Annotated in this window: 57 protein-coding genes and 1 pseudogene (1 of these 58 running past the window's edge); 35 read left to right on the top strand and 23 right to left on the bottom strand. The window is 68.0% G+C overall.

The genetic code is table 11. The annotated features are described in order from the left end of the window. On the bottom strand, positions 1–1,112 hold the 5' portion of the coding sequence (locus OG225_RS08525) for an acyl-CoA dehydrogenase family protein (protein WP_405181179.1). It extends 61 nt beyond the left edge of the window; the window shows 1,112 of its 1,173 coding nt (coding positions 1–1,112); it begins with the start codon at positions 1,110–1,112; its stop codon lies off the left edge, out of view. 124 nt (positions 1,113–1,236) lie between these two features. Here OG225_RS08525 and OG225_RS08520 point away from each other — a divergent pair, with 124 nt between their 5' ends. After that, positions 1,237–2,070 (top strand): acyl-CoA thioesterase, encoded by an 834-nt coding sequence (locus OG225_RS08520; protein ID WP_405181178.1) that lies wholly within the window; start codon positions 1,237–1,239, stop codon positions 2,068–2,070. Positions 2,071–2,134: 64 nt separating this feature from the next. Further along, the gene (locus OG225_RS08515) at positions 2,135–3,736 is read left to right on the top strand and encodes an FAD-dependent oxidoreductase (RefSeq protein ID WP_405181177.1); all 1,602 of its coding nucleotides are present in this window, start codon (positions 2,135–2,137) and stop codon (positions 3,734–3,736) included. Positions 3,737–3,796: 60 nt separating this feature from the next. On the opposite strand, the gene OG225_RS08510 is transcribed toward OG225_RS08515, so the two are convergent. Continuing rightward, positions 3,797–4,099 carry a hypothetical protein gene (locus tag OG225_RS08510; protein WP_405181176.1) on the bottom strand — a complete coding sequence of 101 codons (303 nt, stop codon included), beginning with the start codon at positions 4,097–4,099 and terminating at the stop codon, positions 3,797–3,799. Positions 4,100–4,120: 21 nt separating this feature from the next. After that, a complete protein-coding gene (locus tag OG225_RS08505; protein ID WP_405181175.1) occupies positions 4,121–5,632 on the bottom strand; it encodes a class I adenylate-forming enzyme family protein in 1,512 nt (503 codons plus the stop codon). Positions 5,633–5,872: 240 nt separating this feature from the next. Here OG225_RS08505 and OG225_RS08500 point away from each other — a divergent pair, with 240 nt between their 5' ends. The 9 genes from OG225_RS08500 (at position 5,873) to OG225_RS08460 (ending at position 14,836) form a co-directional block, all read left to right on the top strand. Then, positions 5,873–6,817: an enoyl-CoA hydratase/isomerase family protein gene (locus OG225_RS08500; protein ID WP_405181174.1), complete on the top strand. Its 945-nt coding sequence runs from the start codon at positions 5,873–5,875 to the stop codon at positions 6,815–6,817. Next, a complete protein-coding gene (locus OG225_RS08495) occupies positions 6,801–8,162 on the top strand; it encodes a CoA transferase (RefSeq protein ID WP_405181173.1) in 1,362 nt (453 codons plus the stop codon). The genes OG225_RS08500 and OG225_RS08495 overlap by 17 nt, the downstream gene beginning before the upstream one ends. After that, positions 8,156–9,520, top strand: a complete 1,365-nt coding sequence (locus OG225_RS08490; protein WP_405181172.1) for an amidohydrolase family protein — start codon at positions 8,156–8,158, stop codon at positions 9,518–9,520. Before OG225_RS08495 ends, OG225_RS08490 begins: the two co-directional genes overlap by 7 nt. A 248-nt stretch (positions 9,521–9,768) precedes the next feature. Continuing rightward, positions 9,769–10,710 (top strand): hypothetical protein, encoded by a 942-nt coding sequence (locus OG225_RS08485; protein ID WP_405181171.1) that lies wholly within the window; start codon positions 9,769–9,771, stop codon positions 10,708–10,710. After that, positions 10,638–11,216, top strand: a complete 579-nt coding sequence (locus OG225_RS08480; RefSeq protein ID WP_405181170.1) for a twin-arginine translocation pathway signal — start codon at positions 10,638–10,640, stop codon at positions 11,214–11,216. The genes OG225_RS08485 and OG225_RS08480 overlap by 73 nt, the downstream gene beginning before the upstream one ends. Positions 11,217–11,332: 116 nt before the next feature. Next, on the top strand, positions 11,333–12,193 hold the full coding sequence (locus tag OG225_RS08475; RefSeq protein ID WP_405181169.1) for an acyl-CoA thioesterase: 861 nt from the start codon (positions 11,333–11,335) through the stop codon (positions 12,191–12,193). A 145-nt stretch (positions 12,194–12,338) separates the two neighbouring features. Then, a complete protein-coding gene (locus OG225_RS08470) occupies positions 12,339–12,995 on the top strand; it encodes a TetR/AcrR family transcriptional regulator (RefSeq protein WP_216906438.1) in 657 nt (218 codons plus the stop codon). Positions 12,996–13,041: 46 nt separating this feature from the next. Then, on the top strand, positions 13,042–14,091 hold the full coding sequence (locus tag OG225_RS08465) for a dihydrodipicolinate reductase (RefSeq protein WP_405181168.1): 1,050 nt from the start codon (positions 13,042–13,044) through the stop codon (positions 14,089–14,091). Between the two features lie 271 nt (positions 14,092–14,362). Then, positions 14,363–14,836 (top strand): hypothetical protein, encoded by a 474-nt coding sequence (locus OG225_RS08460; RefSeq protein ID WP_405181167.1) that lies wholly within the window; start codon positions 14,363–14,365, stop codon positions 14,834–14,836. Positions 14,837–14,872: 36 nt separating this feature from the next. On the opposite strand, the gene OG225_RS08455 is transcribed toward OG225_RS08460, so the two are convergent. Beyond that, the gene (locus tag OG225_RS08455) at positions 14,873–15,430 is read right to left on the bottom strand and encodes a TetR family transcriptional regulator (RefSeq protein ID WP_405181166.1); all 558 of its coding nucleotides are present in this window, start codon (positions 15,428–15,430) and stop codon (positions 14,873–14,875) included. Positions 15,431–15,712: 282 nt separating this feature from the next. Between OG225_RS08455 and OG225_RS08450 the strand changes: the two genes are divergently transcribed. Both OG225_RS08450 and OG225_RS08445 read left to right on the top strand, forming a co-directional pair. Continuing rightward, entirely contained in the window at positions 15,713–17,296 is a 1,584-nt protein-coding gene (locus tag OG225_RS08450; RefSeq protein WP_405181165.1) for an LVIVD repeat-containing protein, read from the top strand. Next, on the top strand, positions 17,293–17,973 hold the full coding sequence (locus tag OG225_RS08445) for a DUF305 domain-containing protein (RefSeq protein WP_405181164.1): 681 nt from the start codon (positions 17,293–17,295) through the stop codon (positions 17,971–17,973). The genes OG225_RS08450 and OG225_RS08445 overlap by 4 nt, the downstream gene beginning before the upstream one ends. Here the strand turns inward: OG225_RS08445 and OG225_RS08440 are convergent. Continuing rightward, positions 17,941–18,885, bottom strand: a complete 945-nt coding sequence (locus OG225_RS08440; protein ID WP_405181163.1) for a LysR family transcriptional regulator — start codon at positions 18,883–18,885, stop codon at positions 17,941–17,943. The two genes, OG225_RS08445 and OG225_RS08440, sit on opposite strands and share 33 nt — an antisense overlap. A gap of 72 nt (positions 18,886–18,957) precedes the next feature. Here OG225_RS08440 and dapA point away from each other — a divergent pair, with 72 nt between their 5' ends. After that, entirely contained in the window at positions 18,958–19,866 is a 909-nt protein-coding gene (gene dapA, locus OG225_RS08435; RefSeq protein ID WP_405181162.1) for a 4-hydroxy-tetrahydrodipicolinate synthase, read from the top strand. Positions 19,867–19,919: 53 nt separating this feature from the next. Here dapA and OG225_RS08430 read toward each other — a convergent pair whose 3' ends face one another. Then, on the bottom strand, positions 19,920–20,411 hold the full coding sequence (locus OG225_RS08430) for a MarR family winged helix-turn-helix transcriptional regulator (RefSeq protein WP_405181161.1): 492 nt from the start codon (positions 20,409–20,411) through the stop codon (positions 19,920–19,922). A gap of 179 nt (positions 20,412–20,590) precedes the next feature. Here OG225_RS08430 and OG225_RS08425 point away from each other — a divergent pair, with 179 nt between their 5' ends. Further along, positions 20,591–22,033 carry an MFS transporter gene (locus OG225_RS08425; RefSeq protein ID WP_405181160.1) on the top strand — a complete coding sequence of 481 codons (1,443 nt, stop codon included), beginning with the start codon at positions 20,591–20,593 and terminating at the stop codon, positions 22,031–22,033. Here the strand turns inward: OG225_RS08425 and OG225_RS08420 are convergent. From OG225_RS08420 to OG225_RS08410, 3 genes are all read right to left on the bottom strand, one after another. After that, positions 22,030–23,346, bottom strand: a complete 1,317-nt coding sequence (locus OG225_RS08420; RefSeq protein ID WP_405181159.1) for a cation:proton antiporter — start codon at positions 23,344–23,346, stop codon at positions 22,030–22,032. The two genes, OG225_RS08425 and OG225_RS08420, sit on opposite strands and share 4 nt — an antisense overlap. 87 nt (positions 23,347–23,433) lie before the next feature. Next, on the bottom strand, positions 23,434–24,681 hold the full coding sequence (locus OG225_RS08415; RefSeq protein WP_405181158.1) for a cytochrome P450: 1,248 nt from the start codon (positions 24,679–24,681) through the stop codon (positions 23,434–23,436). 275 nt (positions 24,682–24,956) lie between these two features. Then, positions 24,957–25,412, bottom strand: coding sequence for a PPOX class F420-dependent oxidoreductase (locus OG225_RS08410; RefSeq protein ID WP_405181157.1), 456 nt, complete (start codon positions 25,410–25,412; stop codon positions 24,957–24,959). A 190-nt stretch (positions 25,413–25,602) separates the two neighbouring features. Between OG225_RS08410 and OG225_RS08405 the strand changes: the two genes are divergently transcribed. After that, positions 25,603–26,775, top strand: coding sequence for a DUF3089 domain-containing protein (locus OG225_RS08405; protein WP_405181156.1), 1,173 nt, complete (start codon positions 25,603–25,605; stop codon positions 26,773–26,775). Between the two features lie 171 nt (positions 26,776–26,946). Continuing rightward, the gene (locus tag OG225_RS08400) at positions 26,947–27,345 is read left to right on the top strand and encodes a PPC domain-containing protein (RefSeq protein WP_405181155.1); all 399 of its coding nucleotides are present in this window, start codon (positions 26,947–26,949) and stop codon (positions 27,343–27,345) included. Between the two features lie 18 nt (positions 27,346–27,363). Here the strand turns inward: OG225_RS08400 and OG225_RS08395 are convergent, their stop codons facing one another. Both OG225_RS08395 and OG225_RS08390 read right to left on the bottom strand, forming a co-directional pair. Then, complete coding sequence (locus OG225_RS08395; protein ID WP_405181154.1) at positions 27,364–27,606, bottom strand: PaaI family thioesterase; 243 nt, start codon at positions 27,604–27,606, stop codon at positions 27,364–27,366. Then, positions 27,603–27,761, bottom strand: a complete 159-nt coding sequence (locus OG225_RS08390; protein WP_405181153.1) for a hypothetical protein — start codon at positions 27,759–27,761, stop codon at positions 27,603–27,605. The genes OG225_RS08395 and OG225_RS08390 overlap by 4 nt, the downstream gene beginning before the upstream one ends. A 37-nt stretch (positions 27,762–27,798) precedes the next feature. Between OG225_RS08390 and OG225_RS08385 the strand changes: the two genes are divergently transcribed. Further along, positions 27,799–28,068: a hypothetical protein gene (locus OG225_RS08385; RefSeq protein WP_405181152.1), complete on the top strand. Its 270-nt coding sequence runs from the start codon at positions 27,799–27,801 to the stop codon at positions 28,066–28,068. Between the two features lie 192 nt (positions 28,069–28,260). Here OG225_RS08385 and OG225_RS08380 read toward each other — a convergent pair whose 3' ends face one another. Next, positions 28,261–28,518 carry a hypothetical protein gene (locus tag OG225_RS08380; RefSeq protein ID WP_405181151.1) on the bottom strand — a complete coding sequence of 86 codons (258 nt, stop codon included), beginning with the start codon at positions 28,516–28,518 and terminating at the stop codon, positions 28,261–28,263. Between the two features lie 61 nt (positions 28,519–28,579). Between OG225_RS08380 and OG225_RS08375 the strand changes: the two genes are divergently transcribed. The 3 genes from OG225_RS08375 to OG225_RS08365 all read left to right on the top strand — a co-directional run bounded on the left by OG225_RS08375 (position 28,580) and on the right by OG225_RS08365 (position 30,224). Continuing rightward, positions 28,580–28,954, top strand: coding sequence for a DUF2255 family protein (locus OG225_RS08375; protein WP_405181150.1), 375 nt, complete (start codon positions 28,580–28,582; stop codon positions 28,952–28,954). A gap of 238 nt (positions 28,955–29,192) precedes the next feature. Further along, the gene (locus OG225_RS08370; protein ID WP_405181149.1) at positions 29,193–29,555 is read left to right on the top strand and encodes a hypothetical protein; all 363 of its coding nucleotides are present in this window, start codon (positions 29,193–29,195) and stop codon (positions 29,553–29,555) included. 348 nt (positions 29,556–29,903) lie between these two features. Continuing rightward, the gene (locus OG225_RS08365; protein ID WP_216906471.1) at positions 29,904–30,224 is read left to right on the top strand and encodes a helix-turn-helix transcriptional regulator; all 321 of its coding nucleotides are present in this window, start codon (positions 29,904–29,906) and stop codon (positions 30,222–30,224) included. Positions 30,225–30,237: 13 nt separating this feature from the next. Here the strand turns inward: OG225_RS08365 and OG225_RS08360 are convergent, their stop codons facing one another. From OG225_RS08360 to OG225_RS08350, 3 genes and pseudogenes are all read right to left on the bottom strand, one after another. Next, complete coding sequence (locus OG225_RS08360; RefSeq protein ID WP_405181148.1) at positions 30,238–30,711, bottom strand: iron chaperone; 474 nt, start codon at positions 30,709–30,711, stop codon at positions 30,238–30,240. Between the two features lie 142 nt (positions 30,712–30,853). Next, positions 30,854–31,193 (bottom strand): annotated as a pseudogene (locus OG225_RS08355) (alpha/beta fold hydrolase); the annotation flags it as partial. Positions 31,194–31,417: 224 nt separating this feature from the next. After that, entirely contained in the window at positions 31,418–32,242 is an 825-nt protein-coding gene (locus OG225_RS08350) for a class I SAM-dependent methyltransferase (protein WP_405181147.1), read from the bottom strand. A 228-nt stretch (positions 32,243–32,470) separates the two neighbouring features. Between OG225_RS08350 and OG225_RS08345 the strand changes: the two genes are divergently transcribed. Then, positions 32,471–32,860, top strand: coding sequence for a hypothetical protein (locus tag OG225_RS08345; RefSeq protein WP_405181146.1), 390 nt, complete (start codon positions 32,471–32,473; stop codon positions 32,858–32,860). 43 nt (positions 32,861–32,903) lie between these two features. Here OG225_RS08345 and OG225_RS08340 read toward each other — a convergent pair whose 3' ends face one another. Further along, complete coding sequence (locus tag OG225_RS08340) at positions 32,904–33,689, bottom strand: IclR family transcriptional regulator (RefSeq protein ID WP_405181145.1); 786 nt, start codon at positions 33,687–33,689, stop codon at positions 32,904–32,906. Positions 33,690–33,866: 177 nt separating this feature from the next. On the opposite strand from OG225_RS08340, the gene OG225_RS08335 reads away from it, so the two are divergent. From OG225_RS08335 to OG225_RS08325, 3 genes are all read left to right on the top strand, one after another. Further along, positions 33,867–34,634 carry a CoA transferase subunit A gene (locus tag OG225_RS08335; protein ID WP_405181144.1) on the top strand — a complete coding sequence of 256 codons (768 nt, stop codon included), beginning with the start codon at positions 33,867–33,869 and terminating at the stop codon, positions 34,632–34,634. Beyond that, positions 34,631–35,290 (top strand): CoA transferase subunit B, encoded by a 660-nt coding sequence (locus OG225_RS08330; RefSeq protein WP_109524087.1) that lies wholly within the window; start codon positions 34,631–34,633, stop codon positions 35,288–35,290. Before OG225_RS08335 ends, OG225_RS08330 begins: the two co-directional genes overlap by 4 nt. Before the next feature lie 78 nt (positions 35,291–35,368). After that, the gene (locus OG225_RS08325) at positions 35,369–36,274 is read left to right on the top strand and encodes an alpha/beta fold hydrolase (RefSeq protein ID WP_405181143.1); all 906 of its coding nucleotides are present in this window, start codon (positions 35,369–35,371) and stop codon (positions 36,272–36,274) included. 186 nt (positions 36,275–36,460) lie between these two features. Here the strand turns inward: OG225_RS08325 and OG225_RS08320 are convergent, their stop codons facing one another. Next, complete coding sequence (locus OG225_RS08320) at positions 36,461–37,300, bottom strand: class I SAM-dependent methyltransferase (RefSeq protein WP_405181142.1); 840 nt, start codon at positions 37,298–37,300, stop codon at positions 36,461–36,463. A 277-nt stretch (positions 37,301–37,577) separates the two neighbouring features. Next, positions 37,578–38,000, bottom strand: a complete 423-nt coding sequence (locus OG225_RS08315; protein ID WP_405181141.1) for a pyridoxamine 5'-phosphate oxidase family protein — start codon at positions 37,998–38,000, stop codon at positions 37,578–37,580. A 69-nt stretch (positions 38,001–38,069) separates the two neighbouring features. Between OG225_RS08315 and OG225_RS08310 the strand changes: the two genes are divergently transcribed. From OG225_RS08310 to OG225_RS08295, 4 genes are all read left to right on the top strand, one after another. Continuing rightward, positions 38,070–38,540: an SRPBCC family protein gene (locus OG225_RS08310; RefSeq protein WP_405181140.1), complete on the top strand. Its 471-nt coding sequence runs from the start codon at positions 38,070–38,072 to the stop codon at positions 38,538–38,540. A 179-nt stretch (positions 38,541–38,719) separates the two neighbouring features. Next, positions 38,720–39,442 (top strand): hypothetical protein, encoded by a 723-nt coding sequence (locus OG225_RS08305; protein ID WP_405181139.1) that lies wholly within the window; start codon positions 38,720–38,722, stop codon positions 39,440–39,442. Between the two features lie 47 nt (positions 39,443–39,489). Continuing rightward, the gene (locus OG225_RS08300; RefSeq protein WP_405181138.1) at positions 39,490–39,915 is read left to right on the top strand and encodes a hypothetical protein; all 426 of its coding nucleotides are present in this window, start codon (positions 39,490–39,492) and stop codon (positions 39,913–39,915) included. Positions 39,916–39,923: 8 nt separating this feature from the next. After that, a complete protein-coding gene (locus OG225_RS08295) occupies positions 39,924–40,265 on the top strand; it encodes a hypothetical protein (protein WP_405181137.1) in 342 nt (113 codons plus the stop codon). On the opposite strand, the gene OG225_RS08290 is transcribed toward OG225_RS08295, so the two are convergent. Both OG225_RS08290 and OG225_RS08285 read right to left on the bottom strand, forming a co-directional pair. After that, positions 40,249–41,112: an alpha/beta fold hydrolase gene (locus tag OG225_RS08290; protein ID WP_405181136.1), complete on the bottom strand. Its 864-nt coding sequence runs from the start codon at positions 41,110–41,112 to the stop codon at positions 40,249–40,251. The genes OG225_RS08295 and OG225_RS08290 overlap by 17 nt on opposite strands. Before the next feature lie 136 nt (positions 41,113–41,248). Beyond that, a complete protein-coding gene (locus OG225_RS08285; RefSeq protein ID WP_405181135.1) occupies positions 41,249–41,911 on the bottom strand; it encodes a hypothetical protein in 663 nt (220 codons plus the stop codon). A gap of 524 nt (positions 41,912–42,435) precedes the next feature. Here OG225_RS08285 and OG225_RS08280 point away from each other — a divergent pair. The 5 genes from OG225_RS08280 to OG225_RS08260 all read left to right on the top strand — a co-directional run bounded on the left by OG225_RS08280 (position 42,436) and on the right by OG225_RS08260 (position 48,080). Beyond that, complete coding sequence (locus OG225_RS08280; protein WP_405181134.1) at positions 42,436–43,530, top strand: TauD/TfdA family dioxygenase; 1,095 nt, start codon at positions 42,436–42,438, stop codon at positions 43,528–43,530. A gap of 42 nt (positions 43,531–43,572) precedes the next feature. Beyond that, positions 43,573–44,730, top strand: a complete 1,158-nt coding sequence (locus OG225_RS08275; RefSeq protein ID WP_405181133.1) for an inosamine-phosphate amidinotransferase 1 — start codon at positions 43,573–43,575, stop codon at positions 44,728–44,730. An 18-nt stretch (positions 44,731–44,748) separates the two neighbouring features. Then, entirely contained in the window at positions 44,749–45,441 is a 693-nt protein-coding gene (locus OG225_RS08270) for a class I SAM-dependent methyltransferase (protein WP_405181132.1), read from the top strand. A 183-nt stretch (positions 45,442–45,624) separates the two neighbouring features. Beyond that, positions 45,625–46,686, top strand: coding sequence for a dihydrodipicolinate reductase (locus OG225_RS08265; RefSeq protein WP_405181131.1), 1,062 nt, complete (start codon positions 45,625–45,627; stop codon positions 46,684–46,686). A gap of 23 nt (positions 46,687–46,709) precedes the next feature. Then, the gene (locus tag OG225_RS08260) at positions 46,710–48,080 is read left to right on the top strand and encodes an ABC transporter substrate-binding protein (RefSeq protein WP_405181130.1); all 1,371 of its coding nucleotides are present in this window, start codon (positions 46,710–46,712) and stop codon (positions 48,078–48,080) included. Positions 48,081–48,086: 6 nt separating this feature from the next. On the opposite strand, the gene OG225_RS08255 is transcribed toward OG225_RS08260, so the two are convergent. Continuing rightward, complete coding sequence (locus OG225_RS08255; protein WP_405181129.1) at positions 48,087–48,791, bottom strand: TetR family transcriptional regulator; 705 nt, start codon at positions 48,789–48,791, stop codon at positions 48,087–48,089. 64 nt (positions 48,792–48,855) lie between these two features. Between OG225_RS08255 and OG225_RS08250 the strand changes: the two genes are divergently transcribed. Beyond that, on the top strand, positions 48,856–49,503 hold the full coding sequence (locus OG225_RS08250) for a hypothetical protein (protein WP_405181128.1): 648 nt from the start codon (positions 48,856–48,858) through the stop codon (positions 49,501–49,503). A 23-nt stretch (positions 49,504–49,526) separates the two neighbouring features. Here the strand turns inward: OG225_RS08250 and OG225_RS08245 are convergent, their stop codons facing one another. Further along, positions 49,527–50,234 carry an MspA family porin gene (locus tag OG225_RS08245; RefSeq protein WP_405181127.1) on the bottom strand — a complete coding sequence of 236 codons (708 nt, stop codon included), beginning with the start codon at positions 50,232–50,234 and terminating at the stop codon, positions 49,527–49,529. A gap of 266 nt (positions 50,235–50,500) precedes the next feature. Further along, positions 50,501–55,966 (bottom strand): carboxyl transferase domain-containing protein, encoded by a 5,466-nt coding sequence (locus tag OG225_RS08240; protein WP_405181126.1) that lies wholly within the window; start codon positions 55,964–55,966, stop codon positions 50,501–50,503. Positions 55,967–56,055 lie beyond the last annotated feature (89 nt).

The following is a 56,055-nucleotide window of genomic DNA, read 5'->3' as shown; positions in this document are numbered from 1 at the left end:
CCCGCGATGGTTCCGGCGAAGGTCCGCACGTAGCGGTCGAACCATCCGGCGGCCACGTCCTCGAGATTGAGGGCGCTGCGCCTGCCGGTGACGCCGGGATGGGCCAGCCCGTCCGGCCCCGCGGCGTCGAGCGCGGCTTCGGTGGCCCGCTGGGCCGCTTCCGAGCCGAGTAGTTTCAGCACCGACATACCCGCCACGTCGTCCACGCCGCGCGCGGCCTTGGCCAGCGCGCCGGAGCCGAGCAGGCGCAGCGCGTAGTTGTCCATGACCAGCGTCGCGTATTGATCGGCCTGCACGGGGCCGTCGGGCTCGAATTCGTCCACCAGACTGCCGAGCCGGTCGGCGAAGGCCAGCCACAGCAGCGTGCGTTCGTGTCCGAGTGATCCGGTCGCCACCGCCCACCCCTTGTGCAGCTCGCCGACCAGGTTCTCGGCGGGCACCTCGACATCGGCGAAGAAGACCTCGTTGAAGTCGAGGTCGTCGCGGTCGCAGACCGAGGCGAAGGGTCGCCGGTGCACCCCGGGCGAATCGGTGGGGATGAGCAGGGCCGAGATGCCACGGTGTTTGACGGCGTCGGGGTCGGTGCGCACGAAGGTCAGCAGGACGTCGGCGTCGTGGGCTCCCGAGGTCCACACCTTCTGGCCGTTGACGACGAACCGGTCGCCGTCGAGTACGGCGCGGGTGCGCAGACCGGCCAGGTCCGAACCCGCGCCGGGTTCGCTCATGCCGAGCGAGGCTGTCATATCGCCGCGCAGGATCGGCATCGCCCAGCGCCGTCGCTGTTCGGCGGAACCGAAGGTGATCAGCGAGGCGGCGATGATGCCGAGTCCCTGCGGGTTGAAATTCTCGTGGATGCCGCGACGCGCCAATTCCTCGCGGTGCACGTACTGCTCGATGACCCCGGCGTCGCGACCGCCGAATTCCGGCGGGTAGCCCGGCGCCAGCCAGCCGTTGTCGAATTGCAGGCGCTGCCAGCGCCGCGCCCATTCGGGGATGTGGGAGGTCGAGCGGGCCCGTTCGGTCGCTTCCGATTCGTCGGGCAGATGCTCGTCGAGGAAGGCGACGAATTCCGCGCGGAACGCCTCCACGGTCTCGTCGAAGGTCAGTTGCACGATCCAGCCTCGCTCTCGGCGCGTGAGCCTCCGCGGACGGTAACCCGGGTGCGTTGTCGCCAGTCCGCTACCGTCATGGAGAATGCCCCTCTCAGTCAGAGAGAGTATCACTTACACTATTCGCATGTCCGATATGTGGAGCGACCTTCTCGCGTGCCTGGATCTGAAGGAAATCGCCGTCGATGACGACGCGACCTCGGCCGGAGTCTCCGGTGCCCTGTACTACGAGGGCCCCAACCAGCAACTCGAGTACCACCGTGTTTTCGGGGGTCAGATCCTCGCGCAACTGCTGAGCGCCGCGCGTCTGGCCAGCCCCGACAAGACGGTCAAATCGCTGCACACCGTGTTCCCGCGTGAGGGCCGCGCCGATCAGCCGGTGCGCTACGAGGTGATCCGCAGGCACGAGGGCCGCTCCTTCGGCACCCTCGCCATCAACGCCACCCAGGGCACCGAGGTCGTCGCCTCGGCCGTCGCCTCGATCCACGCCCCGGAGGAAGGGCTCGACCGCCAGACCGTCGACGCGGTCGGCGGCGCGGCCGAGCAGAGCACGCCTCGCGAATTCGGCCTCATCCCGTGGGAGGTCCGCGCCGACGACGATCTCGACAGCACCGGCACCGGCCCCGCCGAATTCCAGTTCTGGATGCGCACGCCGGAGGTCGACCCCACCCTGGCCCCCGCCCTGGCCGCCTACGCCACCGATCTCACCCTGATCGGCACCGCGCTGCGCCCCGTCGATGGCATCAGCCATGTCGGCAACGGCACCCGGTTCCTGTCCGCGGTCACCTCGCACACGCTGTGGTTCCACCGCCCGATGCGCACCGACGACTGGCTGCTGATGCGCCAGCACAGCCCGATCCTGGCCAACGGCAGGGCATTCGGCCGCGGTGACGCGCTCACCGAGGACGGCACCCTCGTGGCCTCCTTCGCCCAGGAAGCACTAGTGCGGTTCCGTTCGTGATCCGTCGGCGCGCCAGCGCCCGCGACGCGGGCCCCGATCCGTCACCTTCGAAGGAGGCCGACCGATGACCTACGTCATCACACAGAACTGCTGCAAGGACGCCAGTTGCGTGTCGGCATGCCCGGTCGACTGCATCCGGCCGAGCGCCACCGACGGGTCGCCGGGCACCCAGATGCTGTTCATCGATCCCGAGACCTGCATCGACTGCGGCGCGTGCGCCGACGAATGCCCGGTCGACGCGGTCTACTCCGAATTCGACCTCCCCGAGGGCATGGCGCGGTTCCTCGACATCAACGCGGAATACTTCCGGCACAATCCGCTCGAACCGGCCATGATCATGCCGATGAGCCGCCCGCCCGCCGTCGACCGGGGCGCGCTGCGCGTCGCGATCGTCGGCGCGGGCCCCGCCGCCTGCTACGCGGCCGCCGAACTGCTCGGCGTCGACGGCGTGGAAGTCGAACTGTTCGAACGGCTTCCGACGCCGTTCGGGCTGATCCGGGCCGGCGTCGCCCCCGATCACCAGCGCACCAAATCGGTGGTCAAGAACTTCGAGGGCGCCTTCGGCAACGCCCGATTCGGCTGCTATCTCAATGTCGAGATCGGGCAGGCGATCACGCAAGCGGATCTGCTCGCCAACCATCACGCGGTGATCTACGCGGTCGGCGCGTCCTCCAGCCGTGACCTGGGCATCCCGGGGGACCAGCTCGCGGGCCACCACGCCGCCGCGGATTTCGTCGGCTGGTACAACGGTCATCCCGACCACGCGGCACGGGAATTCGATCTGTCCGGGCGGCGCGCGGTCATCATCGGCAACGGCAATGTCGCCCTCGACGTCGCCAGGATGCTGCTGCTCGACACCGACGCGCTCACCGGCACCGATATCGCCGAGCACGCGCTCGCGGCCCTCGCGGGCAGCGAGATCGAGGAAGTGGTCATCCTGGGCCGTCGCGGACCGCGCGACGGCGCGTTCTCCCTCGGTGAGTTCCACGCGCTCGGACATCTGCCGGGGATCGACATCGTCATCGACGGCGGCGATACCGAGAGCAGGCCCGACGACGACGTGGAGACCAGGCTCAAACTCGATATCGCGCGCGAGTTCGCCGAGCGCACCCCGACACCGGGCAACAAGCGCATCGTCTTCCGGTTCGACAGCTCGCCGACCGAATTCGTCGGCGAGGACGTGGTGACGGGTTTGCGCGTCGCGCGCACCGGAACCGGCGAATCGACCGTCATCGAGACCTCGCTGGTGCTGCGGTCGATCGGTTACCGCGGCTCGGCGGTGACGGGTCTGCCCTACGACGAGGCGACCGGGACGGTGCCGCACGAGAACGGCAAGGTGATCGGCGCGGACGGCGCTCCGGTTCCCGGTGTGTACGTCACCGGCTGGATCAAGCGCGGGCCGCGCGGGGTCATCGGGACCAATCGCGGCTGCGCGGAGGAAACCGTCGCCCAGCTCATCGCAGATTTCGACCGCGGTGCTCTGCACCGTGAGGTCGGCGACCGCGCGGCACTGCGCGGACTGCTGGCCGAACGCGGTGTCGACGCGGTCGACTGGAAGGGCTGGCGGGCCATCGACGCCGCCGAACGCAAGCGTGGCGCCGAGGTGACCCGTCCGCGCGTGAAGTTCATCGATATCGAGGAGATGGTGACCACCGCGAGGGGGTAGCCCGAAACGACGATGGCACCGCACCCGTCACCGGGGCGGTGCCATCGTCGTATCCGGGAATCAGTCGCTGGCGGGCAGCGGCTTGGCCTCTTTGAGCGCCAGCTTGGTCACGCCGACGCTCAGACTGCCGGCGCCCGCCTTGGTGACGAGCACCTCCGCGCCGCTCTGGTCGACGTAGCGCTTGCCCATCACCGCGCCGTCGGCGAATTCGGCGTCGAGCGCCGCGTCCGCGGCCTTCTCGCCGTCGATCGCCACCATGGCGACGCCGCCCGCGCGCAGATCGTCGAGGCTGTCCGACGACTTCACGACGATGACCTCGGTATCGCAGACCTGGCTGCGTAGCCGAGAACCGTTCTTGATCATGATCATCCTTCCTGACCGGTACTACTGACCCGCGCCGCCGACAGCGGCGTCGAGGGTGAGTTCATCGATGAGTTCACGCCGCAGCACCTTGCCGGTCGGCGTCGCGGGCAGGCCGTCCCTGAACACCACCCGATCCGGGGTGCGTGAACCACGCAGTGTGCCACGCACGTAGGTGCGCAGTTCCTCCGGATCCGGATCCGCGCCCTCCTCGGGCACCACGACGGCGACGATGATCTGCCCCCATTCGGCGTCCTCGACGCCGACGACCGCCACCTCGCGCACACCGGGATGTTCCACGAGCACGTCCTCGATCTCGGCGGGCGCGATGTTCTCGCCGCCGCGAATGATCGTGTCGTCGGAACGGCCGCCGATGAACAGGTAGCCCTCGGCGTCGAGCACCGCGACATCCTTGGTCGGGAACCACCCGTTCTCGTCGAGCACCGAACCGATGCCGGTGTACTTGCCCGACACCTGCTCACCGCGCACGAACAGTTCACCGGGTTCGTCCGGGCCGAGCACCGCGCCGAGTTCGTCGCGGATCTCGACCTCGATTCCGGGTACCGGGCGTCCGACCGAACCGAGCCTGCGCACCACGGCCGGATCATCGGACGCGCGCGCCGCGCGATGGTCCTCCGGGCCCAATACCGCGATGGTGGAACTGGTCTCGGTCAGCCCGTAGGCGTTGACGAAGCCGACCTCGGGCAACAGTTCCAGCGCCGTGCGCACCAGCGGCAGCGGCACCTTGGATCCGCCGTAGGCCAGGTTGCGCAGCGTCGGCAGGGTGGTGCCCGCGCGCTTGATCTCGGTGATGACGCGATCGAGCATGGTCGGCACGACCGTCGCGGTGGTGACGCGTTCGTTGTTGATCAGCCGCACCCACTCGGCCGGATCGAAACTGCGCAGGTAGACCATCTTGCGGCCCGCGTACAGATTCGACAGCGCGGCGCTCACACCGGCGACGTGATACGGCGGAACACAGATCAACGCCACGTCGTCGGGGTCCGCTGCGGCGAAATCGACCGTGCCGGTGATGTAGCTGACCAGGTTGTTGTGCGACAGTTCCACGGCCTTGGGCGCGGAGGTCGTCCCCGAGGTGAACAGCACCACGGCGACGTCGTCGGGCTCGGGCATCTCCGATACCGGATCGGCCGAGGCCGCGGCGTCGAGGAAATCCTCCGAACGCAGCAGACGGCCCTGGTAGCCGCCGACGCTGTCGACGTAATCGCTGTCGCAGATCAGCAGCGGATCCTCGAGCCGATCGATCAGCTCGCGCAGTTTCACCCCGCTGAGCCTGTAGTTCAGCGGCGCGAACGACACACCGGCACGCGCCGACGAGAAGATCAGCAGCGGCAGCATCGCGCCGCCGGTGCCGACGTAGGCGACGGTGCGCGCACCCGATCCCTGGATGACCCCGGCGCCGCCTTCGGTCAGCGTGTTCAAATGCCCTGCGGTCCAACGCAATTCGTCGGAGACGACCGCGACGCGGTCCGGGGCGCTCGACGCCGCCATGTCCAGCAACAACGAAATGCTCATGCAGTCGCCTCTCAGTGCGCCACCGATCGACATCGCCTCGGCATACCGCTGTCGGCACTCGGCGCGGACCGCCGGTCGATCCGCGTGATAGTGGCATTCTCCTGTTCGGAGAATAACATATGCAAACGAGCGTAACCCGTAGGCCGAAAAGTGCGGGAGCCCGGCATCGGACCAGTGCAAAGGGCGGAGGTGGCATCATGATCAGGACCACGACCGCACCAGGGAAGGCCGGAAAATACCGTGATCCGGGTGATAGAACCGAGCACCGCGCCCGATATCACCGAGGCGATGCCGTCCGGCCCGGTGATCGCCGTCGGCGTCGATCCCGCCGCCCCGGAGTCATGGCTCGACCACGCCACATTCGCCCTGACCGAGAGCGAATCGAGCGATCCGCGCCTGGTCACCGTCGACTCCGTCGACAAGACGCTCGAGGAGATCGAGACCCGATGCGCGCGGTCGCCGCTGGCCGCGACGATCTGTGACGACGTCCTGCGCGCCACTGCGGCCTGTACCGAACTGTGGCCGGGGCTCGCCCTGGAATCGCTGGCCTACTCGACATTGCAGGCCGGACCCGAATTCCGGCGATGGCTCGACGAACGCGGGCCGAAACTCATCGCCGAGGAAACCACCGAGGCGGTGCTGTGCGCACGCGACGGCGACACCCTCGAGGTCTCGTTCAACCGTCCGCACCGGCACAACGCCTTCGACAATCGCACCAGGGCCGGTCTGCTCGACGCGCTGACGGTGGCCAGGCTGGACCCTTCCGTGCGCGCGGTGCACCTGCGCGGTGCGGGACCGTCGTTCTGTAGCGGCGGCGATCTCGCGGAATTCGGCACCTTCGTCGACCCGGCGGCTTCCCACGTCGCGCGCACCAGGCACAGCCCGGCGCAGGCGATCGACGAACTGACCCGCAGGCTCGGGCGCGAGTGCCGGGCCTTCGTGCACGGCCGCGTCCTTGGCAGCGGACTGGAGATGGCCTCGTTCTTCGGCACCGTGCGCGCCCACCCCGACACGATCTTCGGCCTCCCCGAACTCGAACTCGGCCTGATCCCCGGCGCGGGCGGCACGGTGAGCGTCACCCGCAGAATCGGGCGCTGGCGCACGGCGTACCTGGTGCTCACCGGCCGCACGATCACGGCGACGACGGCACTCGAGTGGGGTCTGATCGATGAGATCGGCGGCTGATCCGATGGGCGGGACCGGCGGACCGACCCGGGGGCGTGCCCCCGGGGGTGCGAAGCCGAGGGTTCGCTGCGGCGACTCCGAGCCGAACGACGAGATCACCGACGAGCGCGACGCCGGGGCCTGCCCGCCGAGTGACGACACCGTCGAACCGGTCGAGGCCGCCGCGCTGTGGGCGAGCAGCGGGCTCGCGTGGTTGACCGGGACACCCGATGGGACGCCCGAGTTCTCACGCGCCCCTGTGCTGACGCGGGCGCTGGAGGTCGGACGGCGGATCACCGTGACGACCGGTGTCGCGATCGACGTACCGAATCTCCTGTCGGGCCGCGCGGCCCTGCTCGGGCTGCGACGCCGTGGCGATATGTCGGCGGGCGGGGCGACGGCGCTGTCGGCCGCGCTGGACGGGTGGTGCGCGCTGACCCTCTCGCGGGCGGCCGATGTGGAGACCGTGCCCGCGCTGCTGGAATCCGATGCCGTCGAATCCGATCCGTGGCCCGCGATCCGGGAGTGGGCGGCGCGACGTCCGGCCGAGGAGATCACCGAGCGCGCCCGACTCCTCGGCCTGCCCGCCGCGACACTCGGTGAAACCGCCCCGGCAGCACCGCGTATCCGGCGCGCGGGCCCGCGCGGACCCGCGCGCGGTGTCGCCGGAGGCCTCGTGGTCGATCTGACGTCGATGTGGGCCGGACCGCTGTGCACCCGACTGCTCGCCGAGGCGGGCGCGACGGTGGTCAAGGTCGAGAGTCCGCGCCGCCCCGACGGCACCCGTGGCGGCGAACCGGCCTTCTTCGACTGGATGAACGGCGGAAAACTCTGCTGGGCAGCCGATCTGGACACCGACGCCGATTCGCTACGCGATCTGCTCGCGGTCGCCGATATCGTGCTGGAGGGTTCGCGTCCCGCCGCACTCGAACGGCGCGGTCTCGGACCGCACGACATCCCCGCGCGCTCCGGCCGGGTCTGGCTCCGGATCACCGGCCACGGGACGGAAGGCCCCGCGGCCGATCACGTGGCTTTCGGGGACGACGCCGCGGTGTCGGGCGGGTTGGTCGGCGGTGCGCCGCGTCGGCCCGTTTTCTGCGGCGACGCCATCGCCGATCCGCTCACCGGACTCGAGGCCGCCGCGGCGGTGCTCGACGCGCTCGGACGCGGCGGCGGCGAACTCGTCGAACTGTCCATGGCCGCCGTCGCCGCGACCTACGCGGCACTGCCGCGCGCACCGCGCGATTCGACGTTCCCCGCACTCGCACCGGCCCGCCCGACCGATATCGGACCGCGCGCGGGCGCCGTCGGCGCGGATACCGACACCGTGCGACGGCTGGTCGCCGGCAGGCTCGCGGCGTGCTGATCCAGCGCGCCACCCTTCTCGACGGCAGGCGCGTCGATCTGCGGGTCGGCGCGAGGATCGTCGCGATGGCCGAACGGTTGCCTGCGGAGCGCGGAGAAGAGGTTTTCGACGCGGCGGGCGGCGCGATCGTGCCCGGTCTGCACGACCACCACGTCCATCTCCGCTCGTCCGCGGCGGCGCAGACCTCGGCGCGGGTCGGGCCGCCGTGGACGACCGATCCCGAGACTTTCGCCGTGGCGCTGCGCACCGCCACCGCCGATGTCGACGGGTGGATCCGGGCCGTGGGCTATCACGAATCCGTCGCGGGCGATATCGACCGCCGCGCCCTGGACGCGATCGAATCCCGCAGGCCGGTACGGGTCCAGCACCGCAGCGGCGCGTTGTGGATCGTGAACTCCCCCGGTCTGGCCGCGCTCGGGATGCCGGACCATCCGGACGGCAGGCTGTTCCGCGTCGACACCGACCCCGGGCACGCCCTTCCCCCGGTCGAACATCGTCTGACCCGGCTCGGCGCGACCCTGTCGAGGTGGGGCGTCACCGGTGTCACCGACGCGACACCCGGTCAGAGCCGAGCCGATATCGACGCGCTCGCCGCCGCGCATCACAGCGGCGAACTGCCGCAACGACCGCACAGCCTGGCGGCGCTGGGCGTCACCGCCGTGCCCGGGGTGACGATCGGTCCGGTCAAGATCATCCTCGACGACGAGACCCTCGATCTCGGCGATCTCACCGACCGGGCCGCGCGCTGTCATCGCGCCGATCGCGGTATCGCCGTGCACTGCGTGACCGAAAGCCAACTGGCGGTGACCGTCGCGGCGCTGCAAGCGGCGGGCCACGACCTGCGTGACCGCATCGAACACGGCGCGCTGATCCACGACGACTACCTCGACGTGCTCGCCGCACTGGGCGTGACGGTGGTGACCCAGCCGAATTTCGTGGCCGAGCGCGGCGAGGCCTATCTGCGTGACATTCCCGTGCGGGACCATCCGATGCTGTGGCGGGTCGCCTCGCTGCTCGACCGGGGCGTCCGGCTCGCGCTGTCCACCGATATGCCGTTCGGGGACGGCGATCCGTGGGCCGCCATGCGCGCCGCCGTGCACCGCAGGACCGTTGGCGGCGAGATCCTCGTTCCCTCCGAACGGATTTCGGCCGAGCGGGCGCTGGCACTCTTCTGCGGATCCGCGCAACGCCCGGACCTGGCGCGACGCGTGGACGTGGGGCAGCCGGGTGATCTGTGTGTGCTCACGGCGGCGCCCGGGCAGGCGCTGGCCGAACTCGCCTCGGATATGGTCGCGCTGACCGTCGTCGGCGGGCACGCGACCTACCTGTCGGACGCGGCGAGCAACGACGCGCGGTGACCGCTCGAGCGACAACGACCGCCGTCAGACCTTTGACCGGAATGATGTTCGCGAAAATGAGGAATGTTATTTCCGCATGTCAGAATGCAAGTCGCTAGAGTTCCGTATGGAAATTTATGACCTTATTCACAACGGAGTGGTAACGTCATTCTCGTCAAAGTTGACATGACGGACCGATCAGTAGCCCGCACGGGCGCACGCCCGCAGCCCGGGAATTCGCGATCCGTCACGATGTCGAGGGACCGACGATGCAACCACTCACCGACCATGCTCTCGACCCACCCGGCGTGCGTGGCGCCGAATCCGACGAGACCACGGCGACCGCCGAATCCGATTCGCGCACACTGCTTCTGGCACTGGAAGAGGCCGAGGCGGAAGCCGAGGCGGCCGAAGCCGCCGCAGAAGCGGCCCGCGCCCGCGCTCACGCCGCGCGATTGCGTCGACACGCGGCGAGCGAACTCTCGTCGGACATGCCTCCCAGCGACGCGGTCACCGGCTCCGAGACCGGTACGGAAGACGCCGACACCGCCGCACCGTCGGATATCGAGGGCACCGCGATCCCCACCGCGACCACCGAGACTGCCACCGGGACAGATTCGGTCGATATCACGATCGAGAAGGCCGCCGTCCCGTCCGACGGCATCGCGCTCGCCGACCCGGAGACCACCACCTCGGCAACGTTGCCGACCGATAGCCGAGACGCGTCACCCCGCCGCCGCGTCGCCGTGGTGACGGCGGCTGTGGCACTCGTCGTCGTCGCCCTGGCCGCCAGCGGATTCTTCGTGTGGAATCACCACACGGCGTCCGAGGAATATCGCCGGACCGCGGAATTCAGCGCGGCGGCACGGCAAGGGGTCGTCGCACTGACCACGCTGGATTTCAATCGCGCGGCCGAGGACGTGCAGCGCGTGCTCGACAATTCCACCGGTTCCTTCCGTGAGGACTTCAGCAGCCGCGCAGACGATTTCACCAATGTCATCCGGCAGTCACAGGTGGCTACCGAGGGGACGGTCAACGGTGTCGCGGTCGAGTCCATGACCGACGACACCGCGGTGGTACTGGTCGCGGCGACCTCGCGGGTCACCAATTCCGCGGGCGCCGCGCAGGAGCCTCGCGCATGGCGACTCAGCGTCACAGTGACGCGAGTGGACGGTCAGATCAAGATGTCGAAAGTCGAGTTCGTACCGTGATCGCACGTATAGTCGGCCGGCTCCGCGCCGAGCCCTGGATGGTCCTGCTCGCGCTCGCGGTCCTCGTTTCGGTGGCCACCGCGACCACCCTGGCGGTACGGCAGTACCAGCCGGACCGCGAGACCGGCGAGGACGCCGCGCGATCGGCCGTCGCCGCCGCCTCCGAAGGCACCGTCGCCCTGCTGTCGTACGGGCCGAACACCCTCGACCGCGATTTCGCGTCGGCGAAAGGCCATCTCACCGGCGACTTCCTGACCTACTATTCGCAGTTCACCCAGCAGATCGTCGCGCCCGCGGCGAAACAGAAAGCGGTCGAGACCACCGCCGCCGTGGTGCGCGCCGCGGTCTCGGACCTGAAGCCGGACTCGGCGGTGGTGCTGGTCTTCATCAATCAGACGACCACGAGTGCGGACAAACCCGATCCCGCCATGGCCGCGAGCAGTGTGCGGGTATCGCTGACCAAGATCGACGACGACTGGCGGATCTCGTCCTTCGATCCGGTGTAGCGGCAACCGCGTTCTCGCTCCTGAACCACATGTTCTACCGGGACGCACGCGATTGGCGACTGCCCCAACCGGAAGAGCCCAGTTCTTGGATAGGCAAGGCTGTCCTACACTGAGTCATGCCCGATATGTGGAGCGACCTGCTGACCTGCTTCGATCTCCGTCTCCGACCGACGACCCCGTCGGCGCAGGACGGCGGTCGGCCGGAACCGCCCCCGGCCCGGCGCAGCACCCTGACCGTCTTCGAGGCACCCTGTCAGCAGATCGAGCATCACCGACTGTTCGGCGGACAGCTGCTCGGACAGTTCGTCCGGGCCGCGACCCGCGCGTGCCCGTCGAAGGTCGTGAAATCCCTGCATGTGCTGTTCGCCAACGAGGGCAAGAGCGACTCCCCCGTCTACTACATCGTGCAGCGCCAGCAGGAGGGCAGGACATACGCCTCGCTGACGATCACCGCGCGACAGAAACGCGACGTCATCGCCACCGCCATGGTGTCGATGCATGTCGGCGAGGAGGGTCGCGAACATCAGACCGTCGACGGCATCCCCGCCCTGCCCGGCCCCGAGCACCGCCGCGACATCGCGCTCATGCCGTGGGAGACGCGGGCGACGAGCGACCTCGATTCCACCGAGGTCGGCCCGCCCGATTACGAACTCTGGATGCGCACACCGGGCGTCGAGGACGATTTGAATCCGGCGATCCTGGCCTACGCGACCGACCTCGGTCCGATCGGCACGGCTCTGCGCCCGCTCGACGGAATCGGCCAGACGGGGACCGGCACCGACTTCACCTCGGCGACCATCACGCATTCGGTATGGTTCCACCGCGAGGTACGCGTCGACGATTGGCTGCTCCTGCGGCACCACAGCCCGCTGGTCGCGCACGGTCGCTGCTTCGGCCGGGGCGACATCCTGACCGAGGACGGCATCCTGGTCGCGTCGTTCGCGCAAGAGGGCTTGCTACGTTTCCGGCCCTCGTGACGAGCAAGAAGAGAACATAATTCTCGATTTTGTAAGGCTAAATCTCAAAACCCTCGAAACGCCTGCAATGAGCGCAACAATCTTGGCACGTTCTCCGGTACAGTGCAATCATGTTCTCTCAGCATGACAGCGGGTCGGTAGCCCGGTGACCAGCGCCAGTGAAGAGCCGGCCTGGAAGCAGCGCGCCGTCGAGCGGTCCATCCGGACCGCGAAACTCCGTGCCGAACAGCGCGTACAGCGCTTCCTCGACGCGGCACAGGCGATCATCACCGAGAAGGGCACGACGGATTTCACCGTCCAAGAGGTCGTCGACCGCTCCAAGCAGTCGCTGCGCAGCTTCTACCTGCAATTCGACGGTAAACACGAACTTCTGCTCGCGCTGTTCGAAGACGCGCTGAGCCGCGCCGCCGAGCAGATCCGCGCCGCCGCCACGGGCCAGAACGACCCCTACGACCGGCTCGAGATCGCCGTCCGCCTGCTGTTCGAGCTGTGTCGGCCCGACCCCACCGCGCAGCGCCCGCTGTTCACCGATTTCGCGCCGCAGCTGCTGGTCACCCATCCCGCGCAGGTCAAGATCGCGCACGCGCCGTTGCTCGCGCTGCTGGCAGAACTGCTCTCCGAAGCGGATTCCGACGGCAAGCTGCGTTCGAACGTCAATGCCCGCCGGATGGCCGCCATGGTGATGCAGACCGTCATGTTCACCGCCCAATCCACCGGCGCGGAGGACGAGGAGACACTCAATCCGATCACCGCGGACGAGGTCTGGAACTTCTGCGCGCTCGGCTTCGCGGGCAAGCTCTGAGGAGAATTTCATTCTCGCACGGCGAGAATGGCCCTACACTCGGGGCATGACCCGAACGACGGCCGCTCCGTACCGCGTAATCCAGTGGGCCACCGGCAATATCGGCGCGCGCTCGTTACGCGCGGTGCTCGAGCATCCGAATCTGGACCTGGTCGGCGTCTACGTGCACGGTGCGAAGAAGGTCGGCGTCGACGCGGGCACCCTGTGCGACCTGGAGCGTGAGACCGGCGTCCTCGCGACCGGCGACATGGACGAGATCCTCGCCCTGGAAGCCGATTGTGTGCTGTATATGCCGCGCGCGTTCGATGCCGAGCAGGTGTGCGGATTGCTCACCTCCGGCTTCAATATCGTCACCACCCGAGGCGAGTTCCACCATCCGCCCAGCATGGACCGGGAGTTGTGCGCGCAGGTCGAAGCCGCGTGCCGGCTCGGCAATTCCTCGATTCACAGCACCGGAAGCAGCCCCGGATTCATCACCGAGGCCGTCCCGATCGCGCTCGCCTCGATCCAGCGCCGCCTCGAACGTCTGACCATTCGGGAATTCGCCGATCTGTCCCGTCGCGATTCACCGGGAATCCTGTTCGACGTCATGGGTTTCGGCGCACCGCCCACGGCGTTCGACCAGCATCGACTCGACCATCTGCGGGCGAATTTCGAGCCTTCGCTGCGCCTGCTCGCCGACGCGCTGCATCTACCGCTCGACACCGTCGACGTGGCGGGCGAAGTGGCGACCGCCAGGCATCGCACCCGCATCGCCGCGGGCACCCTGGCGCCGGGAAGTGTGGCGGCCCAACGCATCACGATCACCGGTTACCGGGACGGCACACCGCTGATCGAGTTCTGCGCCATGTGGTACTGCACGACCGATCTCGAACCGGAATGGTCCGTGCGACCCACCGGCTGGCACATCGACGTCGACGGTGACGCCCCGCTCGACGTCGACCTGCGCTTTCCCGTTTCCCTGGACATGATGGGCGCCGTCTCCCCCGGCTACACCGCCAACCGCGCGGTGAACGCGGTGCCGTACCTGTGCGCGGCGCCGCCCGGAATCCGGACCAGCGTCGATCTGCCGCAGTTCACCCCGATACTCAACTGACCCGGTCCGCCGAGACCCGGTCGAGCGGCGCCCCACGGTCGCGGTCCGACCTCTCGTCGGTGACCGACCATGAACGGGCAGCTAACCGGAAAACAATATCCGGATCGCGTTCGTGTCTGTTCGACGCCCTCCGTGCCCGAATCTTCGTGTCTAGTTCCCGCTAGCTAGATATTCAATTTTGAGAATGTTGTTTACGTCACTCAAGAAGCTGATTACCATCAACCGGGTAAGGACTCTCACAGTCGACATCCACCTAACGAGGCGAGCAATCGTGCCCGACCAAGCAGATACCAGCAGATTCCCAGCACTCCCGGTGCGATCGGAGGCGCCGGAGTGGGCCTCTCACGCCCAGCGCAACCCGTGGCAGCAGGCCACCGCACCACAGAAACCCGAAACCGAGGCCGATTCGGTCATCATCAGCGTCAGCGATGTGCTCGACTACTTCGAGAAATGCCCGAGCTGCGGGTACCACGCGCAGGCCACGGCGACCACCCGTCGTTTCGACAACGGTCGCATCGAGTCCACGGTCCACCCCACCTGCGGCCTGCCCTGCGGATGGCACGGCACCGTCCAGGTGCCCGCCCGATCCGGCGTCCGCACCGAGACCAGACCCGCCGCGCCGACGGATCCGGCCACCAGGCGCGAAGCACCGGCTCGGCCGGGCAAACCCGAACCGGGTATCCGCCACCGCCCACCCAGTCGCCCCGGACTTGCCACGGCGCGACCACGCACCCCTATTTCCTGAATTCGCGGGCGGGGTAGGCCGGACCGGACACTCGACTCATCTGGTCAGTCCACGTTCCAGCAGACCCCACGCCTGCCGGGCCACTTCCCGTTTGGCCTGCACGTCGGCCTTCGTCAGTATTCCCGCCAGCATCGCCACCGCGAGAACCACTTCCGAGGCGGTGACGTCCGCGCGGATCGATCCCCGCTGCGCCGGATCGGCCAATTTGTGCGCGACCAGTTCGATCAGCCTGCCCGAGACTTCGAGTAGTCGCGGATCGTCGGTTCCCGTCGGATCGAACATCGAGATGAACGCGGCCGACAGGGTGAGCTGATCGACGATGACCGCCAGCACGTCGTCGACGGTGCTGCCGGGATCGGCGGCGAGTTCCTCTACTTCGAGGATGTTCTCCTCGAAAACCGCGAGCGCCAAACTCTCCCGCGTCGGAAAGTGCCGATACAGCACGCCCTGACCGACGCCCGCCGCCCGCGCGATCGAGCTGAGCGCGGCCTCGAAGCCGTTCTCCGCGAATATTTCTCGTGCCGCCCGAATGAGTGCCGCGCGATTGCTCGCCGCGGCCTTCGGCCCCCTGTTGGCACGGCCTGCCGATGTCATCGCGCCAACGTACCGCACCGGATCGATTCGCTCGAACCACGGTGCCTACCGCGCCGAGGTCGGGATTCGTGATGTGATCCGTAACATCATTGACTCCGAACGTAACCGGTAGCACACTTACCGACACTCCTACCGGATACTTAAGTCCGGTTAGTGGATCGCTGTCGCACCCTCGACAGACTCCGCACCACGGCGTCTCCGGCCCACATCAGGGAACCGGGGACATCGCGGCCGCACCGCGTGCCATCCGGACGAAAGGCTCCCTCACCGCCGAGGGACACTATGAGATCACAGCATTGGCTCCGTGCTCGACGGATTTCGGTGATCGCGGCCGCCGCCGCATTGCTGCTTCCGACCGGAATCCTCTCCGCGCAACCGGAATCCGGTTCACCGGGCCGAGTCACCGAGATCGGTGGTCTCAGCACCGTCGCCGTCGGTCGCGCCGCGTGCGGGGCAGGTTCGGACCCTGCCTCCGGTCCCGAGACCGGCTTGCAGGGCGATGTTCCCGCCGCCGACCGGGACAGCAAGCGCAGTACCGAGGGCTACAGCTGCAATATCACCAGACTCGGCGGCTACCCGGGTGTCGGCGGCGGTATCACCTCGACCACCTTCGACCATTGCGCCTATGTCGGCACCTTCTTCCCCGGCAATCTGCTCGGCCGCGAGCAGGGCGTGCAGGTACTCGACGTCTCGAATCCGTCGGCGCCCGTCCTCACCGCCACGCTGACCGAACCCGCCATGCTCGCGGGCACCTGGGAAAGCCTGAAGGTCAACCACGAACGCAAACTTCTCGTCGGCACCGGGGCTCCCGTGCTCACCGGCGCGGGACTGCTCTCGGTCTACGACATCTCCGACTGCGCGCACCCACGTCTGCTCAATCCCGGCCCGGGCACCGATCTCGGTATGCCACTGCCCATTACGGCGCACGAAGGAGGCTTCTCCCCCGACGGCAAGACCTATTGGGCCTCGGGCGTCGCCCCCGGACTCGTCAGCGCCGTCGACCTCAGCGACCCCGCCGCGCCCCGGGTCATCTGGCAGAGCCTGCCCGGACTGTCGATGCACGGTCTCGGATTCAGCGCCGACGGCAACACCCTGTACCTGGCCAACAACTTCGGCGGCATGATGGTCCTCGATGTCTCGGCCGTGCAGCGGCGCGACCGGGACCCCCGGGTCCGCGAACTCTCGCACATCACGTGGACCGACGGCTGGGCGACACAGCACCATATTCCCGTCACCTACGACGGCACGCCCTACGTGTTCTCCGTCCAGGAGGCCGGATCCGGCGGCGTCAAGATCTTCGACGTGCGCGACGGCAGCCGTCCGCAACTGGTGAATTCCATCAAACTGGAAATCGATCTGCCGGACAACCAGGACGTGGCCATGGCCTCGGCGGCGGGCGGTTCGCTGTTCGCATACGACGCGCACTACTGCGCCGCCGACCGGCCCGCGAATCCCACCGCGCTCGCCTGCGGATGGCTGTCGTCGGGAATCCGTGTGTTCGACGTCCACGATCCGCGCTCGGTGCGCGAGATCGCCTACTACAACCCGCCCGCACGCACCGGCGACAACACCGAACTCACCAATTCGCCGCATGCGCTCGCCTCGATCATCGGACCGCCGGTCCTGGCCGCGCCGACGGTGATCCAGACGATCCTGCAGGGACAGTTCGACCTGTCGCAGGCGATCGGCAGCCGGTCCGGCATGGTCGCGTTCGGGGATCTGTCCACCGACTGGTGCTTCTCGCCCCCCGAATGGCGTGGCAACCAGTTGTGGACGACGTGCGCCGACAACGGATTCCTCACCCTGCAACTGTCGCCCTCGGTCTACACGCCGCCCGCCGACCAGAAATCCACCGTCGGCTCATGACCCGAGCCGACTGGGTCAAAGGCGCCGCGCTCACCAGTTTCGCGGTGTTGCTGCTGGTCGTGGGCGCGGCGCTGGGACCGCTCGTGCTGTCCGACGACACCGCCTCGCCACCGGTGATGAGCGATACCGAGATCGGCTTCACCCAGGACATGGTGGCCCACCACAATCAGGCGCTGTCGATGACCCAGCGCCTGGACCGCGCGGCGGACCCGACGGTCAGGGCGCTGGCCCAGCAATTGGCCGACACCCAGCGCCTCGAACTGGGCATGATGCTCGGCTGGCTGCGCATGGCCCGTGTCGTCACCACCAACCCGCACCCGATGGCGTGGATGCACGTCGACACCGGGCCCGACAAGTCCGCACACCCGGGGCACGCGCACGGCGGCGCGGCCACGAGCACGGCGGCCGAGCCCCCGGCGCCGACGACCATGCCGGGGATGGCGACACAGGAGGAACTCGACGCCCTGTCCGCCGCGCGCGGCACCGACGCCGAGATCCTGTTCCTACGCCTGATGCGACGCCACCACTACGGCGGCATCCAGATGGCGCAGGCCGCCGAGCGACAACTGTCGAGCGGAATCGTCAAACAGGCGGCCCGCGACATGCTCGACACCCAGAGTCGCGAGTCCGGGTTGCTCGGACTGCTACTGGACCAGCGGACCGCGGCCACTCCCTGATACCCGCCCCCGCGGCACCTGCTTGAGCGTCAGTTCCGCGAGCACCGCCCGGATCGCCGGACTGGCATCGGCGCTGTGCCGCCACACCGCGTGCACGTCGCGGGTCGGTTGCCGTCGCAGCGGACGCGCGACGAGTCCGTCTCCCAGCGGCGGGCGGGCCAGACGGGGGATCAGGGCGATGACCGCGCCGGAGGCGACCAGCGACAGTTGGGTGGCGAAATCGTCGACCAGGTGGCGCACATCGGGTTCGGCGCGGGTGTCGGCGAACAATCGGCGGAACCACTGGTGGCACACCGTGCCCGGCGGACTCGTCACCCAGGCGTGGCCCGCGAGGTCGTCCGCGGTCAGTGGCCGGTCGATCTCGGCCAGCGGATGCGCGCGTTCCATGACGACGTCGCCGATATCGGTGTGCATGTGACGCTGGGTCAACGACGGCGGCAACGGCGCGGGCAGTCCGTCGGCGTCGTGGACGAGCGCCAGGTCCGCGGTACCCGTGTCGACGCTGTGCACGGCCGGGTCCGGATCCTGTTCGGTGATGAGCACGCGCAGATCCGGGCACCGCGTCGACAGGCGCGCCACGCCGGGCGCGAGCAGCCCCCTGATCGCGGTCGAGAACGCGGCGACGCGCAGTGTCCCGCGCGGCGCGCCTTCCGAAACCGATTGGGCCGCTTCGGCACAGCGTTCCAGCGCCTGGAACACCTCGGGCGCGGAGTCGACCACGGCCTGCCCGGCCGGGGTGAGCACGACCCCGCGCCCCGCCTGCGCCAGCACGGGCACACCGATCTGCCGTTCCAGCCGCTTGATCTGCTGTGAGACCGCCGAGGCCGTGAACCCGAGTTCCTCGGCCGCACGCGCCAACGTCCCCGACGCGGCCACGGCCCGCAACGCTCGCAGCGCACCGACATCGATCATGAAGCAAGGCTACGCAATATCGACAAGAAAGCATCGCTGGACCGCATCTATCGAGGGGCGCACGATCGAGACATGACCGATCCGAACACCACCGCCGCCCGACTCTTCGGCACGAACCTCGTCGCCATGGTGACCCCGATGCGTCCCGACGGCGGTCTCGACCGATCCGGCGTCACCGGACTCGTCGACCACCTGCTCGCCACCGGATGCGACGGCATCGTCGTCGCCGGAACCACCGGGGAGGCACCGACACTCACCGAGACCGAATCCGCCGGTCTCGTCCGCACCGTGGTCGCGCGATCGAAGAATCAAGCGCGGGTGATCGCCGGAATCGGCACCTACGACACCGTCGCGAGTGTGCGCCGCGCACGCGACGCGCAGGCCGCCGGTGCGGACGCGCTGCTGCTGGTCTGCCCGTATTACTCGAGGCCGACCCAGGCCGGGGTGATCGCGCACTGCGTGGCCGTCGCCGATGCCACCGATCTGCCGGTGATGCTCTACGACGTCCCGGCGCGTACCGGTCTCGCGATGGACGCGAGCACGCTGATCGAACTGTCCGCCCACCCCGGGATCCTGGCGGTCAAGGACGCCAAGGGCGACCTGTTCGAGGCGATGTCGATCATGGCGTCGAGTCCACTGGCGTACTACTGCGGTATCGACGAACTCGCCCTGCCCTACCTCGCGTGCGGCGCCGCCGGCCTGGTCAGCGTCGCGGGCAATATCGTCGCCGACCGCAACGGCGCGCTCATCCGCGCGGTCCGCGACGGCGATCTCGACGCGGCGCGGGCGATCCAGGCCGGGCTGATCCCGCTGGCCGATGCCCTCGTGCGCGTGTCCCCCGGGGCGGTGACGGCGAAGGCTGCCCTTGCCGAGCGCGGCATCATCGCCCATGCGACGGTGCGTCTTCCACTGTTGGAGGTACCGGTCCCGCGCCTCGCACTGCTGCGAGATGCGTTGGCAGGTACGCCGTTACCCGTGTGAGAGAAGTGGCGTGAGCGTCTCCGTGCGATCACGTGTTCGGATCGCGTGGCGGTTCAGCCCGTGACGCCCCGGCCGAAACGGGTGACCGACAGCGAGCCGGCCGGGCGCGGCCACGGCCGCCCGTGATGCCGCTCGATATCGGTGTTGAACCGCTCCAGGTAGGCGCCGAAGATCGCGACATCCTCGGAAGCCCAATCGCTCAGGATGGTGTCCAGGTGCCGAATGCTCTCGGCACGTTGCGCTTCCAACTGACGTTCACCGTCGGCGGTGGCGCGGAACTTGCGCGCCAACCCGCCGTCGGGATCGGCGATCCGCTCCAGCAGACCGGCCTTCATCATGGCGGCGGTCTGCCGGTTCACGGTCGAATCGTCCAGGCCGAGCGCCTCGCCGAGTTGGCCGATGGTCATCGGCCCCTCCATGTGGAGCCGGGCGAGCAGCGTGTAGACGCTGCGGTCGAGACTGCGCTCGTCACCTTTGCGGGAGGCCAGGCTGTATCGGCCGAACAGCATGGTCTCGAACTCGATCGAGTCGATGGCCTTGTCCATTGCGGTCCTTTCGACAGCTCCGCGAGACACCGCGGACAACTCCCCGATACCAGGTATACCACGCGTTATGCAGGACACATAGGCCATGCATCATGCATGATATGTGCATCACACATAGAATATGCATAATGCATATTGCATGTACGATGCACATCGTTAGTTAACGTCAGCAAAGGGAGATGTCCGTGAGCACACCCAGCTCCACCGTCCGGCCCGATGCCGTCCTGGCCGTCGTGGCGTCCGCGGGCATCGTCGCCGCGCTGATGCAGACCCTCGTCGTGCCGCTACTCGGTCAACTTCCACAGATCCTGCACAGCACCGCGTCCAACACCACCTGGGTGGTCACCGCGACGCTGCTCGTCGGCGCCGTCGTCACGCCGGTCGCCGGACGACTCGGTGACATGTACGGCAAACGTCCGGTACTGCTGGCCTCCATCGTCCCGCTCATCGTCGGATCGATCGTGTGCGCCACCGCCACCTCGGTGTTGCCGATGATCATCGGCCGCGGTCTCCAGGGCATGGGCGTCGGCATCATCCCGATCGGCATCAGCGCGATGCGCGACCTGCTGCCGCCGGAACGCCTCGGTTCGGCCATCGCCCTGATCAGCGCCAGCCTCGGAATCGGCGGCGCGCTCGGACTTCCCATCGCCGCCGCCGTCGTCGAGAACAGCGACTGGCGGATGCTGTTCTGGGGCTGCGCCGTGCTCGCCGCGATCGTCGGCGTCCTGATCTACCTCGTCATCCCCGAGATCCCCACCGAAGGCCCCGCCGGACGTTTCGACTACCTGGGCGCGATCGGACTCGGAATCGGACTCGTCTGCCTGCTGCTCGCGGTCTCCAAGGGCGCGACCTGGGGCTGGACCAGCGCGACCATCCTCGGCCTGTTCGCCGCCGCGATCGTCGCGATCCTGATCTGGGGCCGCTACGAACTGCGCACCAGCCAGCCACTGGTCGACCTGCGTGTCACCGCCCGCCCCCAGGTCCTGCTCACCAACGCGACCTCGGTGGTCGTCTCCATGGCGATGTACGCCCAGGCGCTGCTGATCCCCCAGCTGCTGCAACTGCCGAAATCCACCGGATTCGGTTTCGGGCAGTCCATGTTCTCCATGGGCCTGTGGATGGCGCCCGCCGGTCTGACGATGATGGTGATCTCCCCGGTCGGCGCGCGGCTCTCGGCCCTGCGCGGCCCCAAGTTCACCCTCGCCACCGGCTGCGCCGTCATCGCCGCGGGCTATGCCGCCTCACTGATTCTGATGGGTTCCACCTGGGGGATCCTCGCGGCGACCGTCATCATCAATACCGGCGTCGGCTTCGCCTACGGCGCGATGCCCGCGCTGATCATGGGCGCGGTCCCGGTTTCCGAGACCGCCGCGGCCAACAGCTTCAACACCCTGATGCGGGCCATCGGCACCTCGATCTCGGCGGCCGTCGTCGGCGCGATCCTGGCGCAGATGACCCTCTCGGTCGGGGGACATATGCTCCCGACGGAGAACGGTTTCCGGGTCGGCCTGCTGATCGGCGGCGGCGTGGCGATCCTGGGCGCCGTGCTCGCCACGACCATCCCGGTCAAGCGGGTGCTGCCCGGCGTGGCGCCGCAGCCGAAGGTGGCCGCCCGGGTCTAGTGCCTACCCCCGGACTCCGCCGCACGCGATTCGTCGTGTGCGGCGGTTTCGTCTTCTCCGGCGGCGGATTCGGCCGACGCCCGCTCCGCGGGAGATTCCTCGCGGCTGTCTTCGTCGTCTCCGAATTCGTCGGTGAGCCGCTCGGGCACACCGATGACGCGCAACGCGGGCGCGGTCATCGCCGTCGTCACCAGCGCCATCACCACCAGCAACGAATACAGTTGCGGCCCGATGATTCCGATTCCGAGCCCGACATTCAGGATCACCAGTTCGGTCAGACCCCGGGTGTTCAGCAGCGCGGCGAGCGCGGCGGCCGGGCGCGGACACAGCCCGGTCGCCCGTCCCGCCAGGTAGACGCCGAGCAGTTTCCCCGCGACGGCCACCACCACGATGACGGTCAGTTCGCCGACCGCGGTACGGTCCAGCGATCCGAGATCGACGGCCAGACCCGACACCACGAAGAATCCGGGCAGCAGCACCGAACTCAGGACCCGCGCGCCGGATTCCACACTCGTCCTGCGGGTGCGGGGGAATACGACACCGAAGGCGAACGCGCCGAATATCAGGTGCAGCCCGATCCATTCGGTGACCGCGCCGAGAAGCAGCGCCCCGCCGACACCGACCACGATCATCGTCTGCTCGGTGCCCACCGCGGCCAGTCGCGCGAGGGCGGGTCGCACCACCCACCAGGTCACGGCGACCAGGGGTATCAACAGGAACAGTCGCCACTGGGTGCCCGCCGCCGGGTGCGCGACGGCGAGCACCACGGCGAGCGCCGACCAGGCCAGGATGTCGACCAGCGCGGCGCACGCCAGGCTGAGCTGGCCGAGCCGGGTGCGAATCAGCCCACGATCGTGCAGGATTCGCACGAGTACCGGAAAGGCCGTGACCGCGAGCGCGCAGCCGACGAAGAGAGCGAAATTCAACCGGTCGCCGGTGGCGTGGCGCGACAGCGCGATCGCGGCGACACCGCATCCGAGGACGAACGGGAACAGATAGGCGGCGGCCGACACCACCGAGATCGAGCGCCGCGCGCCCGCGAACATGCCGCGGTCGAGTTCGAGTCCGGCCACGAACATGAACACGGCGACACCGACGTTGGCGAGCAGACTCAGATAGGGACGGATCTCGTCCGGGAACAACGCGGACGAGAGATCGGCGCCGAGGACGGTGGGGCCGACCAGGATTCCCGCCGTGATCTCCCCGATGACGGCGGGCTGGCCGATCTTCTCGGCGAGCCACCCCAGAACCCTCGCCACCGCCATGATGACGACGAGATCCAGGAACACCGTCACGATCTGACTACTGTGCACGCTTCCATCCTCGCGACATCCCGCCCGGCGACGCGACTCTCGGTCCGTATCCGTCGGCGGGATCACATCGCCGAGGGATACGAACGGTCACACGGCGAGCGGCGGGGCGGGCGGGAAAGTGACGGGCAACTCGGTCAGAGCACGATGGAACGGGCCGGGTCGCCACGCGGGGACCCCGTCGGTCAGGTCGATCCTGATCTCGGGCAGGACGTCGAGCAGTTGATCTATCGCGCATTCGGCGATCAGATACGCCAGCGATTGCGCCGGGCAGGCGTGCGGGCCGACACCCCACGCGAGATGGGCGCGATTGCCGGTGAGTTCGGTGCTGCGGACTTCGGGATCGTTGTTGCACGCGGCCATGCTGATCACCACCGGCTGGTGCGCGGGCAGCCAGACGTCGTCGATGACGATCGGCTGGCGCGGGTAGGTCACCAGCAGATTCGCCACCGGCGGATCGTTGAACAGCACCTCGTCGAGTGCGTCGCGGGAGGACAGATTCCCGCCGAGGACGTTGTCGCCGAAGCGGACGTCGGAGACGATCAACAGCAGCGTGTTGACGATCAGGTTGAGCTGGAATTCGATGCCGCCCCCATAGATCTGCGACACGTGGTGCGACGCCTCGATGTCGTCGAGGCCGGAGGGATGTCGCAGCAACGTCGACGGGATGTCGCGACCGGGTTCGGCCCGTTTGAGCGTCACCAGATTCATCAGTGCCTCGCCGAGCAGCCGATTTCCCGTCTCGGCGTCCCCACCGTCGATGAGCGCGCTCGTCCCCGCCGCGACCTGGTCGTAGATCTCGGGCGGGCATCCGAGCATATGGTTGATGACATCGAACACCAAGGGGAACGCGTACTGCCGGATCAGATCGGCACGCCCGTCCGCGCAGAACGAATTGATCAGCTCGACGGCGCGTTTCTCCACGACGCCGCGCAGCGAGAACAGGTCGACCGAGTCGATACCGGCCGTGATCGCCTGGCGATAACGGGTGAATTCCGCGCCCGAGCATCTGCTCGCCATCGGCCGCCATTCGAGCAGCGGGAGGACGGGGCAATCCGACGGCACGCTCTGCTGCCAGGTTCTGGGGTCCGCGGGAAAACGTTCCGGGTCGTTGAGGATCCGCACCGCGGTCCGGTAGGCGATCACCAGGGTGGCCGGTACGCCGGGCGCGAGTTCCACCGGGGCCAAACTGCCGTAGCGACCGCGCATCTCGCGATAGTATCGGTGCGGATCGGCGGCGAATTCCGGTGTGTGCAGCGGGATCCGGTGTTCGTCTGCCGGAATCGGCGAGTGGTGGACGACCGGGCACGACATCTCCCGGGACTGCTGCGTACTCAAGTGAGAAACCTCCCCAATGTGTTCGTGTGCACTACAGGTTTGGTGAATCGCCGACACTCCGCGCGCGCTGACGCCGCGACGGAGCGCGTTGCCGGGTCTACGCAGGACCCCGGTAGATGGTACGACACGGTGAGGTAACAGGCGGACCCGCGAAAACGGGCTGGGCGGAATGTTTTTCGCGCTCTCCGCGCGCGCGGAACTCGTTCCCGTCCGACGCCACTCGGGCCGAACCCGGTCGCGGCGCGAGCTTTTCGCGGTGATCGAACGCCGTCCGCCTACCGCTCGGGCGGGAAACCGCCGGTGGCGATCGGACCCCAGCGTTCGATGTGCACGCGGATCAGCGATTTGTTCTGCCGGACCATGGCCTCCCGGTATTCGGCCCAGTCCGGGTGCTCGCCGGAGATGCAGCGGAAGTAGTCGACCAGTCCGTCCAGGACCTCCGGCATGTCGAGCACCTCGGCGCGTCCGTCCACCTGCACGTAGGCGTCGTTCCATTCGTCGGACAGCACGCACAGCGAGACCCGGGGATCTCGGCGGGCATTGCTGGTCTTGGCCCGGGTCGGATAGGTCGCGATCACCAGACGGCCGTCCGAGTCGACGCCGCAGGTGACCGGTGAGAGCTGGGGACTGCCGTCGGCGCGTCTCGTCTCCAGTACGGCACGGTGACGCGGGCGCAGGAATTCGAGCAGTTCGGCTCGTTGGACGACGTCGGCGGTGGCGATACGTGGCATGACCCCGATACTCGCACGCGAGCGTCGGCCGAATCTCCGGCGCACCCGCGCCCCCCGACCCGAAGACCTCGGTTCGGTCCCGGGAACGGAAGAACCGGACGGCTACGATGACCCGACCCGGATCTCCCCCGCGCGGTGACGCAGATCCACGGCGGCCGATGGCGGGACCGACACTGTGAAGGCGGAGGCGATGCGCGATAGTCGATGGTGGCGTGCGGTTGCGGCCGTGGTCTGCGGCATCGGTGTCATTCCCTGGGTGCCGGTCGGCGCGAGCGCCGCACCCGACGAGGGCGTCGTGTGGTTGTGCCGTCCCGGCCTGGCCGACGACCCGTGTGCCGCGAGCACCGCGACGACCGTGCGGCGAGCGGGACAACCGGACCTGCGCGAGGAGGCGCCCGCGCCCGCCGATCCCGGCGTCGACTGTTTCTACGTGTACCCCACGGTGTCTTTGCAGTCGACGCCCAACGCCGACACCACCGTGACACCCGAACTGCGCACCGTCGCCGCCCAGCAGGCGGCGCGCTTCTCCCAGGTGTGCGAGGTGTACGCGCCGGTGTACCGCCAGCGCACCCTCGGCGCGCTCGCCGACGAAGACGATTACACCGCCGAACAGCGCGCCGAACTGTCACGCATCGCGTACACGGACGTGCGACGCGCCTGGCAGCAGTTCCTCGCCGAACACGATCCGTCCCGACCGGTGGTGCTGATCGGCCATTCGCAGGGCACCCGCATGTTGCGGCAGCTGATCCGCGAGGAAATCGACCCGCGGCCCGAGATGCGCGATCGAATCCTGTCCGCGATCCTGCTCGGCGGAAATACGGTGGTGCGCAAGAACAGCGATGTCGGCGGCGACTTCCAGCACCTGCCGCTGTGCCGTAGCGAGGCTCAGACCGGGTGTGCGCTCGCCTGGCAGACCTTCGACGAAATACCGCCGCCGGACAGCAGATTCGGCCGCAACCCGGTGACCCCGGAGGCGACGCCGCAGCCGTACGGGCCGGATTACGAACTCGCCTGCACCAATCCGGCCTCGTTGGAACTCAACGAATCACGCACCGCGGCAACCATATTGCGCGCCCAACCGGTGCCGAGCCCGATGGGCGTCGAACTCGCGCTTGCGCTCGGTCCGGGCGCGATCGCCGCGTCGACACCGTGGTTGGTCCCCGCGCAGACCTACCGGGTGCGGTGTATCCACCAGGACGGCGCGACCGCGCTCATGGCGACCGCGGATCCGGGCAGCCCGAATCTGCCCGCCGTTCCCGACGCGGACTGGGGCCTGCATCTGGCCGACGTCGAGATGGCACTGGGCGATCTGGTGCGCATCGTGGCGGCACAGACCGTCGCCTATCGCGCCGCCAATCCCTGACGCGCGGTGTCCGCCGAAGTGGCGTGCCCGACTCGATCCGCGAACGGGCGCCGGGTGCCGGACCAGCGCGTTAACCGGCCTTTCAGGTATCGGCAAGTCGCGGCGGCCAGAGTCGGTGGCATCGCATACCACCGGCGACATCCACATCGCCCCCACGACAGGACACCGACCATGGCCTCCAGCATCCGCACCGTGCGCGCCGCCTCCGCGATCGCGCTCGCCACCGTCGCGACCACCGTCGCCGTCGCTTTCGCGGGCACCGCGCACGCGGGGGTCTACACCGAGGTCGAATTCGCGCCGGGTACCAGCGCGGCGGTCGTCGACGGAGCGGTGGTGCGCGGCGATGCCGACAGCTATTTCTTCGATGCGCGCCGCGGACAGGTACTCGACAGCACCCTGACCTCGGTGGAGGGGAACGCGAATCTCAGCATCTCCGGCCCCGACGGACCCGTGATCGTCGTCTCCGACGCCTGGACCCGGATCGTGCTGCCGTCGGACGGCTTCTACCGGGTGACCGTCGCACCCACGCGCGGCAACGCCACCTACACGCTGTACGTGGAAATCGTCTGACGACGGTGTCCGCGCCGGTCAGGACTGTGTGACCGCGAGCAGTTGGGTGGTGCGCGCGCAGTGGCGGCCCTGCGCGTCGTGCACATCGACCTCCACACAGATCAGCGCCCGGCCGACCCGGACCGGCCGTGCCACGGCGGTGGCCGAATCACCCCGCAGCGGGGCGAGGAAGTAGGTCGATGATTCCGCGGTGGTGGTGACCTGTCCCGGTTCGACCTGGGCGGCCGCGCACAGCGCCGCGGCGATATCGCACAGACTCATGAGCGCGCCGCCGTGCATACCGCCGCCATCGTGCCCAATTGCTCCCGATGGGCCAGCCGCACCCGCACCGATTCGGCGCTCGCCTCCTCGATCCGGATACCGAGGGTTTCCGCGAAAGGGGCGACGGCGTAGAGGAGTTCGTCGTCCAGCTGCATCACGTCATCATGGCAGCGGTACCGCGCGGACCGGACCGTGCGGGTCGAGTTCGCGTCGATGGACTTCTCGGCATCCGCGAACGATCCGCGGCGCGCCGGAGGAGGTCAGAGGCAGACGCTGATGCTGAACGGGGGGATCGGGATGTTCAGGCAGAGCGCGACCGAGCCGATGGGTGTGGCGGACGGTTCCGCTGTGGCGGGTGCGGCGGAAGCGGCGGGAGCGGCGATCGCACCGATGGACAGCGCGATGGCGGTGACGGCAAACGCATGTGTGGCTTTGTTGATCATGATCACGTTCCTCGGCTGAGCGGTATGGCGACTGGCGAGCCAGTGTTGACCCCGCCTGACATCATGCGCCGATGCCATGCCACGGGCAAGTGGCAATGACCCGGTCGGGTCGCGTGTTTCGCCGATCCGAGGGCGTAAAAGCCCGTGTGCCAGGCAAATACGCGAACCCGCCGCCGCCGATACTCGCGCCGATCGAGGGGCGCGGAGCCGCCTATTCGAGCGTGCGGGCCGAGAATTCGCCGGCCTGCTCGACGGCGGCAGCCCGGGTGGCAGGCAATTCGAGTCCGGCCGCGCGTTCGGCCTCGTCGAGTTGCAGGGCGCATGTCATCCACGGCATGAGCGCGCCCGCGGGTCCGGGGAGGTACCGCGGGTACCTGGACCAGCGGTCACTGCCGGAGCCCCGGTCGCGCAGGTGCAATAGACGGGTGTGCGAATCACGCCACATCAGCGAACTGTCGGCAAATATCATGGGGTATCCGACGGTGGACTCGGGCGCCGCGACTGGAGCCCGTCAATCGAAAGGGGATGCCATGAGCACTTGGACCAACGACCAACTGGCGACGATCGAACGGGTCGACGAGATCGAGATCGCCGCGCGGCGCACCGACGGAACACTGAACAAGCCACGGGTCATCTGGGCGGTGCGCGACGGCGACGACGTCTACATCCGGTCGGTGAACGGATCGAGCGCCGCCTGGTACCGCGCCACCCGCGGCCGCCACGAGGGCCACCTGCAGGCGCCGGGTGTCGATGCCGACGTCACATTCACCGATGTCGGCGCCGCGGTCAAGGACCGTGTCGATGCCGCCTACCGCGACAAGTACCGCCGCTACGCCGCCTCGATCGTCGATTCGATCAACAGCCCCGGCGCGGCCGAGACCACCATGCGTGTTGTTCCGCGTTAGACGACGGGGTCGCACTCGACGTTCAGTAGGCTTGACGCCCCGCCGACGAGACGGCGGCGCTCGGCGGTACGTCCGATCGCGCCGGGACCTGTGACGACGCCGATCTGATTGCACAACTTGCCAATTGCATACCTTGCGGAATTCTTCATCGATCGCCCCTTATCCCGCCCCCTTCTCGGTAGCGTCGGCCCGCACGAAGCCGTTCGTACCGTGGGAGAGAGGAAAGACCTTGGCGGACATGGAAGTTGCGTTGAAGGACATGATGATGCTGGACGGTGCCATCGGGGCCGCCGTCGTCGACTACGGCAGTGGCATGCCGCTCGGGGTGCTCGGCGGATCGAAGTCCTTCGACCTCGAGGTCGCGTCGGCGGGCAATACCGAGGTGATCCGCGCGAAGATGCGCACCATCGAGCAGTTGGGGCTGAGCGAGGAGATCGACGATGTGCTCATCACCCTCGCGACCCAATACCATCTGATCCGACCGACGCGCAGTCGCCGGGCCAAGGGCCTTTTCCTCTATCTCGCACTCGACCGGTCGCGCGGCAATCTGGCGATGGCGCGACACCGGCTCAAAGATATCGAGGCAGAACTCGAAATCTGAATCTTTTGACCGGTCGGTATGATTCTTTCGGCACGTGATCCGCGCATCGGAAGAATCATCTCGAGCCCGACATTTGTTGTCGCACCGGAGCGCCGGAATCCCCACCGGGATCGATATGCCCGGTGGTAACCTCCATCAGCGCTCGGCCGTTCGCCGGTGCACCGGATCCGATTCGGAGGTCCGCCCGGCGAACAACCGTCGCATCCGCGAATCCCCACGGAACGAGCCGTGCCGCGGGTCTGTCGGCGCCGACGGACAGTCGAGTCATCGGGATCGGAAAGATATTTGGTTACGCCGTGTGCGGGGTCGGAGGTTTTCGTGGGTGGTGCGCGACAGCCGCTGTACCGAATGAAAGCGGATTTCTTCAAAACACTCGGACATCCGGTGCGAATACGGGTTCTGGAATTGCTGAGCGAACGCGACCACGCGGTGTCCGAAATGCTGCCCGAGGTCGGAATAGAGCCCGCGAACTTATCGCAGCAACTGGCCGTACTGCGTCGCACCGGTCTGGTCACCGCGCGACGGGAGGGCCTGTCGGTGACCTACGCCCTGACCTCGCCGCAGGTGGCCGAACTGCTGCGCGTGGCACGTGCGATCCTGACCAATGTCGTTGCCGGACAAGCGGAATTGCTCGAGGAACCCGTCCTGGTCCAGGATTCGGCACGCTGAACGGACCCTGAACTCAGCCCGCCGCCTTCCGCACCAGTTCGGTGATCCTGGCCTCGACGGCCGGGGTGAGTTTCGTCAGGGCGAAGGCGGTGGGCCACATGGTGCCGTCGTCGAGGGCCGCGATGTCGTTGAAACCGAGGGTGGCGTATCGCGCCTTGAATTTCTCGGCGCTCTGGAAGAACAGGACGACCTTGCCGTCCCTGGCATAGGCGGGCATGCCGTACCAGAGTTTCGGTGTGAGTTCGGGAGCGCCCTCGCCGACGATGGCGTGGATTCTCTCGGCCATGGCGCGGTCGGGGGCCGCCATGTCGGCGATCTTGGCGACCACGTCGGCTTCGCCGTTGACCTTGGACGCGCGCGAGCCGCGGCGCGCGGCCGTCTTCAGCTCCTGCGCGTGCTCCTTCATGGCGGCCTTCTCCTCGTCGGAGAACCCGACGGAGGACTTCTTCCGCGCGGCTGCCCGGGTGGTCTTCTGCGCTTCGGCCATTGCCGTTTCCTTCCCTACCGGGGTCGAGGTGAACGACTCTCATCGTAGGAAAGCGGGAAGGCCGCGGGCTTCTTCGAAACTGATCAATCCGGCATCGGCTCGGTCGGGTACCGGACACCTGCCGGTCCGGTACCCGCCGGGGTCAGGAAGTCGCGGTGATGGCGGCGCGCACCACGTCAGCGACCCGGCCCGGTTGCGACACCAGTGGACACGTGGGAGGCGTCGACCTCGCTGGTGCGGCCGGGTGCGGCGCGCCCGGCCATCATCTTCTGGAGTGCGGGCGGGATCACCCGGTCCTGCTGGGAGATCAGGTACCAACTCGGGGTGTCGGCCCAGGACGGTGCGCCGCTCGGCTCGAGATCGGCCGCCAGCGCGGCCGATCTCTGGTGAGCGTACAAATCGGCGGCCACCGCCGCCGACACGTCCTGGCAGAACACCTCGTGGAAGTACTCCTCGGCGATGTAGCCGTCGACATTGGCGCCCACCGGGCGGCGCGTCACCGCCGCGACGGGCTCGTGCGGCGCGTAGTCCGCAGACCGGAACACCACTACCACCTCGCCTCCTCCCGTGGAGCCGTCACCGCGACCCCCTTCACTCAAAACCGGTCAGTCGTTCAAGCTAGTGCGAAACCGGGTCCGGGGCAGCGCGTGTGCACTGTCGGCACATAACGGTGCACTCGCAAGCAGATTCGCTCCCGAGCGGAGCGTCAGGCGAAGGCGGGCTCGCCGAGCGTGGTGAAAAGGTTCAGTTTGTAGGTCGTCACCGGCGGCGCCCAGCCCAGAAGCCGGAGACCGTAGCGGTATTTCGCGGGCCAGGTGCGCGCCACCCCAGGTTGCGGGCTGGCGAAGGTGCGGGATTCGACCAGTCGCAGACCGAACTGTTCCAGCGTCGTCGGATCAGCGCAGGTCCATTTCATGCGGGCGGACACGGCCCGGAACACCGGATTGCGGTCCTGGGTGTTCATCATGGCCGGGCCGCTGGTGTCGAACGCGAGTCCCGAACCGGGAAACGTGTCGGCGAAGCGGCGCAACACTTCGTGGACCCGCGCATCGGGGAAATACAGCAGGACGGCCTCGCTCAGCAGGAAGACCGGTCGAGCCGGTTCGGTGACCCGGGCGTACCAATCGGTGTCGAAGATCGATCCGGTGATCATCATGTAGCGGTCGCCGTCGTCGAAGAACGTGCGCCGCAATGACATCGTGTCCTCGACGTCCAGGTCGAACCACCGCACCCGCCCGTTGTCGAGGCGATCGAACCGGGTCGACAGGCCACAGCCCAGATCGACCACCGTCCCGTCCGGATGCCGACGCAGGAATTCGCGGACGTACTCGTCGAAGATCGATGCCCGCAGCACCGACCCGGCCAGCGACGGACCGCGGAACTTCTCGAAGTCGTAATCGATGGCCTCGACCAGATCGACCGCTTTGCGGTCGCCGAGCACGCTTTTCTCGTTCCGCGCGTCACGAGCCCGCCCGTACAGCGGAATCAGCAGTGTTTCCTGCACCTCACCCAACGACACCGGTTCGCCCATCGCACCACTCTAACTTAGGGTGACCTAATCAACCAGGCCGTGAATCGGTGCCGACACAAGAAAACAATGATGTTCGCATGTAATGTGCGGCAGAACAATCGGTCGCCCGACCGACTACACCGCAGGTGGGATGAATGTCTAGGGTGGGTGGATGAGACAGTCACATGTGCTCTACCGCTGGTCCGCGCCATCGGCGCCGGCCGGGGACCACCGGTGACACCGCGACCCATGACCGTCCGAGTAGCCGAAGAGCGCTTCCCCGAACTCGTCCTCGCCATTCACGACGCGCGCGACTCCCATCGGAAATGGCAGTACCGCAATATCATCGACATCTCGGCCGTGCGCATCGACGACGCCGACCCGCACGTGCTCCATCGCGCGCACGATCTCGCCAACCCGCCCGTGACCGCGGTGACGGTGACCAGGGGCGACACCGCCGTCGACATCACCTTCCATCTCGACGACGGCGACGCGCTCGCCCTCTTCCACCCCTCGGCCATGCTCGGATTCGCCGCGGACCCGGACGAGGTGACCGCCTGGATCGGTCACCTCGCCACGGTGACCGCCGAAACCCTCGCCGCGACCGGGATCCCGGCCGTCCTCGATATTCCGCGCTGACCCACGCCCGCCGCGCGAATGCCCGCCCCGTCCGGACGAGCGCTCACGTGTCGCCCACCGGATGGCGCTGCCGCAACGCGCGGGTCAGGCGGTGCGCCTCCCGCAACAGCAACTCACCGAGGTGCGGGCGGCGGTCGACGCCGAAACGGCTCTCGACCCCGGTGACGCTCAGCGCCCACGCCGGTTCGTCGCGGTCGTCGAATACCGCGGCACCCATGCCCCAACTGCCCTCGACCAGCAGTCCCGGGTTCAGCGAGTAGCCGGTCTCCCTGGTGCGCACCAACCGCTCGGTCACCGCGCCCCTCGCATGGCGCTCGCCCCACGCCTCGGTGAGATCGACCCGGTCGAGATAGTCCGCGACATCGCGCGGCGCCAGATGCGCGAGGATGACCAGCCCGGCCGACGCCACACCCAGCGGCAACCGGATACCGATGTGCAGGACGTGCGAACGCAACGGGAAACTTCCTTCTTCGGCTGCCACACAGACGGTTTCGTCGCCGCGACGCACCGACAGAAAGGTGCTCTCCCCCGTCGTGCGGGCCAGATCCCGCAATACCGGCCGCGCGATGTCGACGATGTCGTAGCGGCTGGCGGCCAGCGAACCGAGTAGATACAACTCCGGGCCGATCGACCACCTGCCGGATCGGTGGTCGCGGTCGGCGAGCCCTTCGTCGGCCAGGGTCGTCAGCAGGCGGTGTACCGTCGGACGGGCCAGTCCGGTGGCGCTCGCCAGTTCCGAGGTCGTCGCGCCCGTGGGCTCGGCGGCGGCCAGCGCGCGCAACAGCGCGGTGGCCCGCCGGATCACCTGCGGCTTCTGCCGATCGTCCACCCCACCAGTATACGTCCACTCAGTGAACGCTGGAACCGGAGCCGTCCACGTCGCGAGCAATGTGCTCCCATCTCCACCGTTCCGCTTGAAATGCGGTCACGCTGACGGTTGAGTATCGACAGATCCCGATCGGGATGACCACTGAATGGACGCATCGACGCGACCGGAAGGAACGACATGGGCGCCACGGTCTTCACGACCCCCGCCGCTGCCGTAGCGGATATCGGCAACGACACATCTATCGCAGTCGGCGGCTTCGGACTGTGCGGTATCCCCGACGAATTGATCCGAGCGCTCGCCGAATCCGGCGTGAGCAATCTGGAGATATTCTCCAACAACTGCGGCGTCGACGAGCACGGTCTCGGCATTCTGCTCTCCGCCGGACGCATTCGACGTGTGGTCGCCTCCTATGTCGGCGAGAACAAGGAATTCGCGCGCCAGTACCTCAGCGGCGAACTCGAGGTAGAACTCACCCCGCAGGGCACGCTGGCCGAACGGCTGCGCGCGGGCGGCGCCGGTATTCCGGCGTTCTACACCCCGGCCGGTGTCGGCACCCCGGTCGCCGACGGTGGCCTGCCCTGGCGCTATGCCGCCGACGGCACCATCGCGGTGGCGTCCCCGCCCAAGGAGACGCGCACCTTCGGCGGTAACAGCTACGTCCTGGAAACGGGTATCACCGCCGACTACGCCCTCGTTCACGCCGCCGTCGGCGATACCGCGGGCAATCTGGTCTTCGAGAAATCCGCGCTCAACTTCAATCCGCTGGCCGCGATGGCGGGCCGCGTCACCATCGCCCAGGTCGAGAATCTGGTGCCCGCGGGCACCCTCGATCCGGCGCAGGTCCATCTGCCCGGCGTGTTCGTGCAGCGCATCGTGCACACCGGAACGCAGAACAAGCAGATCGAGAAGCGCACCGTCACCGTCGAGGAGGGTTCGAACCGATGACCACACGCACAGGGTGGACCCGCGACCAGATGGCCGCGCGCGCCGCCGCCGAACTCACCGACGGCGAGTACGTGAATCTCGGAATCGGTTTGCCGACACTGATTCCCGGATTCCTGAGCCCCGATGTCAAGGTCACCCTGCATTCGGAGAACGGCATCCTCGGCACCGGGCCGTACCCGACACCGGACGCCGTCGACGCGGATCTGATCAACGCGGGCAAGGAGACGGTCACCGTCCTGCCCGGCGCCGCGTTCTTCGATTCCGCGCTGTCGTTCGGCATGATCCGCGGCGGTCACATCAACACCGCCGTCCTCGGCGGTATGCAGGTGTCACGCCACGGTGACCTCGCCAACTGGATGGTGCCCGGCAAGATGGTCAAGGGTATGGGCGGCGCCATGGATCTGGTCCACGGCGCGGGACGGGTCATCGTGCTCATGGAGCACACCGACCGCGACGGCAACCCCAAGATCGTCGAGGCGTGCACCCTGCCGCTGACGGGCCGCCGCGTCGTCGACCGGATCATCACCGATCTGGCCGTCATCGATATCCCCGGCGACGGCACCCTGGTCCTGCGCGAACTCGCGCCGGGCGTCACCACCGAACAGGTCGTGGCCGCCACCGGCGCGCCACTGATCGTCGACAGTGTCGTGAGCTGATCGGGCCTGCCACCGACCTTCGACTCGAGCCGTCGCGATACCTGGGCATCGCGACGGCGCCGACGCATACTGTCGGGTATGTCGGAGTATGACGAATTCGGACTGTTCGCCGAGAACGCGGAGGAGGCGGGGCTGCCGTGGTCGGGCGCCCCGCGGGTGCGCAGGACTTCCGCCGGTATCGGCAACGGAGCGAATATCGGCGCCCTGCGCTGGGGTGAGGGCGAACCGGAACTCGTCCTGCTGCACGGCGGCGCGCAGAACGCTCATACCTGGGACACGGTGGCGCTGGCGCTGAACCGGCCGCTGGTCGCGATCGATCTGCCCGGCCACGGCCATTCCGACTGGTGGCCCGATCACGACTACACGCCCGACCGTCTGGCCGAAGCCGTCGCGACCGCCGTGGACGCGCTCGCGCCCGGCGCGCAGGCGATCGTGGGCATGTCCCTGGGCGGTTTGACCGCACTTCGCCTCGCCGCTCGCCGCCCCGACCTGGTCCGACGTCTGGTCCTGGTCGACGTCACCCCCGGCACCGGCGACCATCCCGCGAAGACGGCGGCCATCACCGCCTTCGTCCACGGCCCCGCCGATTTCGCGTCCTTCGACGAGATCCTCGAACGCACCGTCACGCACAACCCCGGCCGATCGGTCCGGTCACTGCGTCGCGGCATCCTGCACAACGCGCGCGAACAGGACAACGGCCGCTGGATCTGGCGCTACGACCGGATACGTCCCACCGCCGACGGCACACTCGACTTCGGCCCGCTGTGGGAGGACGTCTCCGCGCTCGCCACCGCGCCCATGCTCGTCCGCGGTGCGCGTTCACCGGTCGTCGACGACGCCGACACCGCCGAATTCCTGCGCCGCCAGCCCGATGCGCGGATCGAGATCGTCGCCGACGCCGGACATTCCGTCCAGGGCGACCGTCCGATCGAACTCGCCGCCCTCATCCAGGACTTCACCGTCGACCGGACCGCGGCGCTCTGAACGGGGCGCGTTTGTGCGGAGGTCGGCCTCCGACAGTCGGGTATGCCGCCCCGAGCACACGCCCGACCAGGGCGGGCTCGAGTCCTTCCGAGCGGCCGACCGAACAACGCACGCCCGGTTCCGCCGCACGCGCTGTCCCTCCCCCAGCGGCGAGACTCGAACTCGTCCGAGAGCCCCCAGGGCCGATCAGGTGCGTGCCCGAATCAGATGCGGCCCCGAGTCGGGAGAACTCGACCCCGTTCCGATCCCGTAGGAGGCCAGCAACTGCGCCGCGGACCGGTCCTCGACCCGCGCGAATCCCGCGTTCGCCAGGTCGTCGTGAATCCGGTCCGCGGTGAAGTAGCTGAGCCACGGTTCTCCCACCGCGGCAACGCGATCCGCGCGCTCCCGCCGCGCCGTCCCGTATTCGGGGGTCGCGGTGGCGGCGGGGTACAGGTAGTCGAACACCACCTCGGTGGTGCCGTCCTGGTCGGCGATGTAGCGCAGCGTGTCGTGGATCGACGGCAGGGTGAGATACATCGTGACGCCGAGCCAGACGAACACGGCCGGGCGGGCGCGGGCGAGTCCCGCCGACGCGAGCCCCGACGCCAGGGTCGACTGTTCGAAATCGACCGGGGCGAAGGTCAGCGACGGGGGAATCGCGATGCCCGTCTCGGCCAGGCGCCGCCGCTTCCATGCCTGGGTGTCGGGGTGGTCGACCTCGAAGAATCGCACGTCGGGGTGCGGATAGCGGTACGCGGTCGTGTCGAGTCCGGCACCGAGGATCACCACCTGATCGGTCCCGGCGGCGACGGCCTCGGCGATCACATCGTCGGCGAATCGACTCCGCGCCGCGATGAACAATCGGCGGCGACGAGCCAGGTCCTGATCGAGGCCGTCGTCGAATTCGTTCGCGCGCGCCGCGGATTCACCGATGATCCGCACCGCCAGGGGGTCGGTGAAAACCCTCGGCTCGTCCGCGACCTGGTGGTATGCCCGCGCGTGCGCCACTGCCATCGCGGTTCGACTCGGCTGCCCGACCTGCATACGCGCCACCCTACCGATGCGGCCGTGCGAGGCCGATCGGGCGTATCGGCGTGTTCGACGCGAGCGGAAAACGCACGGACGAGACCCGGTCACGGCGCACCTCTGCTTCGAGAAAGGCAGCGGCACAGCCGATCCCGCTCAGCGCGGCAATTCCGGCAGGTCTACCCCCAACGCGGTCGCGAGTTCGATCACCCTGCGCGGCGTGGTGCACTGGCGGGTCAAGCTCGCGTGATCGAGTCGGCCGTGATGGGCCTGGAATTCGCCGCCGACGGTTTCCTCAGATCGCGCCCATGTCGGCGGAGAGCCAGTGGTCCGGGCGCATGAATACCGCGACCTGGTCGCCGTGGGATTGCGCGAATTCCAGGTAGGGGTCGACCTTTTCGGCGGGCAGGTAGCGCGCGGCCATCTCGCGCAGCATGCCGTCCTTCATGGGTTCGGTGCGGGTGATCGGACCCTCGGCGGTCACGTAGCGGACGGTCGGCGTCACGACCTGCGCCATGAGGCTGAAACGCCCAGCCGCCTCCAGCAGTCGGATCTTCGTCGAATGCGCCCCGGTCAGTACCCAGAGTTCGGAGCCGGGTGAGTACTGGTACCAGATCGGCACATTGAGCGGGGCGCGGTCCGGACTCGCGGCGACCGCGAGCGCGCCGATATGGGGCTGGGCGAGGAACTCCTGTCGTTCTCGCGAAGTCAGTGCCATGACTCCACTTTACGTTCACGTGGTGACCGAATGCTGGCACCGCGGGCGGGAGGGTGATTCGATCGAGCCATGACAGATACCAGCGAGCTACCGCACATCGTGTCGGCCGAACGCGAGATCGCGGCCGACGCGGACCGGATCTTCGAGTTGATCGCCGATCCCGCCCAGCAGCCGCGATGGGACGGTAACGACAATCTGAACGAGGCCGCGGCGGGCCAGCGAGTTCGCGGCACGGGCGACGTCTTCGTCATGGCGCTGACCAACGGCGCGGTGCGCCACAACCGGGTGGTGGAGTTCGAGGAGGGGCGACGTATCGCCTGGCTGCCTTCCGAACCGGACCAGGAGCCGCCCGGGCATCTGTGGCGCTGGGAGCTCGAACGCGTCGGGGACGGCGTCACCCGGGTCACCCACACCTACGACTGGTCGCGGCTGACCGATCCGAAACGTCTGGTGCGCGCGAAGGCGACGACAGCGGAGAAACTGCTCGCCTCGATCGAGAATCTCGCCGCGCTGGCCGAGGGAGCCGAGGACTCCCGGTAGGCGGAACACCGGCGAATCGCTGCTAGCTTCTCGTCGCGGCTCGGCCCGGAATCAGCGGAAACCTCTTTTCTCCACACCGTATTCGACCGAACAGAATTCTGGCAAGAGAAATTGCTAGAAGAATGGTGTGTAACTTCTTTCGGCGTGTTACACATGCCTCCCATGGCAAGGAGGCGGTTGTGACACGTCCGTATCGGCTCGTCATCTGGGGGCCGGGAGACATGGGTGGGCGCGCGCTCCTGGCAGCGCTGCGATCCCCCGAATTCGATGTGGTCGGCGTCAAGGTCTTCAGTCCGCACAAGGACGGCAGGGATATCGGCGAACTCGTCGGACTCGCGCCGACCACGCCGTCGCTGTTGCGCGGCGCGGACGCCGACGTGGTGGATCCGCTCGAATCGGGGAAGAACGTGGTGTCGGCCGTACCCGCGCGCGTCACGGTGCGCGCGGGCGGCACGGTGATCGAACCCGGCACCGTCGGCGTCATCCACATGACCTATCGCGGCTACATCGGCGATCGCCTCTTCATGACCAACGAGGAATGCTGGCACGTCGGCCCAGGCAACGCCCATCTCGGACCGGACCATCCGCGCAGTCTGTCCGGTGGACATGTGATCACCCTGGACGGCACTCCGTGCGGGGTCGAGATGCGCAACGAGATGGACGACGAGGCCTACAGCGCGGACTGGTCGGCGGTCACCGATATCTCCGTGCGGGCCATGCTCGCCGCGCTGCCCGAATTGTGCGCCGCGCCACCGGGAGTCGCGATGCCCGATCTGACCCCGCGCTACCGACTGGAGAACGCGTTAGCACCGTCGCGGTCGCCGTACTCGGCACGGGACCGGTCGCCGATCGGCTCGTCGCCGGAATCGAACGCCGTCCCGACCTGCGCTCGACCGGCCTGACGACGCCCGCGCTGCCCGTACCCGACGGCACCGCGTGCGTCCTGTACGTGCCGACCCTCGCCGAGATCGCCACGGACGCACCGAAAGAGGTGGTGACGCGCCTGCTGCGCGACGGCTACGACGTGGTGTCGGCGCTGCCGCCCGGTGCGGACCTGCTGGTCGCCGACCTCCGCGCGGCGGGCCGGGCCGGTGGCTCGACCTTCCACGCGACGGGCGGTTTCCAGACCGCCATCGCGACCCGGATCCTGCGCTCGCTGTCGGAGGTGACCACCGATATCCGCCGGATCGAACTCGAGGAGGAACTCGACCTCCCCGTCGCCGGGGTGTATCCGTGGAACGCCCTGGGCGACATCGGTATCGGCGGCACGGAGGTCGCGGCGAGGTCGGCCGTCGCGGCGGTCGCCGACTATTACGAAGCGGGGTTGCACGCGCTGGAGGACGCGGTCTTCGCGGGCGCGGGCGAACCGGGGTGAACCCGGCGGTGTCGGTCGAGGTGCGCGTCGACGACGCGGGCGCCGTCGAGAAGGTGATCGTCGACCGCGCTCTCGGCCCTCGAATCGGCTACCGCTCGATCTGGCGCGCGCGCACGACCGACGACCCGCCGCTACGCTATCGCCTGGTCACCAGCACCGACACCGCGAAGGGCGCGACGACGCTGCGCTTCGATGCCGGGGAGGGCGTCCATCCCGCCGAGCACCTGACCTGCGTCGGCCTGCTCGACGCGGTGCGCCCGATCCACGACAGCGGTCAGGGGATCGCGCACCGCGATCTGTCGATCACCTATCTGATGCCCGACGAGCGTCTGATCACCCGGCGGCGGTAGCGGTCACCGTTCGGTTCGGTGTGACGTCGAGGAAGGCCACCATCTCGGCCGCGGTCTCCGCCGGACGTTCGACATGCGGCAGGTGCCCGGTGTCGGGGAGGTCGACGCGACGCAGTCCCGGCACCATCGCGGTGACGATCTCGGCGATGAGGCGCAGATCCTCCACGTCGCGCTCGCCGGTGATCAGCAGCACCGGGATCCCCAGTTCGCCGAGACTTTCGACGTGGGGCCGGTCGGGCGGCGTCTCCCTGTCCGCGTCGAGCCACACCCGGCAGGTGTCGGCGGCGATGGCCGCCCACAACCGCGCGGCCAGTTCGGGATCGCGGCGGGCGGGTTCGAACAACGGGTGCTGGAACCAGAGTTTCCTGGCCGTGTCGAGGTCTCCGTCGACGGCGGTGCGCGTCAGTTCCCGCCAGCGTGCCCGCCACGACTCCGACCAGTCCCAGCCCGCCAGATTCGGGCTGATCAAGACCAGTCGGTCGACCCGATCCGGATGGGACAACGCGAAGTCGACGGCGATCCGGCCGCCCATCGAGACACCGGCCACGGACACCCGCTCGAGTTCCAGGCCGTCGAGTAGCGCCGCCAGATCGTCGGCGTGCCGGAACGTCTCGACGGTGTGATCCTCCGACTCGCCACAGCCGCGCAGGTCGTAGCGGACACAGCGGTGCCGCGCGGTGAGCGTCGTCCACAGGTCGTCCCAGGTCGAACGGTCGCCGCCCGCGCCGGGGACGAGGACCAGCGGGCTGCCCGCACCCGCCACCTCCGCCGACAACGCGACCCCCTCGGCCACGGTGATCCGGTGTGTCGCCTGTCCACCCTCACCTACGGAGCCGTCAACGCGCATGCGCCAACTATCCCCGAGTGGGCGAGCGCCTGGATAGGGCAACGACACGACACCCAAGAGAAGCGCCGCGTCGACCCGTGTGGCCGACGCTCGGCGCGGAATGCCCGCCGCCCAGGGCAAGCGGGCGGCGGGACGATCACACCGCGGGCTCGGGCGCAGCGGGCTCGGGCAGCGGCGCGACGGAACCCTCCACCGCGCCGACCACGGCGCCGACCGCCGCACCGACCGCGGCCGCGGGCACGGCGATCACGGCGTAGCCGATCGCCGCGCAGACGACCGGCATGACGACGAGTCCGGCGGGCAGGAAGGGGAAGCCGACGATGAGGCCGGTGGCGGCGCCGATCAGGGCGCTGGTCGCGGCGAGCGGGCTGGCGAGGGTGGATCCGACGGACGCGCCGATCACCGACGCGCCGATGACATCCTCGGCGATCCGGTCCGAGCGAGCGTGATCGACACCGGCCGAATCGAGCGCGTCCGACAGCGAGGATTCGACGCCCTCGGAACCGTCGTTGATCTGCTGCGCCTGTTCGGGGGTGATGAAATCGGGCCTGCCGACCTCGATATCACCGATACGGATGGTATTGACCGGGGCCTGCGGCGGCGCGGCGTTCTCGGGGGCGGGATCATCGATCGGCGTGGCCCGGACCGGTTCCGACGCCACGACCGACGGTTCGCCGTACGGCGTGGCGAATGCGGGAGCGGCGGCGACAGCGACGGCCACCGGCAACGCACCGGCCACCAGTAATACGGCGGTGCGGCGGGAGGGCCGACGATGCGAGACAGGCTTCGATATGACCATGAGATCTCTTTTCCGGGAGGCGGAAGGCTCTTCTTCTGATTCGGACCGGATGACCGGGCGGATTGAATCGCCGAGTAGGAAATCCGGTGACCCGCTATTCACCGTGGCTATTGCCTCGAATATCCGCGGAAACGCCACGACGCGCGTTCCCGGAATGGAATGCGAGGGTTCCGCCGCTTTTCGACCGAACGGTGCGCGACACCGGAAATCTGTCCCGTCCTGGGCGCGCAATGTCGCGATACGAACGTCCACCGACAGCGGATTCGGCAGACGCACCGGCTCCGGCAGCCCTCCCGCGATCGACCTCTCCGTGAATATCACTGGGCCGGTGAGCAATTCGATGGCTCCGCGACACACCAACCCAGCTTAGGACTGCCTTGCCTAACCAACCGGCGCTCGGTTATGGTCGACACCGTTCATGGTTGCGAGTCGGTCGGGCGCCCGTGTGCCCCATCGGGTTCCAGCGCAGCGTCGCGGAACCGTGCGAAGTCGACGGGTAGCGCACACGCAAAGGGGAAATCAGCATGCAGGTCGCCGCAGACAGCGGGTCACGTTCGCTCGAAACGCGCATGTTGAGCACGAATTCGCGGGCGTTCCTGCACCAACTGGGCACGACACTCGCCGCGGCGTACGGCAGCCTGTCCAATCCTCGCTGTCGGCAGGCGATCTCGGTGCTGGCCGACAGTATCGACGGCGAGTTGCGCGAGGTGATCGCTCCTCCGGCGACGGACGGCGGGGTCTGCCTGATCCGTGGAATCCTGATCGGCGAGCGTTCGATCGGCCGGACCCCGCCGATCTGGGCGGCGATCGACGACACGACGAGTCTGCCCGTCGACCTACAGATGTTGTTGCTGGCGTGCATGATCGGACGTCCGTTCGGGTGGCGCGGCCAACAGGAGGGACGTCTGGTCAACAATGTCATGCCCGCGCGCGGACACGAGAAGGTCCAGACCGGCGCGAGCAGTTCGATCCTGTTGAGCCCGCATACCGAGGATTCCTTCCACCCGCACCGGTCTCACGTCTTCCTGCTCGGCTGCGTCCGCAACAGGGACGCGGTCGCCACCACCGTCGCCTCGATCCGGGATGTGCGCCTGTCCGCGGCCGATCGCGAAATACTTTCGCGCCCTACCGTTCCGATCCTGCCCGACCTCACCTACGGGGATCCGGCGCGGTGGGGGGCGGCGGAGGCGGTGCCGACGCTGTGGGAACGCGCGGACGGGATATGCCTGCGCTACGACCCGGATTACACGCCGTTGCCCGGGGCCGACCCCGAATTCCGCGCCGCCTACCGGCGACTCGGCAGCGAACTCGAACGGGCCACCCGGCGCGTGGTGCTCGAACCCGGTGATGTCGCGATCATCGACAACGACGTGGTGGTGCACGGGCGGGTTCCGTTCACCGCGCGTTTCGACGGCACCGACCGCTGGCTCAAGAGAGTGAATATCGCGATACCCCGACGAGCGCGCCCCTTCGCGGAAGCGAACGAGAACGGTTACGGCCAGCAGGTCGACTATCTGACCCCGGAGCCGATTCCGGATCCGCGAGCGACGCCGCGCCACCGAGGCGAGGCCCCGGCGGGGATGCCGGAACGATACGGCGCGACCGCGTCGCGGCATTAACCTGATCGAATCCGGTCCATCGAAGCGACGAAAGAGATCGACGTGCGTCTGAACAGCTATGACGAGTGGTCCCCGCTACGCGAAGTAATCGTTGGCTCGGGATCGAACTACACCACACACGAACGCGAACTCACCTTCGACATGTTCCTGCACGAGAACATCTCGATCGACAACGATCTCGCTCGCAAACCCTGGCTCTATCCGCCGTTCTCGCCGCCCGAGGGCAGCGACGCACGGTCGAGAATCACCATCGCGCAGCGGCACGTCGACGAATTGAACGAGGATATCGACGGTCTCGTCCGAACACTGGAATCCCTGTCGATCACCGTTCGCCGTCCCTTGGATCTGGGGCCGAACGTTCCCGAGGTGGGAACTCCGGCCTGGTCGGCGGCGATGATTCCCGCGCTGAACGTGCGAGACAACGTGATCATCATGGGTGACGAGATCGTCGAGACGCCGCCGATGATGCGCTCGCGCTATTTCGAGAACCAATTGCTCAAACCGGTTCTCATGGACTATTTCCAGCAGGGCGCGCGCTGGTCGGTGATGCCGCGTCCGCTGATGACCGACGGATCGTTCGACTTCTCCTATGTCGAGGGTGGCGGCTCCTTCGACGGACCCCTCACGCCCAGCGCGCTTCCCGACGACTCGCCCTACCGCGTGGGTTTCGAGATGATGATGGACGCCGCCCAGATCCTGCGTTTCGGCAAGGACGTGCTGGTCAACGTCTCGACGCAGAATCACCAACTCGCCTACGAATGGCTGGATCGGCATCTCGGCGATCGATTCCGGTTGCACCGGATCTACCGATTGAGCGACGACCACATCGACAGCACGGTGCTGCCGCTGCGGCCCGGTCTGCTGCTGGCGCGCTCACCGGAGATCGTGGACCGCCTGCCCGCGGCACTCCAGAAATGGGACCGCGTCTACTACCCCGAGCCCACCGCCGACCAGTTCCCGCCCTACGACGACAACGACCTGGTGCTCACCAGCAAGTACATAGACATGAACGTGCTCTCGATCGACGCCGAGACCGTCCTGGTCAATTCCGCGCACACCGAACTCGTCGGACTCCTGGAATCGCGCGGCATGACGGTCGTTCCGGTCCAGCACCGCCATCGTCGCCTGTTCGGCGGCGGATTCCACTGCTTCACCGTCGACACCGTCCGCGACGGCGGACTCGAGGACTACCTGTCCTGATTGGGCGACAATGGTCCGATGAGCGCCGATACCGCGTACCACGGTGAGTTGGGCGAACAGTTCGCCGCCCTGGCCACCGACAACGTCCACAACGCCCACACGGATCGGCCCGCCATGTTGCGGCTCGCCGGTGACGTCACCGGAACGCAGGTCCTCGATATCGGCTGCGGCGCGGGCCATTACGGCACGGAACTGCTGAAACGTGGCGCGGCGCGGTTCACCGGGATCGACGGCAGCGAAACTCTGCTCGACGCGGCGCGACAGCGGCTCGGCGACGACGCGATCCTGCACCGTCACGATCTGGAGCAGCCGCTGACCTTCCTCGCGGATCACTCGTTCGATCTGGCCGTGATGGCGCTCGTCTATCACCACGTGGCCGCGCGCGCCCAGTTGCTCGCCGAGATCCGGCGGGTGCTGCGCCCCGGTGGGCGCCTGCTCGTCTCCACTACCCACCCCACCGGCGACTGGATTCATTTCGGCGGGTCATATTTCGCCGACGACCATGTCGAGCTGCCACTGGCGAACGGCGCTATCCGATTCCAGCGGATGACCTTGGAGACGTTCCTCGGCGAACTCCTGCGTGCCGGATTCACGCTGGAGGAACTGGCGGAGCCGCGCGCGACCGAGGAAGCGCGGCGGGTCGATCCGGAGCGATACGAGAAGACCCGGCATCGCCCGCACTTCCTGGCCGTCGCGCTCGGTCGCCCCTGACCGTCGCTGGGATCCGCGCTACGTGGACGCGCCTCCCACCGGAGACCCCGACACCATTTTTCTCCGATCGGGAAAAATATGGGCGAAAATGCTCCGCGGACCGGATCACGAGGTGTAAGCAGGAGCGGTGCGGGCAGCCGTCGCTCCGGCACACGCGTCGTGTTCAGCGAGGAAGAGGTAGTGATGTCATCGACCAAGTACCGGGTCGTCCAGTGGACGACGGGGAATGTGGGGACCAGCTCGGTGCGGGCGCTCGCCGCGAACCCCGCGATCGAGCTGGTGGGCTGTTTCGCCTGGTCGCCCGATAAGATCGGGCGCGATATCGGCGAGCTGGCGGGTGGGGAACCGCTCGGCGTGACGGCCACCGACGATATCGATGCCCTACTCGCGTCGAAACCGGATTGCGTGGTCTACAACCCCATGTGGTTCGACGTGGACCAAGCCGTTCGCATCCTGTCCTCGGGCGTGAACATGGTGACCACGGCGTCCTTCATCACCGGACACAACCTGGGTGAGGGTCGCGATCGGCTCGCGGAGGCGTGCGTGCGCGGCGGGTCGACACTCTTCGGCTCCGGCGTGAGTCCCGGCTTCGCCCAGCTGCTGGCCATCGTGGCGGCCAATGCCTGCGACCGGGTCGACAAAGTGGTCATCGCCGAATCGGCCGACACCACCTTCTACGATTCACCCGCCACCGAGCGGCCGGTGGGATTCGGCACCCCGATCGACGATCCCGATCTGCCGGGCATGGCCGCCGCGGGCACCGCCGTGTTCGCCGAAGCCGTTCGGCTGGTGGCGGATTCACTCGGCGTGGTCCTCGACGAGATCGTGTGCGAGGCCGAGTACGCGCAGACCACCGAGGATCTGGTCATGGCGTCGTGGACCATCGACAAGGGCTGCGTCGCCGGGGTGCACGCGAGCTGGCAGGGCCGCGTCGAGGGCCGGACCGTCGTCGACATCAATGTCCGCTGGCGTAAGGGCCAGACACTGGAACCGGACTGGAAACTCGACGGCGACGGCTGGAAGATCACCGTCGAGGGTCGCCCGACGGTGAACATGACCGTCGGATTCCTCCCGCCGCCCGATTTCCAAGCCGAGACGATCGCCGATTTCATGGTCCTGGGCCACATCATGACCGCCATGCCGCCCATCCACGCGATCCCCGCGGTCGTGACGGCCGCACCGGGGATCGTGACCTACAACGATCTGCCGCTCACACTGCCCCGCGCCATCACCTCCCCGGCATGAGGTATCAGCGGCGGGCGAAGCGGATGTCGCCGAATCGAGCGCTGATCGTCCTCGTCGCGGTCTCGACCCTGCTCCTCGCCGGATGCGCGGGACGGGGCGAGCAGAACGACGAAGGACCGTCGACCGCGACGGGCACCGGCGAATTCGGCGATCTCGGGACGGTGTGCGGTAGCGGCCAGCACACCAAGGCCTCCGCCCAGGGCGTCACGGCGGACATCATACAAATCGGTGTCTTCAGCGATCTCGGTTTCACCAAGAATCCCGAATTCATCGACGCCGCGAAGGTTTTCGCGGGGTGGTGCAACGATCACGGCGGGATCGGCGGGCGCACCGTCGAGCTCGCGATCCACGACACGAATCTCACCGAGGTCCGCCAGCGCATGATCGAAGCCTGCCGTGGCGATTTCGCCCTGGTCGGCGGCGGATCCGGACTCGACGCGCTCGGCGTGAAGGATCGACTGTCCTGCCTGCTTCCGAGTTTCCCCGCCCAGGTCGCCCAGGCACGCAGTGTCGGCGCCGATCTCGAGATCAGCGCCTCGCCCACCGCGCTCCCGCACCACGACAGCTACACCGGATTCCGGCGCTGGCTGGTCACGGAGGCGTACCCGGATTCCCTCGGCAAGGTCGGCTTCATCAGCGCTGATTCGCCGGTCTCGAAAGTGCTCGGAGAGAAGGGCAAGGAGAGTTTCCGTGCCCAGGGGGCCACGATCGTCTACGACGACCTGTACCCGATCGCCGGTGTGTCGAACTGGGCTCCGTTCGCACAGGGGATCAAGGAGAAAGGCGTGCGTGGGCTGATCTTCAACGGCGAACCACGTCAGCTGTCGAAACTCGAGGAAGCGCTCACGTCGATCGAATACCGGCTCGACTGGATCGACGCGACCAACAACAACTACTCCCCCGCGTTCCTGAAAGAGGCGAGTAATTCGATCGGTTTCCAGAACAATGTCGCCGACCTCGGCGGTGTCGTGCCCTTCGAGAAGGCCGACAGCGTGCCCGCGATGAAACAGGTCGAGAGCATGTTCGACAAGTACGCGCCCGGCACCGAGATCACCTTCCCGCAATTGCGGGCGATATCGGCCTGGCTGCTTTTCGCGAAATCCGCGGCGAGCTGCGGCGACGACCTCACGCGCCGGTGCGTCTACGACGCGGCTTCCTCGGAGAAGGCGTGGACGGCGGGCGGATTGCAGGCGCCGGTGAACCTGTCGAATCGCGACGCGCCCAGCGGCTGTTTCAATATCGAGCAGGCGACGGCCGACGGCTGGAAACCCGCCGATTTCCGGCCCGACACCGGTCTCTACCGCTGCGATGTCGCACCCTACGAATACCAGGGCGACTACGGTGCACCCATGACGCTGGCCGATGTCGGCAAATCCATGGCCGACCTCCGGTAGCGGAGATTACCCGGACGCCCGTTTGCGGATCAGCAGGCGATCGAGCCCGTCCAGGATGACGGTCATCTTGAAATCGAGTTGGTCGTCGTCGGCTTCCTGGTCGGCGATCACCTCCCGCAACACGGGCAGTTCGCGTTCGTCCACCGTCTCCAGCGCGCTGAGCACGCCGGGGACGTCGGGATGCACGCGGTGCTGTGCGAGCAGCACCGCGTTGAGCCCCGACGAGAAACTCGTCTCCGTGATCAGCGTGAGCGCGATACGCGCGTCGTGGATATCGAAACCGGCACCGACCAGCGCTTCGAGCACACGCTCGACCGGCGCGAGGGTGCCGAGCCCTCGTGCGCCGGACAGTCGGACCGAGGAGGCCAGGACGCCGACCTGGACGACCGCGTCACGCAGTGCCACCGCATACGAGCGCACGACCTCGCGCCACTCACGGTCCACCGGCAGGGCGACACGGGCGAGTTCGGTCTCGAAGATGTCGAGCGCCACCAGCTCGCGCAGGCCCTCACGGTCACCGACGTGATAGTTGAGTGCTTTGGGGTCGACGCCGAGTTCGTCCGCGACGGCCTGCATGGTCAGCGCCTCCGGCGCGACTTTCCTTGCCGCCGAGGCGATCCGCTCGAGACTGAGCTGCCGTGGCCGACCGCGCCGACGCGGCCCGGCGTCGCCGTCCGCGGCATCGGATACCCCGCGTGCTTCACCGCTCACCCGTCCACCCTATGACCAGACATGTTCCCGGCGCGCACCGGACCGACAGGGAGGACTGACAGGCATGCACAACCCAGCGGGCCCGCTGGATCCGGGAAAGGAAAGCGGCCTGCCGTACGCGGTGTTGCGATTGGGCGGGGTCATCTCCCCCGACGGGATGTCGAGTGCGGGCCGGACCCACCTGGTCCTGATCCGAGCGACACCGAGGGACAACCGGATTCACGCCGTCGACGCCCGTGATGTCGCCCTGGCCTTCGCCAACGCGGTGGACCGCGCGGACAGTATCGGTGGCAGGACTCTGCTCATCGCGGGCGACGAGTCCTGCCGCAAGCTACAGCGCGAACTCGAGGACGACATGACCCAGTCCATCGGACTCGGCCGCCTCGGTCCGTCGGTGAGTCTGCCCGGCGATCCCACCGACGATCGCGGATGGACGTTCACCGGCTGGTTCGACACCACCGAGTCCGAGGCACTGCTGGACTTCCAGCGGCACACCTGGTCCGAGGCCCGGGAGTGGATCGCCCACTCCCGGGGACGCTCCCGCACGCTGCTGCTGCGAACATTCGGCCCGCTCCTGCGGCCCGCCATCCGCCTGCTCATGGCCGTGCAGCGCCGCCGCGACGGACGCGGCGACTACGCCGACCCGTGGACCCTGCTCGAGAAGACCTACGGCCCGGACATTCTCGCGAACAAGGACTCCGAACGTCCTTGAAGCACGCCTCGGAACCCGAAGGATCAGAACCCGAAGGCGGCGCCGTACCCCGTCGTCTGGGCGGTGGCGTTCCTCGCGTCGGCGCGCACGGTGACGAACGGCATGGCCGAGGCCGGGGAAATGCACCCGTTCACGCTCAGCGGCGTATTGCCGTGGGCGAAGGTGTAGGGGAACTCGACTTCCGAGTCCAGTTCCGTCGCACCGATCACCGCCGCCGTGACGGTGCCCGGCGCCAGGTTCACCGCGAGTTCACCGGCGAGGCCCGTTTCCATCGCGATGGACGGTTGAATGGCGAAACTCACGCCCGCGCCGATCCCGACCGTCGGCGGCGCGTCGATCTCCAAACCGAGATCGACGCCGAAATCGACGCCGACCGAGGGGGCGATCCCGACGCCGACGGCCACACTCGGGGAGATACCGACAGAAATACCATTGGAGATGTCCACCGCGCAGCCGATCAGATATCCGGCGACGATCTCGCCGCCGCGCAGTGCGGCGCCGTCGATCACGACCGAGAAGTCCCCGGAAACCTTGACCGAGTGGACGAACGGGACATTCATCGCGATATCACCGGCGGGGACCACGGAATTCGAGTCCACCGCGGCGACGATATGCAGTCCGCCCGCGGCGACCTCCCCCGGTGCCGCACCCGCCGTGGCGCCGATGAGACCGGTGCAGGCGATGATCATGGTGCTGATGAGGACGAGAACATACGAAGGCTTGCGGTTCATCACGCTCCGGTCGAGTGATAGTCGAATGGGAACTTTTCACCAACGGATTCGCACGGCGATCGCCGCGAATTCCCCGCGATGTGTACGAATCCGAATAAGCAGCCGAACTGTTCGATCACGGTATTCGTACCGCACCGGCCATTGTCGATGTGACAGGCGCGCGGGACCGCCGACAACGACGAAAGGGCGGCCACCTCCGATTCGGCCGTGTCACAGACGAACACGAACCGAACCGATGGTGGCCGCCCTTGTCGACGGCTCGCCGATCAGCCTGCCAGGTGAGCCTCGATGGACTCGATGATGCGCGGACGCAGTTCGGCGGCGCGGATGACCGCGTCGACCGAACCCACCTCGACGGCGCGCTGGATATTGTGCACGCGGTCGAATTCGGCGGCGACCTCGCCGAGTTTCTCGGTACGCACCGACGACCGCAGTCCGTCGAGTTCGGCGGTGAGCGCCGCCCGGTCGGTGCCGGTGGCGTGCAACACGCCCGCTTCCAGGTCACGGACCCGAGGATCGGCGGCGGTGCGGGAGTCGACCTCGCCCGCGAACACCACCGCGGCGGCCGGCGCGCCGCCCAGGACCGAGGCGAACGAACCTTCCAGCGCGAGCACGGTCATGCTCGGGTTCAGCGCCTTCGAGAACACGACGAACGCGCCGCCGTGGTAGCGGGAGATCACGCAGAAAACGATCGGACCTCGGAAGTTCACGATCGCGCGGCCGATCTCGGCGCCGTATTCCAGCTGCAGTTTCCGCATCGACTCCGGGGAGCCGTCGAAGCCCGACAGGTTCGCCAGCACCACCAGCGGACGATTGTCGCTGGCCGCGTTGATGGCCCGCGCGGCCTTCTTCGACGACCGCGGGAACAAGGTGCCCGCCGTGTAGGTGTCGGGTCCGTCGGTGGACGGGAACCCGCGCCGCTGCACACCCTGGGATTCGATGCCGAGCAGGCAGACCGGAATACCGCCGAGGTGCGCGTCCTGCACCACCGCGGTCTCGGCGTCGGCCATGCCCGCCCACCGTTCCAGCACCGGATGGTCCTGGTCGGCGACGGCGCGCATGACGGTCCGGATGTCGAAGGGCTTCTTACGATCCGGATTCGAGGCCGCCGAGAAGATCTGGCCGACGGTCGTGAAATCACTGCCCTCGATGACGTGCGGGAAGTCGCGGACGTCACGGTCGATCGGATCGTCGGTGCGCGCGCGCCGCGGCGCCTGCTCACCGGGAGCGATGTAGGTGTGGTCGTAGTGCGACATCAGGACTTCGCGCGCGCCGTTCAGATCCGGCGCCCAGTACTGCGCCTGACCGTTCGGGCCCATCACCCGGTCGTAACCGCCGATGCCGAAGTTGTCCTCGGCCGACACGCCACCGGAGAAGTCCAGCGCGTGCTTGCCGGTGAGCACCATCGCGGAATCCGGCGTCATCACCAGGATTCCCTTGGTGTGCATGAGCATCGTCGCCTCGGCGTTCCAGTACGGCTGGGCGCCGACGTTGATGCCGGTGACGACGATATTGATCTCGTTGCCGTCCTGGGTGAATTCGACGATCCGCTTGAGCGCTGCCGCCACCCAGTCCATGTTCTCGGTACCCGACTCCATCGAGATCCTGGCGCCCGAGGACAGCGCGTACCACTCCAGCGGCAGCCGCAGCCGATCGGCGAGATCGAGCGCGCCGATGATGCGACGGCATTCCGGTTCCGACAGCGCGCCGAGGGATTTCGTCGGATCGCCGAGCAGCACGACGCGCTTGACACCGTCGGGATGGCGCTCGGTCGGCGTGCTGACCACACCGGCGACGATCGCCGCCTTGTTCTGGCCCTTGGGCCGATCGACCGGCACCAGAGCGTGGTCGGCGTCCAGATCGTATTCGGCGAAATCACCGAGCAGACCGGTCAATTCGTACGGGTAGACGGTGTTGCGGCTGCTGGCCCGCAGCACCTTCTGGCGGTAGGCGTCGATCGGCTCGACCGGCTCGTCGGACGGCTCGCCGACGAGCACCCGGGTGTTGCCGGTGGCGTCGAAGGAGACCAGGATCTCGACTTTGGTCAGTTCACCGGTCCTGCGGTCGACCTGGCGCGCGATGAGCAGGATCTCCTCGAGCCCCGCGCCCGCCGTCGTCGGCCGCACGTGTCCGGCGACGGTCTCCAGCTCGGCGGGGGTGACGTCGATCGGCGGCCAGATGTACATCACGATGCGGTTGGTGTTGAACCGCTTGTTCGACGGCCGCCGCGACTGCGCGCGGCGGATCGAGTCGAGGCAGGTGGCGATGGTGGCCTCGGCCGTCGGCAGGGCGAGCAGCCTGCCGTCGTGCTCGCGCAACGCGGCCAGGTCGCGCACCTGCGCGAACGCGATCAGGCGGTCGTCGGAAGGGTTCTCCTTCGCGACGGCGCGGAACAGGTAGATCTCGTCGTCGTCGGAGGACGGCAGACGGGTCAGGTCGAATTTGCGCAGGCGCTCCATCTGCATGCGCTGGGCGATGTAGGGGTGCAGGCCGCGGATCAACCGCTCCTCGACCATGCCCGTGCTCGACCGGCGGAAGGTGAAGTGGTGGTGCATGACCGCGCCGCCGCTGCCCGCGACGGTCGCGGTGATCCGGTGTACCTGGGCGGGCAGCAGGTGCGCGCTGAAGACCTCGTGCAGTGCCGCCGCCATGGCGTCGAAATCGTCGGGCTGGCGCTCCCAGCCGAGGTAGATATCGGCGTCGACGACCCCGGCGCTGCCCGCGACCTCGATGAGTCCGCGTACGGCCGTGTCGAGTTCGTCGAAGCTCACCGCGGTCGAGACGAGGCTGAGTCCGTCGCGCTCGGCGATCACGAACGCGCAGCCGCCGACCTCGCGGGTGCGCACATCGCGCAGACCCTTGTTGCCGTAGTACCGGCGGGTCAGTACCTCGAGCATGACGCTGTTGTCGAGGTTGCCGCGCACCAGACGCTGCCCGAGCAGGCGGACCAGCGGCTCGGTGCTGCTCACCATCTCCGCGACGCGCTCGGCGCGATCGGGCGAAGTGGGCTCGGCGTCCAAGTGGCGCAGATGGTTACGGACGTTGGTGTACACGCGGGCACGGTTGCGCCGCAGCAGCGGCTGGCCGAACCAGGCGTAGACCACGCCGCGCGCGAGATCGGCGATCGCGGGGAAACGCACCTGCGTCGCGGCAACCAGCCGCTCCAGCCCCAGACCGACCGGCTCGCGCAGCGCCCGGTCCGGCACCGGCTCGGTCAGCCATTCGCGCAGCAGTGTCGTGATGACCGTGACGGTCGCCGACGGGCGCTGCTGGGCCAGGAAGATGCGGAAGACCGCGGCTTCGAGTTCGGGGGTGCGTTCCAGATCGGTGACGCCGTAGTGGCCGAGCGCCTTGGCGAGTTTGGCCTGGAACGAGGCGGGCACACCGGCCCGTTCGACGTCGAGGCTCTGCAGATACGTGTGGAAGTACTCGCGGGAGCTGTGGACGTGGCTGTTGCCGCCGTCCTCGCCGGAGGTCCTGTTGTGGCTCAGGTCGGCGAGGTCGGTGAACACCTCGACGAGTTCCAGTTCCCCGCCCAGCGGCCTGCGGTTGTCCGCGATGGCCTCCTTGCGGACGACGAGGTAGTCGCCGAGTACCCGGCTGTCGTCGTGCGGGTCGACGTCGAAACCGAGCAGCAGGCTGCGCAGGTCTTCCTGACCGCGCACGGTGGTCTCGTGCGGGCGGACCCGTGCCGACCCGGCGGGCAGGTCGAGTTCGACGGATCCGGACGCCGCCACGTCCTCGGCCTCGGCGTCGTCGACGAGCGGTTCCAGCCGCATCAACGGCGCACCGGTCTCCACCTGACTGCCGACCGAGACCACGCATTCCTTGAGCCGCGCCTTGAACGGCGCGCGCAGCACCGTCTCCATCTTCATGCTCTCGAGCACGAGAATCGGTGCGCCCGCCTCGACCTCGGCGCCGACCGCGAGCGGCGTGGCGACGACGAGCGCGGGTGCGGGCGAGCGGACGACGCCGCCCTCGTCACGGCTGACGCGATGCGCGACACCGTCGACGTCGACCAGATGGATCGGCCCGTGCGTGCCGGTGATCAGGCGGTATCGGGTGCCGTTGACCACGATCTGGCCGGTGTGCCGGTCGAAACGCTCGAGATCGACGTCGGCGGTGTGGACCTCGCCGCCCGCCTCGATGCCGATCCGGAAGCGGTGCGCGCCGATCCGGGCGACCCGCACGCGGTAACCCGCGCCGCGCAGTTTGAGATCGAGCGGACGGCCGCTCTCGTGCTGCACCTGCGGACGGCCGCCGGAGGCGGTGGAGAGCAGCCGGTGCCGCTCGGCCCGTTCCTCTTCCTCGTAGGCGTCGATGGCGGCGGCCGCCAGCGCGATGGCGGAATGCTGGTGCGAGACCAACCGTCCCTCGCCGCGCACCCGGTCGATCCAGCCGGTGTCGGCGCTGGCGTCGATCACCTCGGGCTGGTTCAGCAGGTCGAGGACGAAACTCTTGTTGGTCGCGCCGCCCTCGATGACCACCCGGGTCTGCGCCACGGCCCGGCGCAACCTGCCCAGCGCCTCGTCGCGGTCGCGGCCGTAGGCGATGATCTTGGCGATCATGGAGTCGAAGTCGGCGGGAATGACATCGCCCTCGCTGACACCGGTGTCGACGCGGATGCCCGGCCCGGCGGGCAGATCCAGGCGGACGATGCGGCCGGGGGCGGGCGCGAAATCGCGATCCGGATCCTCGGCGTTGAGCCTGGCCTCGATAGCGTGGCCGCGTTCGGCGGGCGGCTCGCCCTCGAGCCTGCCGCCGGAGGCCACCGTCAGCTGGGCGCGCACGAGATCGAAGCCGGTGGTGTACTCGGTGATCGGGTGCTCGACCTGGAGGCGGGTGTTGACCTCGAGGAAGGCGAACAGCTCGTCGCCGGGGTGGTAGAGGAATTCGACGGTCGCGGCGCCGCAGTAATCGACCGCGATCGCCAGCCGCTCGGCCGAGGCCTTGAGGTCGGCCACCTGGTCTGCGCGCAGCACGGGCGAGGCCGACTCCTCGATGACTTTCTGGTTGCGCCGCTGCACCGAGCAGTCGCGCACGCCCAGCGCCCACGCGGTGCCCTGACCGTCGGCGATCACCTGGACCTCGACGTGCCTGGCGCCGGTGACCAGCCTCTCCAGGAACACCACGCCGCTGCCGAAGGCGCGCGCGGCTTCCTGCCGGGTGCGCTCGTAGGCGTCGACGAGTTCGTCCGCGTTGGTGATGACCCGGATGCCGCGGCCACCGCCGCCCGCGGTCGCCTTCAGCATCAGCGGATAGCCGACCTGCGCCGCGGCCGCCAGCGCGTCCTCGACGGTCTCGACCGCGCCGCGACTCCACGGCGCGACGGGCACGCCGACCTCCTCGGCGATCAGCTTCGCGCCGATCTTGTCGCCGAGTTTGCGCATGGCCTCCGGGCTCGGGCCGACGAAGGTGACCCCGATCTGCTCGCACAGTTCCGCGAACGCCGGATCCTCGGCCACGAAACCCCAGCCGACCCACGCCGCGTCGGCGCCGGTCTCGAGCAAGGCGGTCTTCAGCGCTTTCAGGTCCAGGTACGGACGCGCGGCGGCCGGACCGATGTCGTAGGCGATATCGGCTTCACGCACGAATGTCGCGTTGCGGTCGACATCGGTATGAAGAGCGACGGTTTCGATCGGTCGCCCGGTCTCCGAGGCCAGATCCCGGACGGCGTGGATGAGCCGCATGGCGGCTTCTCCTCGATTGACGATGGCGATGCGGCTGAACACTCGCCGCTCCTTCCTCCACAGTAGGCCCGGTCGACAGGCGCGGGGGGTTTCATTTTCTCAGTTCCGCGTAGTCTGCACCTTTATTCGTC

The sequence above is a fragment of the Nocardia sp. NBC_01377 genome (assembly GCF_045040005.1).
Classification (GTDB): domain Bacteria; phylum Actinomycetota; class Actinomycetes; order Mycobacteriales; family Mycobacteriaceae; genus Nocardia; species Nocardia noduli.
This window is presented reverse-complemented; position numbering and strand designations above follow the sequence as displayed.

Coding starts and splice junctions, on each gene's coding strand:
- OG225_RS08520 (WP_405181178.1), top strand. CDS start 1,237: ATGTCCGATATGTGGAGCGACCTTCTCGCGTGCCTGGATCTGAAGGAA.
- OG225_RS08515 (WP_405181177.1), top strand. CDS start 2,135: ATGACCTACGTCATCACACAGAACTGCTGCAAGGACGCCAGTTGCGTG.
- OG225_RS08510 (WP_405181176.1), bottom strand. CDS start 4,099: ATGATCAAGAACGGTTCTCGGCTACGCAGCCAGGTCTGCGATACCGAG.
- OG225_RS08505 (WP_405181175.1), bottom strand. CDS start 5,632: ATGAGCATTTCGTTGTTGCTGGACATGGCGGCGTCGAGCGCCCCGGAC.
- OG225_RS08495 (WP_405181173.1), top strand. CDS start 6,801: ATGAGATCGGCGGCTGATCCGATGGGCGGGACCGGCGGACCGACCCGG.
- OG225_RS08485 (WP_405181171.1), top strand. CDS start 9,769: ATGCAACCACTCACCGACCATGCTCTCGACCCACCCGGCGTGCGTGGC.
- OG225_RS08480 (WP_405181170.1), top strand. CDS start 10,638: ATGGCGACTCAGCGTCACAGTGACGCGAGTGGACGGTCAGATCAAGAT.
- OG225_RS08475 (WP_405181169.1), top strand. CDS start 11,333: ATGCCCGATATGTGGAGCGACCTGCTGACCTGCTTCGATCTCCGTCTC.
- OG225_RS08465 (WP_405181168.1), top strand. CDS start 13,042: ATGACCCGAACGACGGCCGCTCCGTACCGCGTAATCCAGTGGGCCACC.
- OG225_RS08455 (WP_405181166.1), bottom strand. CDS start 15,430: ATGACATCGGCAGGCCGTGCCAACAGGGGGCCGAAGGCCGCGGCGAGC.
- OG225_RS08450 (WP_405181165.1), top strand. CDS start 15,713: ATGAGATCACAGCATTGGCTCCGTGCTCGACGGATTTCGGTGATCGCG.
- OG225_RS08445 (WP_405181164.1), top strand. CDS start 17,293: ATGACCCGAGCCGACTGGGTCAAAGGCGCCGCGCTCACCAGTTTCGCG.
- OG225_RS08440 (WP_405181163.1), bottom strand. CDS start 18,885: ATGATCGATGTCGGTGCGCTGCGAGCGTTGCGGGCCGTGGCCGCGTCG.
- dapA (WP_405181162.1), top strand. CDS start 18,958: ATGACCGATCCGAACACCACCGCCGCCCGACTCTTCGGCACGAACCTC.
- OG225_RS08430 (WP_405181161.1), bottom strand. CDS start 20,411: ATGGACAAGGCCATCGACTCGATCGAGTTCGAGACCATGCTGTTCGGC.
- OG225_RS08425 (WP_405181160.1), top strand. CDS start 20,591: ATGTCCGTGAGCACACCCAGCTCCACCGTCCGGCCCGATGCCGTCCTG.
- OG225_RS08410 (WP_405181157.1), bottom strand. CDS start 25,412: ATGCCACGTATCGCCACCGCCGACGTCGTCCAACGAGCCGAACTGCTC.
- OG225_RS08405 (WP_405181156.1), top strand. CDS start 25,603: ATGCGCGATAGTCGATGGTGGCGTGCGGTTGCGGCCGTGGTCTGCGGC.
- OG225_RS08400 (WP_405181155.1), top strand. CDS start 26,947: ATGGCCTCCAGCATCCGCACCGTGCGCGCCGCCTCCGCGATCGCGCTC.
- OG225_RS08395 (WP_405181154.1), bottom strand. CDS start 27,606: ATGAGTCTGTGCGATATCGCCGCGGCGCTGTGCGCGGCCGCCCAGGTC.
- OG225_RS08390 (WP_405181153.1), bottom strand. CDS start 27,761: ATGCAGCTGGACGACGAACTCCTCTACGCCGTCGCCCCTTTCGCGGAA.
- OG225_RS08380 (WP_405181151.1), bottom strand. CDS start 28,518: ATGATATTTGCCGACAGTTCGCTGATGTGGCGTGATTCGCACACCCGT.
- OG225_RS08375 (WP_405181150.1), top strand. CDS start 28,580: ATGAGCACTTGGACCAACGACCAACTGGCGACGATCGAACGGGTCGAC.
- OG225_RS08370 (WP_405181149.1), top strand. CDS start 29,193: ATGGAAGTTGCGTTGAAGGACATGATGATGCTGGACGGTGCCATCGGG.
- OG225_RS08365 (WP_216906471.1), top strand. CDS start 29,904: ATGAAAGCGGATTTCTTCAAAACACTCGGACATCCGGTGCGAATACGG.
- OG225_RS08360 (WP_405181148.1), bottom strand. CDS start 30,711: ATGGCCGAAGCGCAGAAGACCACCCGGGCAGCCGCGCGGAAGAAGTCC.
- OG225_RS08350 (WP_405181147.1), bottom strand. CDS start 32,242: ATGGGCGAACCGGTGTCGTTGGGTGAGGTGCAGGAAACACTGCTGATT.
- OG225_RS08345 (WP_405181146.1), top strand. CDS start 32,471: ATGACCGTCCGAGTAGCCGAAGAGCGCTTCCCCGAACTCGTCCTCGCC.
- OG225_RS08335 (WP_405181144.1), top strand. CDS start 33,867: ATGGGCGCCACGGTCTTCACGACCCCCGCCGCTGCCGTAGCGGATATC.
- OG225_RS08330 (WP_109524087.1), top strand. CDS start 34,631: ATGACCACACGCACAGGGTGGACCCGCGACCAGATGGCCGCGCGCGCC.
- OG225_RS08325 (WP_405181143.1), top strand. CDS start 35,369: ATGTCGGAGTATGACGAATTCGGACTGTTCGCCGAGAACGCGGAGGAG.
- OG225_RS08320 (WP_405181142.1), bottom strand. CDS start 37,300: ATGCAGGTCGGGCAGCCGAGTCGAACCGCGATGGCAGTGGCGCACGCG.
- OG225_RS08315 (WP_405181141.1), bottom strand. CDS start 38,000: ATGGCACTGACTTCGCGAGAACGACAGGAGTTCCTCGCCCAGCCCCAT.
- OG225_RS08310 (WP_405181140.1), top strand. CDS start 38,070: ATGACAGATACCAGCGAGCTACCGCACATCGTGTCGGCCGAACGCGAG.
- OG225_RS08290 (WP_405181136.1), bottom strand. CDS start 41,112: ATGCGCGTTGACGGCTCCGTAGGTGAGGGTGGACAGGCGACACACCGG.
- OG225_RS08285 (WP_405181135.1), bottom strand. CDS start 41,911: ATGGTCATATCGAAGCCTGTCTCGCATCGTCGGCCCTCCCGCCGCACC.
- OG225_RS08280 (WP_405181134.1), top strand. CDS start 42,436: ATGCAGGTCGCCGCAGACAGCGGGTCACGTTCGCTCGAAACGCGCATG.
- OG225_RS08270 (WP_405181132.1), top strand. CDS start 44,749: ATGAGCGCCGATACCGCGTACCACGGTGAGTTGGGCGAACAGTTCGCC.
- OG225_RS08265 (WP_405181131.1), top strand. CDS start 45,625: ATGTCATCGACCAAGTACCGGGTCGTCCAGTGGACGACGGGGAATGTG.
- OG225_RS08260 (WP_405181130.1), top strand. CDS start 46,710: ATGTCGCCGAATCGAGCGCTGATCGTCCTCGTCGCGGTCTCGACCCTG.
- OG225_RS08250 (WP_405181128.1), top strand. CDS start 48,856: ATGCACAACCCAGCGGGCCCGCTGGATCCGGGAAAGGAAAGCGGCCTG.
- OG225_RS08245 (WP_405181127.1), bottom strand. CDS start 50,234: ATGAACCGCAAGCCTTCGTATGTTCTCGTCCTCATCAGCACCATGATC.